The following is a 57,671-nucleotide window of genomic DNA, read 5'->3' on the forward strand; positions in this document are numbered from 1 at the left end:
AAGTTGCTTCGGAGCGATTCAGAAGGTTTTCTTCTGATGGTGCCGGATGTACTCGCTGTTTGAGAACTCAATAGTGTGCCAAGTTTGTTGATACCAATGAATTATTCGATTGGTTATTGCGGCGCATGCCACCCCCGTGGTGTGTGTCGTGTTTAGCCTGGATTGTTGATCTTGTGGCAGCTGTTATGTCCTGTGAGGCCTTGTTTTTCCGGCAGGGTGGGATGTGGTGGTTGTTGCAGGGTTTTCTCTTTTTTCAGTTTTCTGATGGAGAGTTTGATCCTGGCTCAGGATGAACGCTGGCGGCGTGCTTAACACATGCAAGTCGAACGATGAAGCCTGTGCTTGCACGGGTGGATTAGTGGCGAACGGGTGAGTATCACGTGAGTAACCTGCCCTTGACTCTGGGATAAGCCTGGGAAACTGGGTCTAATACCGGATAGGACCATTCCTCGCATGGGGGGTGGTGGAAAGCTTTTGCGGTCTTGGATGGGCTCGCGGCCTATCAGCTTGACGGTGGGGTAGTGGCCTACCGTGGCTTTGACGGGTAGCCGGCCTGAGAGGGTGACCGGCCACACTGGGACTGAGACACGGCCCAGACTCCTACGGGAGGCAGCAGTGGGGAATATTGCACAATGGGCGCAAGCCTGATGCAGCGACGCCGCGTGCGGGATGACGGCCTTCGGGTTGTAAACCGCTTTCAGCAGGGAAGAAGCGTAAGTGACGGTACCTGCAGAAGAAGCGCCGGCTAACTACGTGCCAGCAGCCGCGGTAATACGTAGGGCGCGAGCGTTATCCGGAATTATTGGGCGTAAAGAGCTCGTAGGCGGTTTGCCGCGTCTGCTGTGAAAGCCCGGGGCTTAACTCCGGGTGTGCAGTGGGTACGGGCAGGCTAGAGTGCAGTAGGGGAGACTGGAATTCCTGGTGTAGCGGTGAAATGCGCAGATATCAGGAGGAACACCGATGGCGAAGGCAGGTCTCTGGGCTGTTACTGACGCTGAGGAGCGAAAGCATGGGGAGCGAACAGGATTAGATACCCTGGTAGTCCATGCCGTAAACGTTGGGCACTAGGTGTGGGGAGCATTCCACGTTTTCCGCGCCGTAGCTAACGCATTAAGTGCCCCGCCTGGGGAGTACGGCCGCAAGGCTAAAACTCAAAGGAATTGACGGGGGCCCGCACAAGCGGCGGAGCATGCGGATTAATTCGATGCAACGCGAAGAACCTTACCAAGGCTTGACATCAACTGGATCGCCGCAGAGATGTGGTTTCCCTTCGGGGCTGGTTGACAGGTGGTGCATGGTTGTCGTCAGCTCGTGTCGTGAGATGTTGGGTTAAGTCCCGCAACGAGCGCAACCCTTGTCCTATGTTGCCAGCGGGTTATGCCGGGGACTCATGGGAGACTGCCGGGGTCAACTCGGAGGAAGGTGGGGATGACGTCAAATCATCATGCCCCTTATGTCTTGGGCTTCACGCATGCTACAATGGCCGGTACAGTGGGTTGCGATGCTGTGAGGTGGAGCTAATCCCTAAAAGCCGGTCTCAGTTCGGATCGGAGTCTGCAACTCGACTCCGTGAAGTTGGAGTCGCTAGTAATCGCAGATCAGCAATGCTGCGGTGAATACGTTCCCGGGCCTTGTACACACCGCCCGTCAAGTCACGAAAGTTGGTAACACCCGAAGCCCACGGCCCAACCGGTTTTCCGGGGGGAGTGGTCGAAGGTGGGACTGGCGATTGGGACTAAGTCGTAACAAGGTAGCCGTACCGGAAGGTGCGGCTGGATCACCTCCTTTCTAAGGAGCTGGACTCGAGTCGAGTCCGCCCAGTGAGTGATCGGATGTATTGCTCTGGGTTTGCTCATGGGTGGAATATCAACAAATGTCCTGCGTATCAGGACCATCATGCTTGGCGCATCGTCTTGGCTTAGTACGCTCTGTTTCCTGTCCTTGTGTGGGTGGGTAGGGGTTGGAAGGTTTGGGTGGTGTGTTTTTGGTGTGGTGTGTGGTGCACTGTTGGGTCCTGAGGCCGTGAGTGCTTCTGGATTGTGGCTCTTGCTCCTGCTGTGTGGTGGGGGTGGGGGTTGTTGTTTGGGAACTGCATAGTGGACGCGAGCATCTGTAGTGATTTTTTGTGTTGTTGGGTGTCGTTTGTGTGTTTAAGTGTTTTAGGGCGCATGGTGGATGCCTTGGCAGCAGGAGCCGATGAAGGACGTGGGAATCTGCGATAAGCCTGGTGGAGCTGATAACCGAGCGTTGAGGCCAGGATGTCCGAATGGGGAAACCCGGCATGCTGTAGTGGTGTGTCACCCCGGTCTGAATGTATAGGGCCGGTGGGGGGAACGCAGGGAAGTGAAACATCTCAGTACCTGTAGGAAGAGAAAACAATTGTGATTCGGTGAGTAGTGGCGAGCGAAAGCCGATGGGGCTAAACCTGTGGCGTGTGATACCCGGTGGGGGTTGCGTTGCAGGGGTTGTGAGACCATCCGTCCAGGATCCACCGGTTCTGGGGGTTGAGGTGCGGGCGTATAGGCGAAGAGGGTTGAGTCCTTCACCGGAGAGGGTGTGAGTCCCGTAGCTGTAATGCGTTCCGCCGGCCTGTGGTGTGTTCTCGAGTAGCACGCGGCTCGAGGAATCGTGTGTGAATCTGCCAGGACCACCTGGTAAGCCTGAATACTTCCTGTTGACCGATAGTGGAGCAGTACCGTGAGGGAATGGTGAAAAGTACCCCGGGAGGGGAGTGAAAGAGTACCTGAAACCATGTGCCTACAATCCGTCAGAGCTGGGCTTTGGTCTGGTGATGGCGTGCCTTTTGAAGAATGAGCCTGCGAGTTAGTGCTTGGTGGCGAGGTTAACCCGTGTGGGGTAGCCGTAGCGAAAGCGAGTCTGAACAGGGCGTTTGAGTCGCTGGGTCTAGACCCGAAGCGGAGTGATCTACCCATGGCCAGGGTGAAGCGGCTGTAAGAGGTCGTGGAGGCCCGAACCCACCTAGGTTGAAAACTGGGGGGATGAGCTGTGGGTAGGGGTGAAAGGCCAATCAAACTCTGTGATAGCTGGTTCTCCCCGAAATGCATTTAGGTGCAGCGTTGCGTGTTTCCTCCAGGGGGTAGAGCTACTGGATGGCCGATGGGCCCTACAAGGTTACTGACGTCAGCTAAACTCCGAATACCTGTGAGGTGAGAGCGTGGCAGTGAGACGGTGGGGGATAAGCTTCATCGTCGAGAGGGAAACAGCCCAGACCACCGGTTAAGGCCCCTAAGCGTGTGCTAAGTGGGAAAGGATGTGGAGTTGCTGAGACAACCAGGAGGTTGGCTTAGAAGCAGCCATCCTTGAAAGAGTGCGTAATAGCTCACTGGTCAAGTGATTCCGCGCCGACAATGTAGCGGGGCTCAAGCACACCGCCGAAACTGTGGCAATCCACTTTTGTGGGTTGGGTAGGGGAGCGTCGACATCAGCGGTGAAGCCAGGGCGGAAGCCTCTGGTGGAGTGGTGTCGAGTGAGAATGCAGGCATGAGTAGCGAAAGCAACGTGAGAAACGTTGCCGCCGAATGACTCAGGGTTCCACCGTCAAGCTAATCTGCGGTGGGTTAGTCGGGACCTAAGGCGAGGCCGACAGGCGTAGTCGATGGATAACGGGTTGATATTCCCGTACCGGCGAAGAACCGTCCACGTGAAACCACTGATACTAACCACCCGAACCCCGCTTCACGGCTCTTCGGAGTCGATGGTGGGTCTAGCGTGGGACCTGATGTGGTGGAGCGAGCGTGTTAACAGGTGTGACGCAGGAAGGTAGCCGGGCCCGGCGATGGTTGTCCGGGTCTAAGAATGTAGGCCGGACCGTAGGTAAATCCGCGGTTCATGCAGGCTGAGATTTGATGGGCCCCCACTTCTGGTGGGGGATCCGGTGATCCTATGCTGCCAAGAAAAGCATCGACGTGAGGTTCTAGCTGCCCGTACCCTAAACCGACACAGGTAGTCAGGTAGAGAATACCAAGGCGATCGAGAGAATCACGGTTAAGGAACTCGGCAAAATGCCCCCGTAACTTCGGGAGAAGGGGGACCACCCCGGTGACGCGCCCTTGCGGTGACGGGCTGGTGGTGGTCGCAGAGACCAGGGGGGTCCGACTGTTTACTAAAAACACAGGTCCGTGCGAAGTCGTAAGACGAGGTATACGGACTGACTCCTGCCCGGTGCTGGAAGGTTAAGAGGACCCGTTAGGCCCTTTGGGGTCGAAGCGGAGAATTTAAGCCCCAGTAAACGGCGGTGGTAACTATAACCATCCTAAGGTAGCGAAATTCCTTGTCGGGTAAGTTCCGACCTGCACGAATGGAGTAACGAGACCCCCGCTGTCTCAACCGTGAACTCGGCGAAATTGCACTACGAGTAAAGATGCTCGTTACGCGCAGCAGGACGGAAAGACCCCGAGACCTTTACTATAGCTTGGTATTGGTGATTCGCATCACTTGTGTAGGATAGGTGGGAGACTGTGAAGCCGCCACGCCAGTGGTGGTGGAGTCGTCGTTGAAATACCACTCTGGTGTTGTGGATTGTCTAACTTCGGGCCCTGATCGGGTCCAGGGACAGTGCCTGGTGGGTAGTTTAACTGGGGCGGTTGCCTCCCAAAGAGTAACGGAGGCGCCCAAAGGTTCCCTCAGCCTGGTTGGCAATCAGGTGTTGAGTGTAAGTGCACAAGGGAGCTTGACTGTGAGACAGGCATGTCGAGCAGGAACGAAAGTTGGGACTAGTGATCCGGCGGCACCGTGTGGAAGGGCCGTCGCTCAACGGATAAAAGGTACCTCGGGGATAACAGGCTGATCCTGCCCAAGAGTTCATATCGACGGCATGGTTTGGCACCTCGATGTCGGCTCGTCGCATCCTGGGGCTGGAGTTGGTCCCAAGGGTTGGGCTGTTCGCCCATTAAAGCGGTACGCGAGCTGGGTTTAGAACGTCGTGAGACAGTTCGGTCCCTATCCGCTGCGCGCGTTGGAGATTTGAGAAGGTCTGTCCTTAGTACGAGAGGACCGGGACGGACGAACCTCTGGTGTGCCAGTTGTCCTGCCAAGGGCACCGCTGGTTAGCTACGTTCGGGATGGATAACCGCTGAAAGCATCTAAGCGGGAAGCCGGCTTCAAGATAAGATCTCCATCACCCTTTGAGGTGTGAAGGCTCCCTATAGACCATGGGGTTGATAGGCCAGAAATGGAAGCGCAGTAATGCGTGGAGTTGACTGGTACTAATAAGCCGACCACTTAAACCCCCTCATTTTGTCACCCGACACGGGTCCACCAGTTGGTGGGCGCAGGGTTGCTGCGGGTGTTACGCGTCCACTAGGCGGTTCCCAAACCACAAACCCCACACGCCACAGTGCCTCCTGCCCTCGCTCCAGAGGGGAGGGTGTGCGGGCAGAGTCACTGGTGATAACAGCACCAGGTATAACAAGATAGAGAATGCTGCCCCTGGTTGGGGTGGCGTGTTGTGACCACTAGGTTTACAACAACCCCGTCCCGGGTGGTTTTTCGCCCTGGTGGTGGGGGTTGTTGGATAAGGGTTACGGCGGTCATAGCGTGGGGGAAACGCCCGGTCCCATCCCGAACCCGGAAGCTAAGACCCACAGCGCCGATGGTACTGCACCCGAAAGAGTGTGGGAGAGTAGGACACCGCCGGACACACATTAAAGAAAGAGCCCCTGTGCTCCGCGAAGAAGCGGACCACGGGGGCTCTTTCGCGTTCAGGGACAGATTCCCACCTTCCGCACGCCGTATCTGGTGTGCTGTATGCCCATAGAACATAGGCACTTGGCCGTCTCCGATCCTCACTCTACACTCGAATATATGTTCGATTTCTGGGGAGTGTTGTGATGACGGCTGAGACCTCTGCCTGTCAGGATCAGGATCTGGCCACCGTGTGGACAGATCCGCAGGGCGTGCCGGAGCACCTTTTCTGGTGCGGCCGTCGGTTTGTTGTGATGGCCCAACCCATCGCCTGGCAAGACCACGCTATCTGGTGGGAAACCCCGGCGAGGGTGGCACGTGGAACAGGCCGTGCCCTCGTGGAGCGCCCGATGTGGCAAGTCACTGCCCGGGCGCTGGATAACGGGCAGATCCTCATTTTTGACCTGGCTGTCACAGCCGGTCACCAGTGGCCCGTCACCGGGATCTACGACTAGGCGGCGGTGCCCGTGGTTCGTTTTACCCACCTCCACGTCTCCAGCGCCTTCTCTGCCCACTACGGCACGGGCCGGCCGGAAGTGCTGGTCGCTGCGGCGAAAGCTGCCGGAGCCGAGGCCGCTGCCATCACCGACAGAGACGGCGTCTACGGTGCAGTGCGGCATATCCGTGCTTGCATCAGTGAAAACCTCGCCCCGATCGTGGGCGTTAATTTGCCCCTACGCGCCAGCAGGACCACGGAACAGGGGCCACTGGAGATCACTGCCCTGGCCCACGGGTCCCACCAAGGAGCCGCTGCCGGGGCTGGTTGGGCCGCACTGGTGCGTCTGATCTCCGCAGCCCACTCACCCCGCCGGCGCGGCAGGCGAGCCCTGCATGGGAGTGCCCACCGTTCGGCCTCAACGGACCCGAAAGCTGCCTCGGTTTTCCTCTCCGGGGAGGAGGGCCCTGTGGCGACAGTGTTGTTGGGGCCACGCTCCGACGTCGGAGACGCGCTAGTGTCAGGAGACCGCACCCGTGCCGAAGCGCTTTTAAACCAATGGAAGAAACACCTGCCCGGGGGAGTCGTGGTGGAGGTGGTGTGCTGGAACACCAAACCCGGAACCACTGCGAGCCTGGGACATGCTGCCCAGCTGCTCCAGCTAGCCCGAGCCACCGGCACCCCCGCAGTGCTGACCAATGCTGTGCGTTACGTCGAACCCGATGACGCCGTCACCGGGGATGTGCTCGACGCCGCTGCGCACCTGCTGCCACTCGGGGAGTTCCAGCCTCAGCCCAATGCCCAGGCCTGGCTGAAACCTCCCGAAGCCATGCACGAACTGGCGTACCGGATTGCCGAGTACGCCGGACTCGGCCGCTACGCCGCCATCGAGCTCCTCAGCACGACCGAACACCTCGCGGAGCAGTGCCGGATCGACCCCGACACCGACCTGGGGTGGCGGCAGCCGAAAATCCCCGAACTCGAGATCCTCGGTGTGGACCAGGACCCCGCCCGAGTGCTGGCCCAGCGGTGTGAAGCCGCCCTGAGCGACCGGTACCCGCTCAGTACAGCTCATCAACTGGGCACCATTCGCGACCGGATGGAGGAGGAACTCACCACGATCAGCGGTTTCGGCTTCGCCAGCTACTTCCTCGCCGTGGCGGAAACCGTAGACCTCATCCGGGACAGAGGCGTCCGGGTCCAGGCAAGAGGTTCAGGAGCCGGCAGTCTGGTCAACTACCTGCTGCGGGTCTCCAATGTGGACCCCCTTGAACACGACCTGCTGTTCGAACGATTCCTAGGCAATAAGCGTTCCACCCTGCCGGATATCGACATCGACATCGAATCCGCCCGACGCCACGAGATCTACCAGGCGATCTTCGACCGTTATGGCCACCATCGAGTCACCCTGCTGTCGATGCAGAACACCTACCGGGCCCGTGGCGCCGCCCGTGATGCGGGTCTCGCCCTAGGCCTGAGCGAGGAGCAGATCAACCAGGTCGCCGAGCACATCTGGCGGTTCAATGCCCGGGACTTCCGGTCGGTCCTCCACTCCAAACCTGAGCTGCGTCAGATCGCCGAGCTGGTGGCGACCGAGCCCCAGCTGGACCAGCTCGTTGACCTCACTGAACGTCTCGACCGGTTACCCCGGCACATCTCCATGCACCCCTGCGGAGTCATCCTCGGTGACAGCAGTCTCCTCTCAGTCACCCCCACCCAACCCTCTGGGATCGGGCTGCCGATGAGCCAATTCGATAAAGACGACATCGACGATATGGGCCTACTGAAACTCGACATCCTCGGGGTGAGGATGCAATCGTCGATGGCCTACGCGGTTGAGGAAATCACCCGGGTGAACGGTCCGGCAGCCGCAGCGGAAGGTGGGCTACCCGCTGAGGTTCCTTATATCTCCGCCGACGGGAGGGTCGACCTCGACGCCTTACCCCACGACGACGAACCCACTTTTGAGATGATTCGCACCACCCACACCTTAGGGTGCTTCCAGATCGAATCCCCCGGCCAGCGGGAGCTGATCGGCAAGCTCCAGCCCGACAGGTACGCCGATCTCATCGCCGATATTTCCCTGTTCCGGCCCGGGCCGATGAAGGGAAATATGGTCACCCCCTTCGTCAACCGCAAACACGGCTATGAGCGCATCGAGTACCTCCACCGGCAGTTCGCGCCTTTCCTACAGGATTCCTACGGAGTGGTGATCTACCACGAGCATGTGCTGCGGATCCTGCACGAAACGATGGGGGTCTCCCTGGCCGAAGCTGACGAAATCCGCCGGCGTATGGAGCACGACGTCGACACTATTGAGGGGGAATTCCGTAGCCACACCGCCGCACGTACAGACGAGTACGGGCAGCGGATCTTCACTGATGTGCAGATCGACCGTATCTGGGAGACCCTGCGCGGATTCGGCTCCTTCGGGTTCTGCAAAGCCCACGGAGCGGCTTTTGCCCTCCCCACCTATCAATCCGCCTGGCTGAAGACCCACTACCCGGTGGAGTTCTTCGCCGGCCTCCTCGAACACGACCCCGGGATGTACCAGCGCCGATTCATCATGGCCGAAGCCCGGCGGATCGGCATCCCGGTGCTGCCGGTGGACATCAACGCCTCCGGGGAACACTACCGGGTGGAACGAATCAGCGCAGAGGAAAAAGGCATCAGGATGCCGTTGCGGCATATCAAAGGCATCACAGAGGCTGAACTCACTCGGATCCTGGCCGGTCAGCCCTATGAGTCCATCACCGCGTTCTACCACCAGGCAGCACCCTCCCGGGCGCTAATGCGGCGCCTGGCCGGCATCGGCGCCTTCGACGCCCTCGCCGAGCACGGCCGGCGCTCCGGCACACGCGGAAGCATCATGACCTACGCCCAACAGCTCACCGCACCGAGCCGCTGCAGGAACACCCCGGCAGAAGACCCGCAGCAGCCGGTGCTGTTCAGCGAAGCCGAACTGATGGACACCACGGTGTCAGATCCCACCGTTGAAGAACGCATCACCACTGAACTGGACACCCTGTCCACGGAGGTGACCGGTCACGTCCTCACCCCGTACCAGCCGATGCTGGAGCATCTGGGTGTGACACCTGCTGAGGAGTTACTCACCCTGCGGACCAACACCGAAGTCCTCGTCGCTGGTATCCGCGTGGCCACCCAGACCCCACCGATGCGCTCGGGGGAGCGGACAGTGTTCATCAGCCTCGATGACGGCACCGGATGTGCGGACACGACCTTCTTCACGGACGCGCAGGAAAGGACCGGTCCGCTGCTGTTCGGTACCCGGCTGATGCTCATCAAGGGCCACACCCGCCGCACCGGCCACCGCGGGATCTCTATCCAGGCGGAGCAAGCCTGGGATCTCAAACAGCTCTGGCAGGAATGGCACCGCTCGCTGACAGTGCCCGCTGCATAACCGGCGGTGCCCGTAGGATGGACGGGTGACTCCCGAAGAACTCTCCACCGTCGTGAAAAACACGCTCACCGAGGCCATTGAAGCCGGTGATCTCAGCCTTGACACCCTCCCCGACGAGGTGCGAGTCGAGCGGCCTAAGAGCCGCGACCACGGAGACTGGGCCACCAACATCGCTCTGCAGCTGGCCAAACCCTCCGGGATGAATCCCCGTCAGCTCGCCGAGCTGATCGCCCCCAGGCTCCGTGACTACGAAGGCATCGCCGCGGTGGACATCGCTGGGCCAGGGTTCATCAACATCACCCTCAACGCCGCCGCCGCCGGACAGCTCGCCCGCACCATCGTGGAAGCCGGCGACGCCTATGGGCACAACGAGGCCCTCACCGGACACACCATCAACCTGGAGTACGTCTCCGCCAACCCCACCGGCCCGCTGCACATGGGGCACACCCGGATGGCCGCACTCGGCGACGCCATCGCCCGACTGCTCCGAGCATCCGGTGCGGACGTGACCACCGAGTACTACATCAACGATGCGGGCAACCAGATGAACGTCTTCGCAGCATCAGTGCTGGCCGCCCTCCACGCTGAGCCCACCCCCGAAGGTGGCTACCCCGGGGAATACATCAACGAGCTCGCCGAACAGGTCGCCGCCCACCGGCCCGATATCCGGGACCTGCCCCGCGAAGAGGCTCTGCCGGTGGTCAGGGACCTTGCCTACCGGGCACAGATGGACCAGATCCGCCACACCCTGGCCGCCTTCCACATCACCTTCGACGTGTACTTCTCCGAGCGCACCCTCCACGACGAGGGCAAGATCGACGCCGCGATCGCCACCCTGCGGCAACAGGGACACATTGAGGACCGCGACGGCGCCGTTTTCCTGCGTACCACCGATTTCGGCGATGACAAGGACCGAGTCCTCATTAAAGCCGACGGTGAACCCACGTACTTTGCGGCCGACGCCGCCTACTACCTGAGCAAACGCGAACGCGGCTTCACCGAAAAGATCTACCTCCTCGGAGCCGACCACCACGGCTACATTGGTCGGTTGAAGGCCATCGCCGCCTGCGCCGGAGACGACCCAGAAAAGAACATCGAGATCCTGATCGGCCAGCTCATCAGCGTCAAAGGTGCCCGGCTGTCCAAACGGGCGGGAAACATGATCGCTCTCGATGACCTCATCGAATGGCTGGGAACCGATGCACTGCGCTACACCCTGGCGCGGAACTCGGCCGACCAGCCGCTCGACGTCGACCCCGAGCTGCTGCGGTCACGCACCAATGACAATCCCGTCTTCTACGTCCAGTACGCCCACGCCCGGGCCTGCAACGCCGCCCGCACTGCCGAAGCTCGAGGGGTGGACCGTTCCGGTTTCGATGCGGGCCTGCTCACCCACGAACGCGAAGAAGAACTGCTGGCCCACCTGGCCAAGTTCCCCACCGTCGTCGCACGCTCGGCCGAACTGCGCGAACCGCACCGGGTGGCCCGGTACCTCGAAGACCTCGCCTCCGCTTATCACGCCTGGTATGCGGTGTGCCGGATTGCCCCCAGTGCCACTGAGGACGGTTCCACCGCTGAGGTGACCGACCTCAACCGCACGCGCCTCTGGCTCAACGACGCTACAGTCCAGGTGCTGCGCAATGGCCTCGACTTACTGGGCGTTTCCGCCCCGGAGAGGATGTGAGATGACCTCCCCGTCCCCGCTGGCACCATCCTGGCTCACCCCACGAGTGAACACCGATGACCTTGAGGAAGCACTCTTCCCTCAGGACACTGGGCGCGACGACGACGGAGTCCTCACCCTCTCCGGAGTCCCCGTCACGGATCTGGCTGCCACCTATGGCACTCCGCTCTATGTGCTCTCCGAACCAGATTTCCGTGCCCGTGCCCGGGCGTTCCGCCAAGCTTTCACCGAAGCCTTCGCTCCGCATACCGACGTCGATGTCTTCTACGCCGGTAAAGCCTTCCTCTCCACCCATGCCGCCCGCTGGGCAGCCGAGGAGGGTCTGAACATCGACACCGCCTCCGGCGGAGAACTCGCGATCGCCCGTGCCGCCGGAGTGGACCCAGAGCGGATCGGTCTGCACGGCAACAACAAATCCGACCAGGAAATCCGCACCGCCCTGCACAGCGGTATCGGGCGGATTATCGCCGACTCCCTCGACGAGCTGCACCGCATCTCAGCCCTGGCCAGCGAACGTGGCACCGAAGCTCCGGTCATGTTGCGGCTGACCCCTGGAGTCCACGCCTCCACCCACGAGCACATCGCCACCGCCCACGAAGACCAGAAGTTCGGTCTTTCCCTCACTCCGCCGCAGCCAAGCGATGACCTCACGGCCACCGGCAGCGGGTCTGCGGCCCTGGCCGGCTCCCACGCCTACGCCGGGTCACCGGCCTGGACCGCTGTGGAGACTGCACTGACGCTGAAGGGGATCCGGCTGCTCGGGCTGCACTGCCACATCGGTTCTCAGATCTTTGAACCCGATGGTTTCGAACTCGCCGCAGCCAAGCTCATCGCCTTCCTGGCGGCGGTGCGGGATGCCACCGGCCTTCAGTTGGGTGAGCTGGACCTCGGTGGTGGTCACGGTATTGCCTATACCGAAGCTGATACCCCCCGGCAGCCCGCTGAGATCGCCGAGGCCCTGGCCGCCACAGTAATCGCCTCCTGCGCCGAGCATGGTCTTGACGTACCACGGATCAGCATCGAGCCAGGCCGTTCGATCGTCGGTCCGGCCGGCGTGACGCTCTACACCACTGGTGTTCAAAAGGACGTTCCGGTCACCGATGAGGCCTCCCGGCGCTACATCGCCGTCGACGGCGGGATGAGCGATAACGCCCGCACCGTGCTCTACGACGCTGATTACTCCGCTGTGCTGGCCTCCCGCCGGGTCACCGGAGACCACGTACTGTCTCGTATCGTGGGAAAACACTGCGAGTCCGGGGACATCGTCGTGCGAAACGTATACTTGCCGTCGGCTGTCACCCGAGGAGACCTCCTCGCCGTGCCGGCCACCGGGGCGTACTGCCACTCGCTGTCGAGCAACTACAACTACCTCACCCGACCGGCCGTCGTCGCCGTCAACAACGGGACGAGCGAGATCCTCATCCGGCGTGAAACTGTCGACGAGATGCTCGGCCGCGATACCGGCTACACCTCCAGCTGATACTGCCGAAGCACCGGGCAGACCCGCCCGGACGAGCCAGAAGGGGGACCATGGTCCAGCCGCAGGAGCAGATCCGTATCGGACTGCTGGGCGCCGGCAGCGTGGGTGCACAAGTGGCTCGCACGCTGGTCGAAGAGCGCGAACTGATCTCCGCCCGTGTCGGCACCCCGGTGCGATTGGTCGGCGTCGCCGTCCGTGATCCAGAAGCCCCCCGGGACTGGCGTATCCCCGGTGAACTGCTTACCACCGATCCCGAGGAGCTCATCGACAACAGCGACCTGGTCATCGAGCTCATCGGTGGGTTGGATCCCGCCGGGGACTTGGTGGAGCGGGCACTGCGCCGGGGGGCCGCTGTGGTGACCGGCAACAAGGCACTGCTGGCCACCCGGGGCGCTGAACTGCACGCCCTCGCCCGGCACAGTGGTGCGGTGCTCCGTTTTGAAGCTAGTGTCGGTGGCGCCATCCCCATTCTGCGTCCCATTGAGGAATCTCTCTCCGGGGACCGCATCACCAAGGTGATGGGCATCGTCAACGGCACGACCAATTACATCCTCGACCAGATGGACACCACCGGTGCGGCCTTCGACGATGCGCTCACCGAGGCGCAACGGTTGGGGTATGCCGAGGCGGACCCCACAGCCGACGTCGAAGGTCACGACGCCGCCGCTAAAGCCGCCATTTTGGGCACGTTGGCCTTCCACGCACCTTTCACGATCGACGATGTCTACTGCCAAGGCATCAGCGATGTCACCGCAGAAGACATTGAGGCTGCAGCCGGATCCGGCTATGTCATCAAACTGTTGGCCATCGCTGAGAAGCAGAACGGGGGAGCCGTGCTGCGGGTCCACCCCACGCTGCTGGCTCGGACTCACCCACTGGCCAGTGTGCGCGGTGCCTTCAACGCCGTCTTCGTGGTCGCCGAAAATGCCGGGGAACTGATGTTCTACGGTCAGGGGGCCGGGGGACTGCCAACCTCCAGCGCCATCATGGGTGATGTTGTCGCTGTGGCGCGGTACCTGCGGGCACCGGCCCCGGAACCACCGACCATCTCCGATGAGATCGACTTGCCTGCCCTGGCTGTGGAGAACGCGAAGACCCAGTACTACATCGATATGCAAGTCACCGATCAGGAGGGCGTCATCGCCCAGATCGCCCGGGTACTGGCCGATCACCACGTGTCCATCGAGTCGATGCGTCAACCCGGCTCGGTCAGCCTGGAGGGCGAAGTCGACGACGACGCCGGCGGCAACGGTGCCCAGGTGCAGATCGTCACACACCTGGCTTCTGAGCGAGATCTGCAGGCCACGGTGAACGCACTCGAAGGGCTCGACGTCGTCAAGTCCGTAGACTCGGTGCTGCGCGTCGAAGTTGAGAACTAACCCCCTTTCACGAGAAACAGGAGCACGATGGCCCACCAATGGCGCGGAGTGATCCGTGAGTACGCTGACCGCCTGCCGGTGACCGAGGACACTCGGGTCATCACCCTCGGGGAGGGCGGTACCCCGCTGGTGCACGCCCCGGCGCTCTCGGCACTGGTCGACGGTGAGGTCCACCTCAAGGTTGAGGGTATGAACCCCACCGGCTCCTTCAAGGACCGGGGGATGACCATGGCCATCACCGCGGCCGTGGCTGATGGTGCCAAAGCCGTGGTGTGTGCCTCTACCGGAAACACCTCGGCCTCAGCGGCGGCCTACGCTACCCAGGCGGGGCTGACCTGCGCGGTCCTCGTGCCCGCCGGACGAATTGCCATGGGTAAGCTCTCCCAGGCCATCGCCCATGGGGCAGAGCTCATTCAGATTGACGGAAACTTCGACGACTGCCTCACTGTGGCGCGCAAACTCTCCGAAAACTACCCGGTCTTCCTGGTCAATTCCGTGAATCCGAACCGGATTGAGGGGCAGAAGACTGCGGCCTTCGAGGTTGTCGATGCACTCGGTGACGCTCCGGACTACCACTTGATGCCGGTGGGTAACGCCGGCAATATCACTGCCTACTGGAAGGGATACCGGGAGTACCACCAGGACGGACCCGCCCAGAGCGTGCCGACGCTCTGGGGTTTCCAAGCCGCAGGGGCCGCGCCGATCGTAGCCGGTCACCCCATCACCGAGCCCGATACAGTGGCCACCGCCATCCGGATCGGTAACCCTGCCTCCTGGGAGTTCGCCGAGGCAGCCCGCGATGAATCCGGCGGTGTGATCGAAGCGGTCACCGATGAGCAGATCCTCAGCGCTCATCGGTGGCTCTCCGCCAAGGAAGGGGTGTTCGTCGAGCCGGCCAGTGCGGCCGGGGTCGCCGGACTTATCGCCAAACACCAGGCCGGTGCAGTGCCTGCCGGTAAACAGTGGGTCATCACCGTCACCGGTCACGGCCTCAAAGACCCCGACTGGGCACTGAAGAACGCCGACGGCTCCGATATTTCCCCCACCCAGCTGCCTGCCGACGTCGAAACCGTCGCCGGTGAGCTCGGACTCACCTGAAAGCCAGGGACACTGTGGTCGGCGAACTCGGCAGACTCGGACAGGGCCTAGCCCCCGATGCGGCGGCAGGGGCTCCTGCGGCACATCTGAACGAACCACTGGTGGCTCCGCGGTATTTCACGCTCACCGTCCCGGCCACCAGTGCCAACCTGGGGCCCGGCTATGACACCGCCGGACTAGCCCTTGACTTACGGGACACCATCGAGGTGCAGGCCTCCCCGCGCCGGGATCCCGACCGAGCCGAGGTCGCCGTGACCGTCACCGGAGAGGGGTCTTCCGATCTACCGGCCGATGCGAGTCATCTGGTCATTAGCGTCGTCGAACGGATCCTCGCGGCCAAAGGATTCGCTCTACCGGATATGCACGTCACCGCGCACAACGTCATTCCCCACTCCCGTGGCCTGGGCTCTTCAGCGGCGGCGATTGCCACCGCCGTGGTGACCGCCGACCAGCTGTTACCTGATGGCCTCAGCGCCGATGAGCAGTTGCAGATCGGCTCGCGCATCGAAGGCCATCCCGATAATTACGTCCCTGCCCTGCGTGGGGGAGTTTCCATCGCCTGGCATGCCGGGGAGGACAGCAACGGTGCCTCGGTGTTCCGTGCCGCCGCGTTGAGGCACCACCCCGAGCTCAGATGCGTGGTGGCCGTGCCGGATTTCGTTCAGTCCACGCAGACCGCCAGGGACCTGCTGCCGGTGCAGATTCCTCACGGCACCGCGGCGAAGAACAGCTCCCGGGCAGCACTCCTGACCCATGCGCTGACTGAAGCCCCGGAACTGCTGCTCGATGCCACCGAGGACTTCCTCCATCAGGAATACCGGAGGCAGGCGTTCCCCGCCTCTATGGCACTGCTGGACTCCTTGCGTCAGGCCGGATACGCCGCGGTGATTTCCGGTGCCGGGCCCGCAGTGCTGGTACTGACCACCCGCGCTGAAGCCACGGCGGTCGCCGAACACATCCGCAGCTGGGATGCCGAGCAGACCACGCCGAAGACGTTCACCGCTCGAAACCTGCCAATAGCCCGCTCAGGTGCTACAGTGGAGACACATCAGCGGTGATGCTTCAAGCGTCAACGGATTCGATCCAAAGATCGCCGCGAATCTTTCGTGCGCAATGCACATTCTTCCCTGCCGGGGTTTTCCCCAGGTCCTGCTCCCAGCAGCAGGCACACAGTGCGGGACATCCATGTGAGGACACGAAAGGCTGAACGAGAAAGAGACGGTCACATCTGAAGTGCCGTCACTCAGATCGCAGGACACGCAGCGTAAGGGCCATCTCCGGGCGCGCTCAGCGATAGCGCCCCACAGCCCTGTGTTGCCACTACCTGCCCGACGAGGGAGAAGGAAACCTTCGTGACAGACACCACTGCAGAGACTGCCCCGGCCGACAACGCTGCCAACGGCGGACTCGCCGGGCTGAAACTCGCCCAGCTGAAGGCCCTGGCCTCCCAGCTAGGCATCCCCGGATCCTCTCGGATGCGTAAATCAGATCTGGTGGATGCGATCTCCGCCCACCAGCGCGGCGGAGCCGTCGCCGACCGGGAGCAGAAGAAAGACGACACCTCCGCGGAGGAGAACGGGTCCGCTCAGCAGGCTGCGGCCGAGGAGAAGACCCCTCAGCGCAAGAACGGCCGTTCCCGTCGCGGTGCCTCCGCCCCGGCGGGCAGTCCCGAGGATGCTGCTGCCCAAGAGGGCAACGCCCAGGAGACTGCCGATCAGCAGCAGTCCAATGACCAGCAGAGCCAGCCGCGCCGCAGCGAGGAGACTCGGTCTGAAGGCAACCGGTCGGAGAACCGCGCTGAGGAAGAGGACCGTTCCGAAGAGAACCAGTCTGAAGGCGGACGGCGTCGGCGCAGCCGTGGACGCGGTGCCAGCGACGACCAGGACAACCGCTCCCACCAGGAGGGCGGCGGGCGTGACCGCAACCGCGGAAACGACCAGCAGCAGGACCGCTCCGGCCAGGACACCGATCAGCAGACCGATGACGCCGATGACGATTCGGCACAGAACCGTGACCGCAATGAGCGGCGCAGCCGGCGTCGGAACCGTAATGAGCGCGGCCGGCGTAACCGCAACCGCGGACCCGAGCACGACGGCGACGAGCAGGTCAGCGACACCGACCAGCTGATCCCCATCGCCGGCATCCTCGATGTGCTGGACAACTACGCCTTCGTGCGGACCTCCGGTTATCTACCCGGCCAGAACGACGTCTACGTGTCCCTGCAGCAGGTGAAGAAGAACAACCTGCGCAAGGGCGATGTGGTGACCGGCTACATCAAGCCTCCCCACGAGAACCAGAAGAACAACAAGCGGCAAAAGTTCGCCGCCCTGGTCAAAGTGGAGAAGGTCAACGGCCGTCCCGTGGAGGCCAATACCGACCGAGTGGACTTCAGCAAGCTCACCCCCCTCTACCCGCAGGAGCGGCTGCGCCTAGAGTCCAATGACCCCAAGGCGATCGGTCCCCGGGTCATCGACCTGATCTCCCCGATTGGTAAGGGACAGCGCGGGCTCATCGTCTCCCCGCCCAAGGCCGGTAAGACGATGATCCTGCAGTCGGTGGCCAATGCCATCAAGCAGAACAACCCCGAAGTCCACCTGATGATGGTGCTAGTCGATGAACGACCCGAAGAGGTCACCGACATGCAGCGGACCGTCGAAGGTGAGGTCATCGCCTCCACATTCGATCGGCCAGCTGATGACCACACCACCGTCGCCGAATTGGCCATCGAACGGGCGAAGCGCCTGGTGGAACTCGGCAAAGACGTCGTCGTGCTGCTGGACTCTATGACCCGCCTGGGCCGGGCCTACAACCAGGCCGCCCCGGCTTCCGGTCGCATTCTTTCCGGTGGTGTCGACGCCTCGGCGCTCTACCCGCCCAAGCGGTTCTTCGGCGCGGCTCGCAACATCGAAAACGGTGGCTCACTGACCATCCTCGCCACCGCACTGGTGGAGACCGGGTCCAAGATGGATGAGGTCATCTTCGAGGAGTTCAAGGGCACCGGCAATATGGAGCTGCGGCTGTCCCGTCAGCTTGCCGACCGGCGGATCTTCCCCGCTGTGGACCTCAACGCCTCCTCCACCCGACGTGAGGAGAACCTCCTCTCCGCCGACGAAGTCAAGATCATGTGGAAGCTGCGCCGAGTCCTCTCCGGACTCGACCAGCAGCAGGGTCTTGAGCTGCTGATGTCCAAGCTGAAGGAAACCCAGTCCAACGCTGAATTCCTCATGCTCATCTCCAAGACCACGCTGGGAGAGAACGGCAAATAGCACCCTGAGATGACCCCGCCAGACTCCACTGTGGAGCACTGGCGGGGTCTTTTCAGATCTGTTGTCCCCGTCGTCGTCGTTCGAGAAGAAGAAAGTCACTGATGAGCACTGAGATCAATCCACGCATGTTCGACTCCGTCGACGCGCTGCTGGCCGAGCACGCCGAGATCCAGGAGCGAATGGCCGATCCCCAGACCCACAACGATCAGCGGTTGGCCCGCCGATTGGGACGCCGCTACGCCCAGCTCAACGGAATCGTGGAGGCACATAAGCGGTGGAAGAGCGTGCAGGATGATCTCGCTGCGGCCGAAGAGCTTGGCGCCGACGACGCCGAATTCGCTGCTGAAGTGCCGGGACTGCGCCAACAGCTCGACGAAGCTGCAGATAAGTTACTGCGCATGCTCATCCCACGCGATGAGAACGACGCCCGCAACGCCATCATCGAGATTAAAGGTGGCGCCGGGGGAGACGAAGCCGCCATCTTTGCCGGGGATCTGCTGCGGATGTACACCCGCTACGCCGACTCCAAAGGATGGAAGACCGAGCTGCTGGCCGCCACCCCCTCCGAAGCCGGCGGATACAAGGACGTTCAGGTCGCCATCAAGGGCAACTCCAACGACCCCGCCGAGGGGGTCTACGCCCACCTGAAGTTCGAAGGAGGGGTCCACCGAGTCCAGCGGGTTCCAGAAACCGAATCCCAGGGGCGTATCCACACCTCGGCAGCCGGAGTGCTGGTGATGCCGGAGGTCGACGAGCCCGAAGAGGTCGAGATCAACCCCAACGACCTGCGCATCGACTACTACCGTTCTTCTGGGCCGGGCGGCCAGAGCGTGAACACTACCGACTCCGCGGTGCGGATTACCCACGAACCCACCGGGATCGTGGTCTCTATGCAGAACGAGAAATCCCAGTTGCAGAACCGGGAAGCCGCCATGCGCGTGCTGCGCTCGCGGTTGCTGGCCCACCAGCAGGAACAAATCGACGCTGAGAACGCTGAAGCCCGCAAATCCCAGGTCCGCACGATGGACCGCTCCGAACGCATCCGCACCTACAACTTCCCGGAGAACCGGATTGCCGATCACCGCACCGGCTACAAGGCCTACAACCTCGACGCGGTGATGAATGGAGATCTCGAAGCCGTCATCCAGTCCTGCATTCAGCTCGATGAGCAGGAACGCCTCGCCGCCCTGGCCGACCAGTGACGCCGTGGATCTAGCAACGCTCATCCGGCAGGCTGCCAACCGCCTGCAGGCCGCCGGAGTCCCCACCCCGCGGGTTGACGCAGAGCTGCTGGCAGGTCACGTGCTCAACGCAGGGCGTGGGGAAATCCAGGCCCGGGCGATCACCGGAGGAGAGCTCTCACCCCAAGCCGCCGCCCGGTACGAGGAACTCGTCGCCGAGCGGGCCCGGCGCATTCCGCTCCAGCATCTCACCGGCAGCACTGGGTTCCGTCAACTCAACCTGCAGGTGGGGCCGGGAGTCTTCATCCCTCGCCCAGAGACCGAGACCGTGGTGGAAGCAGCCCTAGCCGAAATCGATGCGCTCATCGCTGCGGGAGTGGAGCATCCCCGGGTCATCGATCTGGGGACGGGATCTGGTGCCATTGCCGCCAGTATCGCCACCGAACGACCCCAGACCCAGGTGCACGCCGTGGAAGTCTCCGCGGAGGCTGCTGCGTGGGCCGAGCTGAACTTCAGGCAACTGCCTGCCGGTTCGGCGGCGGTCACCCTGCACCGTGCCGACCTGCGTCAGCTGCCGGCCCAGCTGTTTGAGGAGAGGTTCGACGTCGTCGTCTCCAATCCTCCCTATATTCCGGAGAGTATGGAACCGGTGGATCCCGAAGTCGCCGAGCACGACCCCGAACTCGCCCTCTACGGCGGGGGAGAGGACGGTCTCGAACTGCCCCGTGCCGTCATTGCCACCGCGCTGAAGCTCCTGAGACCTGCCGGCTGGTTCATCCTGGAACACGCTGAGGTCCAGGCGGAGGCGCTGCAGCGGATCTGCCAGGCGGAGTCTGAGCTGCGGGAGGTCACCACACACCGAGATCTCACCGGACGGCAACGGGCCACCTCGGCGCGGCTGGGAAGCACCATAAGGGACAGGAAGCTGGCCGAAGGCGCGCCGCATTCGGCGCAGACGCCCGGAGTGGGGGATACTACAGCGCGTGAGTGAGACCTTCGACGTCACCGATCCTGCGGTACGCCAAGCCGGGTTGGCGGCCGCCCAAGAGGCTCTGCATCGTGGTGAGCCGGTGGTCCTGCCCACGGACACGGTCTACGGGATCGGCGTCGACGCCTTTTCTCCCCAAGCGGTGGCCGTGCTGCTCGCGGCCAAAGGACGCAGCCGTGCCATGCCGCCGCCGGTGCTGGTAGCCCGGGAAGAGGTCATGGATGCACTAGCCACGGAGATCCCGGACTCCGCCCGAGCACTCGCTGAGGCCTTCTGGCCAGGGCCGCTGACACTCATCTTGTCCGCTCAACCCTCTTTGGCCTGGGACTTGGGGGAAACTCGGGGCACTGTGGCGCTGCGAATGCCCGCCGATGAGCTGGCCCTCGAATTGCTCGGTCTCGTGGGGCCGATGGCTGTCTCCAGTGCTAATCGCACCGGTCAACCCGCCGCCACAACGGTGGAGCAGGCCCGCGACATGCTCGCCGAATCGGTGGCGGTCTATCTCGACGACGGCGAACGCAGCTCCACCCGGCCATCGACGATCCTCGACTGCACCCAGGGAGCACCCGTGGTGGTGCGTGATGGGGCGCTGCCGTTGCACGAGCTGCAGGCCGTGGTTCCAGATGTGACCAGCGACGACGCCTCCACCGGCTCATGATCTACTTCCTCATCGTGCTGACCGTCTCTGCTGCGGTCAGCTACGCCCTGACACCACCGGTGCGCCATCTCAGCCTGGCTCTAGGGATCTATACCCCGATCCGCACCCGCGATATCCACACCGAGGTCAAACCCCGGTGGGGCGGGTTAGCGATCTTCGTGGGACTGCTGTCCGGCCTGGCGGTCGCCGCGGCGACCCCCTATCTGCAAGGGATCTTCGATGAACTGACTCCCGTGGTGGGGGTCCTGCTGGCGATGACTCTCATCGTCATCACCGGCCTGGCTGATGACGCATGGGACATTCACTGGGCGATCAAGCTGCTGGCCCAGATCGGGGCCGGGGTCATCCTGGTCCTCCACGGCATCCAACTTGAAGTCGCGCCGGTGGGGTCGATCGGCGTCGGGGGCCCTGCAGTGCAGGCCACCCTCACCGTCTTCCTGGTGGTCCTGACCATCAATGCCTTCAACTTCATCGACGGGCTCGACGGGCTGGCCGCCGGTGTGGCAGCCCTTGGCGCGGCGGCCTTCTTCCTCTACACCTACCTACTGACGCTCTCCATTGAGGAATTCGACCCCTCTAACCTCGTCACACTGCTCATGGCGGCACTGCTGGGGGCATGTTTGGGGTTCCTGCCGCATAATTTCCACCCCTCCCGCATCATCATGGGGGACACCGGGGCGATGCTGCTGGGTCTGGTGATGGTCACCGGAGCGCTGAGTGTGACCGCCTCTTTGGAGCTGAATCCCGAGCATTTCCGATTCCGGAACATCCCAGCCTATATGCCGGTGTTGCTGCCGCTTGCGGTGATGGTCCTTCCGCTGTTGGATCTGTTCCTGGCGGTGGTGCGCCGCACGATGCGGGGTAAGAGTCCCTTCAGCCCGGATCGAGGCCACCTCCACCATAAACTGTTGGACTCGGGGTACTCACACCCCCAGGCGGTTTTACTGCTCTACCTGTGGGCCGGCATTGTGGCCTTCGGTTCGGTTTCCTATAACTTCCTGCCCTGGCAATGGGTCACCATGGGAATCGCTGTGGCCCTGACCGCCGCGACTGTGTTGACGCTGGGTCCCTGGTTGCGCCGCAGGGCTCGGCGAGCTCAGCGCGAAGCCATCCGACGCGCGTTGCAGGCCCGGAAGAGGGACAGCGAGACGTGAGCAGCCTGAAGCGGAACAAGCACGACCCACGGCATGGGGCCTGGGGGCGAATGCTGAAAGCCGCCACCGTGTGGAGCACTCTGGTCGTGGCGTTGTTCAGCGCGGGGGCCTTCCTCTTCTCCGGGGTAGAAGCCACCGTCTCTGTGCTTGTCGGCGGTGGGTTGGTCATTGTGCTCTATGTTCCATCCATCTGGGTGGTTGACTTCGCTGAACGGCGTTCCCCGGATTTGTCGATCACCTTGTATCTGCTCTTCTTTGTCCTGAAATTCGTCGGTATCGGCTTTCTCTTGGCCGTTGTCCCGTTACCGGTCTGGCTGAGTCTGCCGTGGGGCGGATCAGCCGGGGTCGCGGTGGTCGTGGTGTGGCAGGTGGCGTCTGTCTATGTTTTTAGCCAGATGCGGCTGCAGATCGCCCCTGCGCAGGAGTCGTAGAGGCCCGTGGTGGCCTTCGTCAAGTACGACTCTATTTGCCTGTAGTTCTACAGAATGTAGTACTGTTTAGTGCGCAGCTCCGACGTGCGCTAGTTCACCTTCAGTTTGATAGGCTGGATGACAGGCGCATGGTGGGATTCCTGCGCGCACTTGCTAACTTCTCGCACAGAACGAACCTCTCTCCTGAGGCTTCGTCGACGACCGATGAGAGGACCAGCGTTGTCTACGCTTGCCCTGAGCGCCGCCGATGGAGGCGAGTTTCAGCCCCCTACTATTAATGACACCCACTTGCCCGAGATTCTCCCCTGGGGTGCTGAGTGGGGAGAGGGGATCCTCGGCAAGAACGGTCTTGTTCTTCTGGCGTCTGTGGTGGTGATCTGGGCGTTCTTCCATTTCGCTATCCGTCGGCAGTCACTGGTGCCCACCCGGACTCAGTTCATTGCCGAAGGAATCTACGGCTTTGTGCGCAACTCCCTGGGGCGCGACATCCTGGGTGAGAAGTACTTCAAACCCTGGGTGCCCTTCCTCTTTGCTGTGTTTACGTTCATTCTGGTGAACAACCTCATGGGTGCTATCCCGGTCATCCAGATGCCGAGCTTCTCCCACGCCGGTCCCGCCTATGTGATGGCCGGCATTATTTATGTCACCTGGATCGGGGTGGGCATTCAAAAGCACGGGTTGCGTTACTTCAAGTTGGTCTGCATCCCCTCAGGCGTGCCGTGGTATGTGATGCCGGTGATGATCCCGCTGGAGATCATCTCCAACTTCATTGTCCGGCCCCTGACGCACTCCCTGCGTGTGATGGCTGTGATGCTGGCCGGCCACATGATCGTGATGATCGCGGCCTCCGGTGCGGAGTTCTTGGTGACGCAACAGGACAACATTTTCCTCAACGCCACCGGCATCATCGTGCTGATCGGCTTCGTGCCCCTGTACTTCCTCGAGTTGCTGCTGATGGTCTTGCAAGCATTCGTCTTTGCCCTGCTGACCGCCATTTATCTGCAGGGCGCCATTGAGGCTGACGCGCACTAGCGCTGCAGCTGACCTGAAGAACTTCCAACTGAATAGACCCGCACGAAAGCGCCGGATCTCCCGGCACCTTCACAAGAAAGAGAGCACATGGAAATCATCGGTAACGTGAACATGATCGGCTACGGCCTCGCTGCTATCGGCTCCGCACTGGGCGTCGGCCTGGTGTTCATGGCTTACATCAACGGTGTGGCGCGTCAGCCTGAGGCCCAGCGTGTGCTGCAGCCGATCGCCATCCTCGGCTTCGCTGTGATCGAGGCGCTGGCTATTCTCGGCCTCGTTTTCGCGATCTTCCTGTAAGTCAGACCATAGCCCCTGAAGGTGCCTGGAGTATGGGCGCCTCAAGAGAAGGAAAATGGGTGAATTCATGATCAGCACCGCACTGATCCGCGCGACAGAGGACGGCGATTACCAAGCCAATCCGCTGATTCCGCACCCGTGGGAGATGGCTGCTGCCTTCATTGGCTTCTTTGTCCTGTTGTTTGTGGTCATCAAGTTTGTTGTGCCCAAGTTCGAGTCCACATACCAGGAGCGGGTCGCTGCCATCGAAGGCGGCATCAACGAGGCCGAAGAAGCCAAGGCCGAAGCTGAAGCTCTGAAGGCTCAGTACGAGCAGAACCTCGCCGACTCGCGCGCTAAAGCCTCGCAGATCCGCGAGGAAGCCCGTGCAGAGGCGGCGCAGATCGTCGACGAGGCGCGCTCTAAGGCGGCTTCTGAAGCGGCGCGCATCACTGAGCAGGCTCAGGCCCAGATTGCCGCTGAGCGTGCCGCGGCCGAGGCTTCGCTTAAGGCCGACGTCGGGGCACTGGCCACCAAACTGGCCGGTCAGATCGTCGGTGAGGCCCTTGAGGACGATGCTCGCTCGCAGCGTGTGGTGGACCGCTTCCTCGCTGACCTCGAATCCGATCAGCAGCGGAGCACGACCGCGGAGGCCACGCAGTAATGGCCGCTGTGACCACCGAGTCCCTTGCCAGCCTGAAGAGTGACCTGGCGCAGACCCTGAGTTCGGCTGGGCTGACCGCCGCTGACGAACTCTTTGCGGCCGTGGACGTCATCGACGGTTCGGCCTCACTGCGCCGCTCACTGACCGATCCGGCTCGTCAACCGCAGCAGCGCGCGTCTGTGGTGCGCCAGCTCTTCGGTGACAAGGTGCAGGAACCGGTGCTGGCAGTGCTCGAAGCAGCAGTCTCCCGGCGCTGGAGTGCCGAGCGGGATCTTACCGACGCTCTGGAGACATGTGCTGTGGAGATGGCCGCCGCGCACGCTGAATCCGAGGGGCTGCCCGGGCTGGAGAAGCTGGAGGAAGCTCTGCTGGGCTTCCGCCGGGTCGTGGCGTCCTCACATGAGGTCCAGCGGGCACTGACCGATCCGCAGGCTCCGGCTGAGGCCAAGCAGAAGCTCGCGGCTCGGTTGAGTCCCGAGGCTCCGGAGGCCGCCCGATTGCTCATCGACCGAGCAGTCACAGCCCCCCGCGGCATGCGGCCCACCACGCTCATCGAGCGATTTGCCCAGCAGGTGGCCTCCCGTCAGCAGCGCTGGATCGCGCAGGTCACGGTGGCCAAGAAGCTCGACACCGCTTACCTTGAGAAACTGTCGAAGAGCTTGGACGCCTACTTCGGCAGAGAGCTTCGGCTCGACGTCGTCGTCGACCCCACCGTGGTCGGCGGCATCCGGGTCCAGGTGGGAGACGAGGTCGTCGACTCGACGGTGGCGACCCGGCTCAACAGCCTGGGCAGGCAATTGGCCGGCTAGCCGAGGCCGGCACTGAGACACTTCACCAACCGCACGGTTGTCCCCGAGACGACCAACGACACAGGAGAGCAGGGACAGATGGCCGACTTGACCATCAACGCCGACGACGTCCGCAATGCACTGAACGAATTTGCCGCGTCCTACGACCCCGGCAGCGCTGAGCGCACCGAGGTCGGCCGAGTGATCTCGGCCGCCGACGGCATCGCCCGCGTGGAGGGTCTGCCCTCTGCGATGTCCAACGAGCTGCTGCGCTTCGAGGACGGCACGATGGGTCTGGCGCAGAACCTCGACACCCGGGAAATCGGTGTGGTGATCCTCGGTGAGTTCTCCGGCATCGAAGAAGGCCAAGAAGTCACCCGCACCGGGGAAGTCCTCTCCGTTCCAGTGGGCGATAACTTCCTGGGCCGTGTGGTGGACCCGCTGGGTAACCCCATTGACGACCTCGGGGACATCGAGCCTGAAGGGCGCCGTGCCCTGGAACTGCAGGCCCCCGGCGTGACCCAGCGTAAATCCGTTGAGGAACCGCTACAGACTGGTATTAAGGCCATCGACGCGATGATTCCGATCGGCCGCGGTCAGCGTCAGCTCATCATTGGTGACCGTCAGACCGGTAAGACGGCCATTGCTATCGACACCATCCTCAACCAGAAGGCCAACTGGGAATCCGGGGATGTCAGCAAGCAGGTCCGCTGCATCTATGTCGCCGTGGGTCAGAAGGCCTCCACGATCGCTTCGGTGCGTCAGACGCTGGCCGAGCAGGGCGCACTGGACTACACCACCATCGTTGCCTCTCCGGCCTCCGACCCGGCGGGCTTTAAGTACTTGGCACCGTTCGCCGGCTCTGCCATCGGTCAGCACTGGATGTACGGTGGCAAGCACGTCCTCATCATCTTCGATGACCTCTCCAAGCAGGCCGAGGCTTACCGTGCGATCTCGCTGCTGCTGCGCCGTCCGCCGGGACGTGAAGCTTTCCCCGGTGACGTGTTCTACCTGCACTCCCGCCTGCTGGAGCGGTGCGCCAAGCTCTCCGATGAGCTCGGTGGCGGGTCGATGACTGGCTTCCCACTCATCGAAACCAAGGCGAACGACGTCTCGGCCTACATTCCCACCAACGTCATTTCCATCACCGACGGGCAGATCTTCCTGCAGTCCGACCTCTTCAACGCCAACCAGCGTCCGGCCGTCGACGTCGGAATCTCGGTCTCCCGTGTGGGTGGTGCCGCCCAGATTAAGGCGATGAAGAAGGTCTCCGGTACCTTGAAGCTGGACCTGGCTCAGTACCGGGATATGCAGGCCTTCGCCATGTTCGCCTCGGACCTGGACCCGGCGACCCGCCGTCAGCTGATCCGCGGTGAGCGTCAGACCGAGCTGCTTAAGCAGCCGCAGTACACGCCATACCCGGTGGAAGAGCAGGTCGTTTCCATCTGGGCCGGTGCCAACGGTCACCTCGACGACGTCGAGCTCTCCGATATCGCCCGCTTTGAGGCCGAATGGATCGACTACCTCAAGCGCAAGACCGATGTGCTGACCAATATCGCCTCCACGGGCAAGCTCGAAGACGACACCGTCGCGGCTCTGAACGCCGGCATCGAGGACTTCAAGAAGTCTTTCCAGCCCGGTGAGGAAGAGTCCCTGGTGGGCAACGAGCAGGCTGAGGCGCTCAGCGACGACGAGATCGACCAGGAAGAGATCCCCGCCGCCCAGTGATCCTGGTACAGGACACATCGGCACCGATCTCTACTGACTGAGGAAGGACACCATGGGAGCCCAGATCCGGGTCTACCGGCAGAAGATCAAGTCGACGTCGTCGATGAAGAAGATCTTCAAGGCGATGGAGTTGATCGCGACCTCGCGCATCGGCAAGGCCCGCGCCCGAGCCGCGGCCTCCACGCCATACGCCGAGGCCATCACCCGTGCGGTGGCTGCCGTTGCGCGGGAGAACGACGTCGAACACGTCCTCACTCAGCGCGCGGAAAACCCCAAACGGGCCGCTGTGCTCATTATGACCAGTGACCGAGGCCTGGCGGGGGCGTACTCCACCAACGTGCTGAAGCGCTCGGAATCGTTGTTGGCCCGCCTGGCCGCCAACGGCATCGAAGCGCGTCCCTACCTCTACGGTCGCAAGGCTCAGGCGTTCTATGACTTCCGGAGCCGGGAGTACGACAAAGTCTGGACAGGCAACACCGATAACCCGGAAGTGGAAGTGGCCCGGGAGATGGGCACGCTGCTCGTTGACCGGTTCAGTCAGGACACCGATGAGGGTGGGGTGGACGAGCTCTACCTGGTCTACACCGAATTCGAGTCCATGGTGAAGCAGGAACCGGTGGTGCGCCGTCTGTTGCCACTGGCCGTGACCGAATCCGATGAGGACTCCCCGGTAGTGCCGTACTACGAGTTCGAGCCCGACGCCGAGGAAGTCCTTGACGAGTTGCTGCCGCGTTATATCGAGTCCCGGATCTTCTCCGCGATGCTGGAGGCTTCGGCCTCCGAGCTTGCCGCCCGCCAGCGGGCGATGAAGTCCGCCGCGGACAACGCCGATGACCTCATCCGCAAGTACACACTGCTGCGGAACAACGCCCGCCAGGCGGAGATCACCCAGGAGCTCTCCGAGCTCATTGCTGGTGCCGACGCGCTGTCGAGCTCCTAGCCCCGTTGACATCATCAACTATCGAGTGAAGTGAGAGAGATGACTGCCACTACTGAAGCACAGAGCCCCGAGGCGCCTGCCGGCGGCGCCACCGGCCGCGTCTCCCGGGTGATCGGCCCGGTCGTGGACGTGGAGTTCCCCGCCGACGCCATCCCGGAGATGTACAACGCCCTCACCGCGGAGCTCACCCTCGGTGGTGAGACCCGTACCGTGACCTTTGAGACCGCCGCCCACCTGGGCGACAACATGGTCCGGGCCATCTCCCTGCAGGCCACCGACGGCCTGGTTCGGGGTGTGCCCGTGCAGGACACCGGCTCCCCGATCTCGGTTCCGGTGGGTGACACGGTCAAGGGTCACATCTTCAATGTGCTCGGTGAGACCCTGGACATCCCCAGCGAAGAGCTTGAGGTCACCGAGCGTTGGCCGATCCACCGCGAGGCACCCAACTTCGCCGCGCTCGAGGGCTCCACCGAAATGCTGGAGACCGGCATCAAGGTGATCGACCTGCTGACCCCCTACATCAAGGGTGGAAAGATCGGTCTCTTCGGCGGTGCCGGGGTGGGCAAGACGGTCCTCATCCAGGAGATGATTACCCGTGTGGCCCGCAACTTCGGCGGTACCTCGGTGTTCGCCGGTGTCGGTGAGCGTACCCGTGAGGGCAACGACCTCTGGGTGGAAATGGAAGAAGCCGGTGTGCTCAAGGACACCGCGCTGGTCTTCGGCCAGATGGACGAGCCGCCGGGAACCCGTCTGCGTGTGGCGCTGACCGGTCTGACCATGGCGGAGTACTTCCGCGATGTGCAGAACCAGGATGTGCTGTTGTTCATCGACAACATCTTCCGCTTCTCTCAGGCCGGTTCCGAGGTTTCCACGTTGCTGGGCCGCATGCCCTCGGCCGTGGGGTACCAGCCGAACCTGGCCGATGAGATGGGTGTGCTGCAGGAGCGGATTACCTCCACCCGTGGCCACTCCATCACCTCGATGCAGGCCGTCTACGTGCCTGCTGATGACTACACCGACCCGGCCCCGGCGAATGTGTTCGCCCACCTGGATGCCACCACGGAGCTGGACCGTGCGATTGCTTCGCGTGGTCTGTACCCCGCGGTGAACCCGCTGACCTCCACCAGCCGCATCCTGGACCCGCAGTACATCGGCCAGGAGCACTACGACTGCGCCACTCGGGTGAAGCAGATTCTGCAGAAGAACAAAGAACTGCAGGACATCATCGCCATCCTGGGTGTCGACGAGCTCTCGGAAGAGGACAAGATCGTCGTTTCCCGGGCCCGCCGCATCGAGCAGTTCCTGTCTCAGAACACCTACACGGCGGTCCAGTTCACCGGTGTGGAAGGCTCCACGGTCCCGATTAAGGACACCATCGAGGGCTTCAACGCCATCGTCAACGGCGACCTTGACCACATCCCAGAGCAGGCGTTCTACAACATCGGTGGCCTCGACGACGTCGAGCGCAAGTACGCCGAAATGCAGAAGCAGGGCTGATCCATGGCTGAACTCGACGTCCAGGTTGTTGCCACCGACCACGCGGTGTGGCAGGGCAAGGCACGCTCTGTCCGGGGCCGCACCGTCGAGGGCGACATGGGGATTCTGCCCGGACACACTCCGGTGCTCGCCCTGCTCGGTCAGGGAGAGCTTGTCATTGAGCCCACTGAAGGGCCCACGGTGACCGCTCAGGTCAACGGTGGATTCTTCTCTGTGGACTCAGATCAGGTGACCATCGTCGCCGACGACGCCGACTTAAGCTAGGTTCCCAGCTGCTTCCTTAGCGGCCAGCGCACCTGAAGCAGTGGCTTCGGCTCGCATCACTTCACGTTCACACACTGACGGCTCCCGGTACTTGCCGGGGGCCGTCAGTGCATCTGGCAGATAGGATCTGTTGCCGTGCGACTCGTTATTGCCACCTGCTCTGTGACCTATACCGGCCGGCTCACCGCACACCTGGCGGAAGCGACCCGACTACTGATGGTGAAAGCCGACGGCGCGGTCCTCATTCACTCCGACGGCGGCTCCTACAAACCATTGAACTGGATGTCCCCACCGGCGACCATGCGGGTGCTTGAACCAGACGCCGAGCAATCCGCCGCAGGCATCACAGAAGTATGGCGGGTCACCGCAGAGAAGGCCGACGACACCCTCACGGTGCTCATCTCCGAGATCCACCACGATTCCACTCACGAGCTGGGCTATGACCCTGGACTGGTCAAAGATGGTGTGGAAGCCGATTTGCAGCGTCTCTTGGCTGAGCAGATTGACCGCCTGGGAGCCGGCCACACCCTGATTCGGCGTGAGCATCCCACCCCGATCGGTCCGGTGGACATTCTGGCCTCAGGCCCGGAAGGAACGGTCGCGGTGGAGCTGAAGCGTCGCGGTGATATTGACGGCGTCGAGCAACTTACTCGATACCTCGAGCTACTCAACAGAGACCCGTTGATCGCTCCGGTGACGGGGGTGCTCGCCGCCCAGCAGATCAAACCCCAGGCTCGGACCCTCGCCGAAGATCGGGGGATCCGTTGCGTGGTCCTCGATTATGAGGACATGAAAGGCGAAGACGCCGCCACACCGCGCCTCTTCTAAGCCGGCCTCAGCAAGGTGCGACCATAGAAGCATGGCCAAGCGCAGGCAGAACAAGTGGCAGCGGGAGTATCGACCGCTGTCGACGTCGTTTCTCGCCCCAGCCGGAATCTCTGCTGGACGCGTGCGACGCCGGGACGGGGAGTATCACGTCCGCTACATTCCCGGGCCCGCCGCTACGAAGGACTACACCTGCCCCGGTTGTGGGCTGTCGATTACCCCCGGAACCGCCCATGTGGTGGCCTGGCGGGCCGATTCTGTGCTCGGCGACGAGTTCGCCGCCGCTGAGCGCCGCCACTGGCACAGTCAGTGCTGGCGCATAGAGTAGAACTATGCCCGATCACGACTACCACGAGGTCCACGACCTGCAGATCAGAGCACGCACGGTCCTTCCCGCCCGCCGTGAGGACATTGAGTTCACCACCGCGGACGGTGTGAGGCTCGTGGGGGAGCTGGCTTTGCCCGAACACGGGGACCCCGAGGCGACCCTGGTGACGTTCCATCCGCTGCCCACAGAAGGCGGTTACATGGACTCCCACCTGTACAAGAAGGCCTCCTATCGTCTTCCGGCTCTGGCCGACATCGCCGTGCTGCGGTTCAACACCCGAGGTACCTCAAGCCCCCGGGGAACCTCGGAAGGGGAGTTCGACGGCGGGGAGAAGGAGGGGTACGACGTCGCCGCGGCGGTCGAGTTTGCCGTAGCACGGAATCTGCCCAACCGGTGGATGGTGGGTTGGTCCTTTGGCACTGAGCTCATCCTCAAACATGGCACTAAGGAGCCGGCTGCCTCGGCTACTGAGGGAGCAGTGTTGCTCTCCCCGCCCGTGAAACGCGCACAGCGCGCGGATCTCCAGGCCTGGGCGGAAGACGGCCGTCCTCTACGCGTGCTGGTTCCCGAACATGACGATTTCCTCAAGCCCCCGGAGGCCGAAGAAGTGTTTGCCACCTGCCCACAGGCTCGCTTGCGCGCTGTCGACGGCGCCAAGCATCTCTGGGTGGGGGAGAAGTACACTCATCTTGTCCTCGAGGACATTGCCTCGACCGTGCTGGGGGTGCCAGCGGAACTGCCGACCCGGTGGACCGGACCAGCAGCCCAAGAACCCAGCCAATTGTAACCGTATCGTTATGTTCGGTACTCTAGAGCGCTGAACCTCAGCCGCTGGCGCTGATCGTCAGCATTCCCCACCGAAGGACCACCACTACCGTGCGATTTCTTTCCGCCATTGTCACCTTCATCGCGGGCCTGGTCATCCTGGGCCTGGGCGTCAACGACCTCACCCGGTTCACCGCGGAAGAGACCCACACTGTCTACCCCGAAGGCGTCGAAGAAGCTCCCTTCACCGTGGTCACTGACGAGATCATCGACCCGGAGCAGGGCCGCGAGGACTTCACCATCGAGGCCGAGGGTGAATACACCATCGCAGTGGCCCGAACCTATGACATCGATGCCTGGCTCGATGGTGTCGCTCACAACCGGATTGGGGGAGTGGTGCCAGCTGAAGACGGTGAGGAGAGCTCCCGGATCGAGGCTGAGCACATCGACGGTGAAGACTCCGTGCCGAATCCCGAGGATTCCGACCTGTGGGTGGCGGTGGAAACGGTCGAAGACGAGCTGCTCTACCGGTGGTCGGCACCCACAGAAGGTGAAGACTGGGCACTGCTGATCTTCCGCGATGGCGAGGAAGCCGCCCCTGCGACCATCACCGCATTGGAGACAGAGTTTTTCTCCCGCAACCAGGCCGTAGGAATGGTCATTGCCGGTGGCGTGGTGCTCCTGGTCTCTGTGGGCTTGTTCTACTGGGCACTCGGTGCTCCCCGGCGTCGACGGAAGAAACAGGCTGCAGCTGCCACCACCGCTGCAGCGGCGACCACGAAGACTCAGGTGGCTCCCGCAGCCGATCACGGCACCGATGACGGGGCCACCACCAGTGAGACTGAGGCCACTGAACCTCACCGCGCCTCCCCTCCCGGGGATACTGCAGGGCATGCCGCAGCGGACACAGAAATCACAGACTGGACCCTGCCGCCCATTACCCCGACGCCCGAGGACACCGAGGATAGTGGCCTACCGGGGGCCAGTGAAGCGACTGCGGCCGCCGAAGACCGTGCCGTCGAAGACAGTGATGACAGCGAGGATGAGACGGTGACCACCTCTGAGGCGGAGGCCTATTCTCACCAGCCGCCTAAGACCCTTGCTCAGCGACTGCGTCGTCGACTTGGCGGTGGGGGCACCACTGCAGCCCTGCTCGCGGTGACCCTGGCCGCTGCCGCGGGGCTGAATGCCTCCACTCCGGTTTTCGCCACCGAAGAGGAAGACGGCGAGGACGAGACCGACCAGACGGAGACCGAGGCCGAAGACGAGCAGCCTGAGGACGAGGACTCCCCCGAAGAGACCGAGGAAGCCGAGGACGAGTCCGAGCAGGACGAAGCCGACGACGACGAGGACCCCGGCGACGACGAGGAGGACGAACCCCAGGAGGGGGACTCTGCCGAGGAACAGCTCGAGGACCGTCCGGACCCGGAGGAAGAAGAACTCGATGACCGTGACCACGGCACCGGTGTCGGGGGAGACATTGCCTCCGAAGGCTACTCAGTGCTGCTACAGACGCAGTTGGACCGGATCCTCGAGGACATTGCCGCCACGGTCGAGGCCGGGGATGAGGCCCTTGACACCGACGAACTCACGGGTCGGGTCGCCGGCCATGCGCTGGAAGTTCGCGAACTCGCCTACCGGAACCACGACCTTGCCGAGAGTGCTCTTCCGGTTCCCATCGGCACCGAAGTGCTTTCGGCAGCGGTGACCTCCGAACCCGAGTTCCCCCGGCACGCGGTGGTCATCACCGAGCACCCGGACCAGGAGGTGCCGCAGGTGCTCGTGCTCGAGCAGGCCGAGCCGCGGGAAAACTACCGCCTGGTGCACTTCTCTCTGATGGCCCCAGGCACGGAGTTCGCCGCCCTGAGTGCTGAACAAGGCGGCGTCGTACCCGTCGACGATGGAGACGAAGACGATGAGCTCTCCCCGCTAGGCGCCATCAACGGGCTGGCTCGGCACTTCGCCGACGCCGATGACGAGTTCGGAGACTTCGTGAGCGAAAGCATCTATCTCGATGACCTCCACGACTACTACCAGGACATGGAAGAAGCCGCAGCCGATACCGACGTCAGCTTCGAACACCAGAATGTCAGTGAGGACGTCGTCGCCCTCGAACTGCCCGACGGATCCACTGTGGTCGCGGGCTCCTTCGAAGTCGTCATGGAGATGGCGCCGGTCTCGGCCGGGGACACGATCTTCTTGGACCACGACCTTGTCATCGAGATGACGGGCACTGATTGGACCACATACCCGGTTCAGATGACCACGCTGGAATCTGTAGTGCTGTGGATCCCCTCTGAGGAGCAACTCGCCGCCGCTGAAGACGCCGAGGACGACAATGGTGATGACGAAGACGGCGAGGATGGCGAGGACAACGCCGAAGAGAACAACGACGACGCCGACGTCAGTCCCGATGGTGTCGTTTTGTTGGGTATCCACGACCTCATCCACTCGGCCTATATCGACGTGCCAGAAGGTCACGACGGCTACGACGGTGCCCTCGACCCGAATGAGCAGGATGAGGACGACGAAGATGACGAAGACAACGGCGATAATGGTGATGAGGACACCGACGATTCCGAGGAGGACGACGAGTGAGCGAACAGCAGCCTCCCGCGGCGGTCAACGCCAGGGGAGCCGTTGACCTGTCCCAACTGGCCGACCAGCGCAGCAGCTCCGGGCAGCGGAGCCCCGCACCTGGCCAGCCTGCCCCGCAGCAGGGTCAGCACGCAGGTGGCCACCAGTCTCCGGGTGGGGCGGATTCCTGGGCGGTCGCTGTACAGCCGGCTGACCTGCAGCAGGTGCTGCAGCTCTCCGCCCAGGTGCCGCTGCTGGTGCTCATGCACGACACCTCCGACGTTTCCGAACAGTTCCGCACCACCCTGACCGATGCGGTGGACCGCCAGCGTGGTCGGATTGTGCTGGCCTGTATCGATGCCTCCGCCTACCCCGAAATCGCCCAGCAGGCAGGTTCGCTACCGGTGGTGACCGCCTTCCTGGCGGGTCGGCCGATCGGTGAATTCGACGCCCAGGCACCCGCCGACCAACTGCCCCAGGTGGTCGAGCAAATTCTCCAACTGGCCACTCAAAACGGCATCACCGGGACTGTCCCGCCCCAAAGCACCCGTTCTGCGCAGGAGGGCGCCACCGAGGAACCACAACTGCCCCCGCTGCACCAGAAGGCACACGACGCGTTGGAACAGGGAGATCACGCTGCGGCCGCCCAGGCTTTTGAACAGGCGCTCAAGGAGAACCCCGGGGATGAGGACGCGCGGCTGGGTCTAGCGCAGGTGCAGCTGTTGCAGCGCACCGCCGAACTCGATGTAGCCGGGGTCCGCCAAGCGGCTGCCGAGCACCCCGACGACGTCGAGGCACAGAAACGCGTTGCCGACGTCGACGTTCTGGGTGGGCACGTCGAAGACGCCTTCTCCCGGCTCATCCGATTCATCCAGACCCACGCCGGAGATGACCGGGAAGTCGCCCGTGAGCACCTGGTAGAGCTGTTCAGCATCGTCGGCGACTCCGACCCGCGCGTGCAGAAGGCCCGCAAGGCCCTCGCCCGCGCCCTGTTCTAACGGCGGTAAGGATGTCCCCTGCTCGGAAACGCCCTCAGCCTGCCGGCGTTGATTTCCGGACCGTGGAGCCGGCACCGCTGATGCTGCTCAAAGGTCCGGAGGACTATCTAGCGATTCGGGCCGTAGACCGGATCAAAGCCCAACTGCGCAGTCGACACGCTGACCTGGAGTACACCCGTCTCAATGTGGCGGAGGCGACCCCCGGGGAACTGAGCACGCTGGCGTCCCCCTCTCTGTTTGGTGAACCCCGACTCATCCTCGCCGAAGACCTTGCACAGACCAATGAAGCGTTCCTCACCGACGCACTGCGGTTCCTCGAGGAACCACATGATGAGGACGTCACTCTGGTGTTCCGGCACAGTGGAGGCAACCGGGGCAAGAAGCTCCTTGACGCCTTGGGTAAAAGCGCCGTCGTCGTCGACTGTTCCAGCGTCAAAAGCGACAGTGAGAAGCTCGACTTTGTCCGGGTGGAGTTCCGTACCGCGGAGCGGACAATCCACCCCGATGCTGCTCGGGCGTTAGTGGCTGCGGCCGGATCCTCGCTTTCGGACTTAGGTAGTGCCTGCCGTCAATTGATGCGCGATGTCGCCGGGGATATCACCGTCGAACACGTTGACACCTACTTCGGTGGCCGGGTGGAAGCCTCCGCGTTCAAGGTGGCAGATGCCGCTTTCGAAGGACGTCGGGAAGCGGCCCTGCGACTGTATCGACATGCCTTAGCGACCGGCGTTGAACCGGTGATGATTACCTCGGGACTGGCATATAAGGCGCGACAGATTGCTGCACTGACCGATCACCGTGGACCCCGCGGGGAACTGGCCGCCGCGCTGAAAGTCAGTCCCTTCCAGCTGAAATTTGCCGCGGAGACCGCACGCCGGTGGACTCCGGCTGCCGCCGCGGACGCGATGGAAGCGATCGCACGGGCTGATGCCGAGGTCAAAGGGGCCTCGCGCACCCCGGAGTACTCCCTGGAGAAGGCCATCGCTCGCATCGCTGACTACGCTGGTCGGTGAGCTGGCCGGCCGCTGATACCTGGTATCATCAATTCCAGTGTCTACTGGTCTGCCCTGATACGGGTGCAGGCTTACACACTCCCTGAGGCCGCGAGCACTCAAAACGGCCTGAGCTGATGGGGCCCTCTACCCGAACAGCTCAGGTGGATCGCCATGGCACACCCCACGCCACAACGTCTCTGACGCTCGCCGCGGCCGCCCCGGAGTGGAACAACGTACACCCACAGAAGGAAAGACTCACCGTGGCAAACATCAAATCGCAGAAGAAGCGCATCCTCACCAATGAGAAGCGCCGCCGCCGCAACCAGGCGGTGAAGTCCGAACTCAAGACTGCCGTGAAGAAGGTGCGTACCGCCGTCGCCGCCGGTGACAAGGACGCCGCCGCCACAGCTCAGCGCGAGGCTGCTCGGAAGCTGGACAAAGCTGTCTCCAAAGGCGTTATCCACAAGAACCAGGCTGCGAACCGGAAATCCGGGCTCGCTCAGCTGGTCAACTCGCTCTGAGGCCGGCCGCGGACTCCAGGTGCCCCAAAGGCTTGTGCCACGGGGAGCGCTGAGCCCGCACTGATCGGCTGCAGAAGGCCTCGCACCCTTCGGGTGCGGGGCCTTCGCCGTATGATGGACCCCTGTACCGCCCGCGACCCGAAGGACTGAAGCCAAGCTCGTGTCACCCAAGGCCAGCACGCCCCTGGTGCCTGCTCAGACTGACCCCTCGGCGATCCGCAACTTCTGCATCATCGCTCACATCGACCACGGCAAATCGACCCTGGCTGATCGGATGCTGCAACTCACCGGGGTGGTGACCCCGCGGCAGATGAAAGACCAGTACCTCGACCGGATGGACATCGAGCGCGAACGCGGCATCACCATTAAGTCGCAGGCAGTCCGGATGCCCTGGGAGTTCGACGGCCAGACCTACGCGTTCCACATGATCGACACCCCCGGTCACGTCGACTTCAGTTACGAGGTTTCCCGGTCTCTGGCCGCCTGTGAAGGTGCCGTGTTGTTGGTGGACGCGGCCCAGGGCATCGAGGCCCAGACTCTAGCCAACCTGTATCTGGCGATGGAGCACGACCTGGCCATCGTGCCGGTGCTGAACAAGATCGACCTTCCGGCGGCACAGCCGGAGAAGTACGCCGAGGAACTGGCTGGACTGATCGGATGCGAACCGCATGAGGTACTGCGTGTCTCCGGGAAGACAGGTGAAGGCGTCGAAGAGCTCCTCGATACCCTCGTCGCCGAGATCCCCGCCCCGGAGGGGGACGCTGAGGCTCCTGCCCGGGCCATGATCTTCGACTCGATCTACGACACCTACCGGGGCGTGGTGACCTTCGTCCGTGTGGTCGACGGTAGTCTGCGCCACCGGGAGAAGATTCAGATGATGTCTACCGGGGCCACCCATGAGTTGCTGGAAATCGGCGTCTCCAGCCCGGAACCTGAAGCCACCGATGGCTTAAGCGTGGGCGAGGTCGGCTACCTCATCACCGGGGTGAAGGACGTGCGCCAATCCAAAGTCGGTGACACGGTCACCAGCCAGAACCGACCGGCTGAGGAGATCATCGGCGGCTACGAAGAACCCCGTCCCATGGTCTTCTCCGGGCTTTTCCCCATCGACGGTTCGGACTTCCCCGTGCTGCGCGAAGCGCTGGAGAAACTACAGCTCAACGATGCGGCCTTGAACTTTGAGCCTGAGACCTCCACCGCATTGGGCTTTGGGTTCCGTGTGGGCTTCCTGGGTCTGCTGCACCTGGAGATCACTCGTGAGCGCCTCGAGCAGGAGTACAACCTCGATCTGATCTCCACCGCTCCCAACGTGGTCTACCACGTCACCACCGAGGACGGGGAAACACATGAAGTCACCAATCCCTCGGAATTTCCCGACGGTAAGGTCAAGGAAATCCGTGAGCCGGTGGTCGACGCCACGATCATCGTGCCCGCTGAATACATCGGTGCGGTCATGGAGCTGTGCCAGTCCCGGCGCGGCCAGATGAACGGCATGGACTACCTCTCCGAGGATCGGGTGGAGATCCGCTACACCATGCCGCTGGCGGAGATCGTCTTCGACTTCTTCGATCAGCTGAAGTCACGCACCAAGGGGTATGCCTCGCTGAACTGGCAGGGCACCGGCGATCAGGCTGCTGATCTGGTGAAGGTGGACATTCTGCTGCAGGGGGACAAGGTCGATGCCTTCTCCGCGATCACCCACCGCGATCACGCGTATTCCTACGGGGTGAAGATGGCCTCCAAGCTCAAAGACCTCATTCCCCGCCAGCAGTTCGAAGTGCCCATTCAGGCGGCGATCGGCTCGCGGATCATTGCCCGGGAGAACATCCGGGCGATTCGTAAGGATGTGCTCTCCAAATGCTATGGCGGTGACATCAGCCGTAAGCGCAAACTGTTGGAGAAGCAGAAGGAGGGGAAGAAGCGGATGAAGATGGTCGGCACGGTCGAGGTGCCCCAGGAAGCCTTCATCGCCGCGCTGAGCTCTGATGAGGGCAACGCCAAGGAGAAGACCAAGAAGTGAGCACTCATTCCTGCATCACGCTATTAACTCTGCATAGGGCTATAGCGTTATGCAGAGTTCACAGGGTTATGCAGGAAGACCAGTATGCCGTCAACGCTGCCGCTGGGTGACCCGGTTCCGGCCGACGGATCCTTCCCGCCGGAGGTGGTGGCTGCCCTGCCGGCCCGAGCGGCCAAGCCCCTGGGCCTCTACGTGCACATTCCGTTCTGCTCGGTGCGCTGCGGATACTGCGACTTCAACACGTACACCGCGGAGGATCTGGGTCCCGGTGCCTCCCGCGAGTCCTATCCGGAGACGCTGATCCGTGAACTGGAGTTCGCTCAAAGAGCGTACGACGACGCCGGGGCACCGCAGCGTGCCCTCTCTACCGTCTTCTTCGGGGGCGGCACACCCACGCTGCTGCCTGCAGAGGACCTGGCTGGCATCCTTCGCCGAGCCCGGGAGCTGTTCGGTTTCCGGCCCGGTGCGGAGATCACCACCGAGGCGAATCCGGACACCGTCACGCTGGAGTCCGCCCAGATCCTGGCCGATGCCGGGTTCACCCGGATCAGCTTAGGCATGCAGTCGGCTGTACCGCATGTGCTGGCCACCTTGGACCGGACCCATGATCCGGAGAATGTGCCCAAAGCGGTCGACGCCGCCCGGGCGGCAGGTCTGGAGGTGAGTCTGGACCTCATCTATGGAACCCCGGGGGAGAGTCTGTCTGACTGGCGGGCATCTCTGGAGACGGCCATTTCACTGCGCCCCGACCACATCAGCGCCTATTCGCTGATCGTGGAGGAGGGCACCGCGATGGCCGCCCAGATCCGGCGCGGGGTGCTGCCGGACATCGACCCGGATGACCAGGCGGACAAGTATCTGCTGACTGATGAGCTGCTGACTGCGGCTGGCTACGGCTGGTACGAGGTCTCGAACTTCTCCCGCAGCCCGGAGACGCGCTCCCAGCACAACCTGAACTACTGGCTGGACTCCGACTGGTGGGGTGCGGGCCCGGGGGCTCACTCCCACCTGGCGGGGATGCGCTGGTGGAATGTCAAGCACCCGGCGGCCTACGCCCAACGGCTGCACCAGGGCATCTCACCCGGGCATGGCCGCGAGATCCTCGACGATGAGGCCAAGGTCCTGGAGCACCTGATGTTGCGTCTGCGCATCCGCGAGGGCCTGGACATCGCCGAGTACAACGGGCTGCCCGAGGTGGCCACGTCGGATGCGCAGCCGGTGAGCCAGCAAGCTCTCCATGCCCTGGTGCGCGAGGGGCTGATCGAGCCAAAGGCCGCGCAGCCGTCGTCGTCGTATCCCGAAGGCCGAGCAGTGCTCACCTTGGAAGGTCGACTGCTGGCCGACGCGATCACCCGGCGCTTACTCGGATGATGCGGCCCTGTTGCATGAGACAGTGCGCTTGCTTGACAGATTGCTACTGAATCAGGCGGAGGTTGAGTCGATAACGGTAGGGGCGGCCCTTATTACATTCGGCACCGCCGAGCAGACCGCAAATCGTCATAAACGCCCAGAAGAACACCGCCACCAGGCCCAGGATCCAACCGATCTCGGGCAGGAAGGCGAGTCCGTAGAGCACCACCAGCAACACCGTCAGAGGCAGAGTGAAGTTCAGCGCCTCTTTGGCCTCCTGGGCGGTGAACGGCCCGCGGTCACGGAACACCAAATAGATGACCAGGCTCGGTAAGCAGCCGGCCACACCCCCAAAATGCGCCAAGGTCGCCCATCGCCGGTCTTCCTCCGGCGTCAGCGGGGGAGCGGCGGCATCCGAGCCCTTCAACTGCTGTGAAGAGGTCGGGCGAGGACCGCGCGGTGCGCCGAGCCTCGTGCTGCCTTGCTGTGGGGTCACTTCTGCCTGCACTTTCATCGGATTGTGGAATGACAACGGGGTCAGAAACGCCGGATGAGCGTTGGGCATATTCTACGACCGCAGGCTGAATGTCAGCCGTGCACCGATGGGTGTGTTGACCCTGGTCAGCCGTGGATCCGCTGGTGTGTCTGGGGTGTCGGGTGTGCTGACTGACTCGCTTTCATTCTTCGGCGGCAGAGACGAAGTCGATGATCTCCTCGACTCGGCCCAGTAGCGCCGGCTCCAGGTCTGTATAGCTGCGCACCTGAGAGAGGATCCGCTTCCATGCAGCGGCCACGTCGGACCGGTTCTCCGCCGGCCAACCCAGCGCCCGGCATGTGCCGACCTTGATGTCTGTACCACGGGGGATCTGCGGCCAGGCATCTAACCCCAGTCGCTGGGGCTTGACCGCCTGCCAAACATCCACATAGGGGTGTCCAAGGATGAGGAGGTTGTCAGCAGCACCAGGTACAGCGGAAGCCTCGGCCGCGAGGCGAGACTCCTTGGAACCGGGCACCAGGTGATCCAACAACACTGCCAGCCGACGGTGCGGCGCCGGGCCGAATTCCCGCACGGCAGCGGCCAGGTCATCTGCCCCATGGAGGGGTTCGACGACGATTCCTTCGATCCGGAGATCATCGCCCCAGACTTTCTCCACCAGTTCGGCGTCGTGCAGGCCTTCGACCCAGATCCGGGAGGCGCGGGCGGTCCGGGCGGACACATTCTCCACCGCCAGGGAGCCGGACGCCGTGCGACGTCGGGCAGCAGCGACCGGTTTCTGCCGTGGGGGAGGTACTAACTCCACGGACCGTCCATCCACGAGGAAACCGAACCCCAGGGGGAAGTCGCGGGTGCGTCCGGACCGATCCTCTAGGGTGACCAGGTTCATGCCAGCGGCTGGGCTCACACCGAGGACGGCGCCCACCCAACCAGTTTCCCGTTCTTCGACGACCAACCCGTGATCTGCAGGAACCTGGGGGAGCTGTCGCTGCTGGGCCGCACGGGTCTGCCCGAGATCGGCTGGGCCCCAGGAAGACCACGGATCGAAGCTAGAGTTCACGCCGGCTGACGTTAGCACTGGCTGAGGGTGGCCCGCGGTATTGCGCGCCAAGGCCCGCTAGAATTAGCAGTCGTAGATTAAGAGTGCTAAAACACGCTCATCAGGCCCGTCTGCGTGAAGGAGGTGTGAACATGTCGGATACCCGGCGTCTGCACGTATTGCGGGCCATCGTCGAAGACTATGTCCATACCCGGGAACCAGTGGGTTCCAAAGCTCTGGTGGAACGGCACAACCTCGAGGTCTCCCCGGCGACCATCCGCAATGACATGGCCCACCTCGAGGAGGAGGGGCTCATTACCGCCCCGCACACCTCTGCCGGGCGGATTCCCACAGACTCCGGTTACCGGCTCTTCGTGGACAAGATCACCGAGGTCCGGCCGTTGTCTCAGGCTGAGCGTCGGGCCATGGACATTCTGGCCGAGACCGCCGATGACTACGAGGCCATGCTGGAACAGACGGTGCGGCTACTGGCCATGCTGACCAACCAGGTTGCGGTCATCCAGCATCCTCAGCACAGCACCGCGAAGATCCGCCACGTTGATGTGGTGCAGATGAGTGAACGTCGGGCCCTGGTCATCTTGATCCTCTCCACCGGCAAAGTGGAGCAGCGCATGGTCACCTTGCCCGAACCGACCGATGAACAGACCCTGCACCGCATTGGTCAGCGGCTCAACGAGCACCTCTTCGGTCGTACCGCCTCGGCACTGCCCCTACCCTCGGAGCGGCTGCTGGGCAGTGTGGAGCCGGCGTTGCAACCGGTGATGGCCGTCATTGCTAACGGGGTCGAATCCGTGCTGGAATCCTCCCGCGTGGATCGCATCATCATGGCCGGGACTGCTAACCTCGCCAAGTCGGGCGGCGACCTGGGGCCCTCGATCGCACCGATCCTCGAAGCGCTTGAGGAACAAGTCGTGCTGCTGCGCCTGTTGCATGAGATGGAGCAGGACCGCCGCGGCCTCTCCGTACGCATCGGTCAGGAGACTGACCACGAGTCGCTGTCCGAAACGGCCGTGGTCGCTGCGGAGTACGGCACCGACGATGGCGCCAAGCTCGGCGTGGTCGGCCCCACCAGGATGGACTACAGCTCGACGATGTCGGCGGTCCGCGCCATGGCCCGCTACCTGTCCCGCATACTCTCCGAAGGGTGAATCAGCTTCCGTGACCGACTACTACGCCGCACTTGGCGTCAGCCGTGACGCGTCGACCGAGGAGATCAAGAAGGCTTACCGGAAAAAAGCCCGGCGTCTGCACCCCGACGTCAACGATGCTCCCGACGCCGAAGAGCAGTTCAAACTGCTTGGCACCGCCTATGAGGTGCTCTCCGATCCGCAGAAGCGTCAGAACTACGACGCCACCGGAGACCCCGACGGGCGCCCCGCGGGCTTCGGTGGTGCAGGTGGCGGCGGGTTTGGCGGGTTCGGGGACATCTTCGAGACCTTCTTCGGCGGCGGGTCTGGCGGTCCGGCTTCCCGTACTCGCCGTGGTCAGGACTCGTTGATCCGAGTCCGCATTGATCTGCGCGACGCCGTCTTCGGCACCACCAAAGAAGTTGAGGTCGAAACAGCGGTCACCTGTTCAGAGTGTGACGGCAGCTGTATGCGCCCGGGCACCACACCCACCACCTGCCCGGATTGCCACGGCCAGGGCCAGATCCAACGGCCCATGCGCTCCATCCTGGGCACCGTTATTCAGACCCAGACCTGCCCCCGGTGTTCCGGCTTCGGCAATATCATCGAGGACCCCTGCCAAGAGTGTGACGGCCAAGGACGAGTCCGGGAACGTAAGACACTGAAGGTCAAAATCCCCGCAGGAGTGGACCGGGGCAACCGTATCCACTTAGCAGGTCAGGGTGAAGCCGGCTTGGCCGGTGGCCCGCCCGGCGACCTGTTCATCGAGGTCGACATCCGACCTCACGATGTCTTTACCCGCCGCGGTCACGACCTGCACGCCACGATCACCGTGCCGATGACCGCCGCAGCCCTGGGCACCACCACCACGCTGGAGTCCTTCGACGGGACCGAGGAGATCGAGATCCGTCCGGGCACTCAGTCCGGGGAAGTCATTACCCTGCGGGGGAAGGGCGTGACCCATCTGCGAGGCCAGGGGCGCGGTGACCTCAAGGTCCACCTCAAGGTCGAAACCCCGACGAAGCTCACCGAGAAACAACAGGAACTACTGCGGATGTTCGCTGAAGAACGCGGGGAGAAAGCCTCCACCCCCGCGGCCGAGCACAAGGGGATGTTCCGCAAGCTGCGTGAGGTCTGGGAGAGCATGTGACCGCACCGCTGTTCCACTTAGAGCCGGGAGCGCTCGACGACGCCGCACCTGGCTCAGTCATCACCCTCACCGGAGCGGAGGCTCACCACGCCCATACGGTCATGCGGCTTGGTCCGGGGGAGTCGATCCAGCTCTCCGACACCCGCATCCGGCGGATCAGCGGGGTGATTCGCTCTGCCGAAGCAGGGGTGGTCACCGTGGAGGTTAGTCATCTCAGCATTGAACCCGCCGAGCAACCACAGCTGGTGCTGGTTCAGGCGCTGGCCAAGGACAAGCGCGACCTGCAGGGCATCGAATCCGCCACCGAGCTCGGGGTCGACCGGATCATCCCCTGGGAAGCGGAGCGTTCAGTGGCCCAGTGGAAGCCCGGGCGGGAGGCGAAGAAGCACGCCGAGTGGGTTAACACGGTCACCGCGGCGGCCAAACAGACCCGACGGACCTCCATCCCGCAGGTGGAGCCGTTGCACCGTACCGGTGAATACGTGCAGCGAGTTGAAGAGACCGGAGCCGGCGTCGTCGTCCTTCATGAGAGGGAAAACCGGCCCCTGCGCCAGGTCCTGGAAGACTTGGGACTGATCGACCGTCAACCACCGTTGGCCCACGCTCAGGTTGCACAGAGTCAGGTTATACGGAGTCAGGTGGGGCAGAACGTGCCGGGGCAGAACCGGATTGGACAGAACCAGGCCGCACAGAATCAGGCGGGGCAAAGTCAGGCAGGGCAGAATCACGCTGGACGGCCGCAGAGTGCAGACCATGGCCTTGCTCGGCCGCTGCATCAGCTGCACGTGGTGGTCGGGCCCGAAGGTGGTATCACCGACCGGGAGATCGAGCGCTTCCGTGCCGTCGGTGCCCACACCGCTCGACTGGGCCCTACCGTTCTGCGATCCTCCACCGCCGGCCCAGCAGCCGTGGCTGCTGTCCAGGTGCTGCTCGGCCGCTGGGACCGCCCCACCCGGTGAGACCCCACCCGGTAACCCCCTCATCCTTCCCACCCAAAATGCTGTTTCCCACCGGAATTCCTGTGGGAACGAGTATTTTGCGTGGGAAACACGCAGTATCCTTAAAGTTGAGAGACGTCCCGACCAAGTGAGGCACCTGATTACCGAGACTCCCACCACCGTGCTGACCGAACGGCAGGTCCACTTCGCCGACGCGGAGACCATGTTCCGCACTCTCGGCGTGCAGGATCTTGCACTGCGCATCCTCGCTGGACTCTATCCCGATGCCAGCATCGGGCTGCGGGAGAAGCAGATCACTGTGGCTGGTCCAGCAGCCGACGTCGCCCAGATCGTCGAAATTCTCACCCAGCTGAAAACCTTGGCTGCCTCAGGGACCACCGCCACTGAGGAGATCACCGAGCAAATCACCACTATGGTGCGGGCTCAGGATGCCCCGACCAGCGCCCGGATGATCGCAACAAACATCCTGTCCCACCGTGGCCGGACCATTCGTCCAAAGACGGCGAATCAGCAGGCCTACGTGGAGACCATTGACGAGGCCACCGTGGTCTTCGGGATCGGCCCGGCGGGCACCGGTAAGACCTATTTGGCCATGGCCAAGGCGGTGCAGGCGCTGCAGGCTAAGGAGATCAACCGGATCATTCTGACCCGTCCGGCGGTGGAAGCCGGTGAGAAGCTCGGTTTTCTACCCGGTGGACTGAGCGAAAAGATCGACCCCTACCTGCGGCCGCTTTACGATGCGCTCTACGACATGCTCGAACCCGAATCCATTCCGCGGCTGATGGAAGCCGGGACGATCGAAGTAGCACCACTGGCTTATATGCGCGGGCGGACGCTCAACGACAGCTTCATCATCTTGGATGAGGCGCAGAACACCACCGCCGAGCAGATGAAGATGTTCCTCACGCGTCTAGGGTTCAACTCCAAGATCGTGGTGACGGGGGACATCACCCAGGTGGACTTGCCTCGCGGTACCGATTCTGGCCTGGCCACAGTGCTGCAAATCCTCGAAGGTGTTGAAGACATCGCGATCTCCCGGTTTGGCTCCGAGGATGTGGTCCGTCATGAACTCGTCGGCCGAATCGTTGACGCCTATGAGCGCCACCAGCAGGCTCAGCCGCAGGGCCGACGGCGGCGACCCCGGTCGAATTCAACCGGTCGAGAGCAAGGGGACCAGGGGCGAGGTGCTCGGGGACACAGTTCTCAGGGGCGAAGTTCCCAGAGCCGAGGAACCCAGAGCCGAGGAACCCAGAGCCGAGGGATCCAGAATCCAGGGACCCAGAGCAGCCAGAGCGGGGACGATAGCGCGGGGGGCCAGCGAGGGGACGCCTCAGATAGGCAGGAGGAGCGGTGAAGCTGAGCCTGCAGGACACTAGCGGTCACGATGGTCTCACCGGCGAGACACTCTGCGACCTGACCGACGTGGTCGCCTTCCTCTACACCCGGCTGCACTTAGGCCCCGATGTGGAACTGGCTGTCACCTGCGTAGATGTCGACCATATGGAGCAGCTTCACCTGCAGTGGATGGGGCTGCCTGGTCCCACCGATGTGCTGAGCTTCCCCATGGATGAATTGCGTCCCGGCACGGTGCAGGCACCCGTAGAGAGCGGCACCCTGGGGGACATTGTGCTGTGCCCTACGGTGGCACAGACCCAAGCACACCAGGGCGGACACAGTCTGACCGACGAACTCTGCTTGCTGACCACTCATGGGGTACTCCACCTTCTCGGCTACGATCACCACCAGGCGGATCAGCGGCGCGAGATGTTCGGTCTGCAGGCAGCACTTCTGGAAGAGTTCCTCGGCCGCCCGGCACCGACCCCCACGGTCAGTGACACCCCGCAGACGCAGAGTCCTCTGCCGCACACCCAGACCCCGGGTTCTGGCATTCCTGCTTCTGAGGCTGCCGTGCCTGAGAGCACAGGGACAACCCACCACCGACGATGATCCGCCCGATGCGATGACTACTGTCTCCCTCATCCTCGCCGCCGTGACCGCGGCGGTGCTCGCCTTTTTGCTGAGCACCGCGGAGGCCGCTTTCATCCGACTCACGCGCAAAGAAGCCGAAGAGATCGCCGTCAAACACGGATCAGCTGCCGTCGAGCGTATCCTCGCCGACCCGGTGCCCCACACTTTGGCCCTGCAGATGTGGCGGTGGGTACTGACCACCGTGGCGGTGGTCCTCATCACCGTGACCGCTGTCATCACCCTGGATGATTTGCTCTTGGGTGGACTGGCCGCCGGATTGGCGTTGGCACTGACCGGCATTATCAGTGCCGTGGTCTCCCCGCGGAAAATTGGCCGGGCCCAGCACACCCCGCTCGCCTCGGCCACCGCGAAGCTCGTCAGAGCCTTGCGGATTAGCTTAGGTCCCATCCCGCAGTGGCTCTCCGGTGTGGGGGCGCGGCTGTTCCCGGGGACCGCTGGTGGCGATCAGGGTTTCTTCGACGACGACGAATTGCTCGATTACATTGCGCGGGCGAATGAATCCGATGTCATCGAAGATACTGAGGCCGAGCTCATCCAGTCGGTCTTCGATCTCTCCACCACTCGGGTACGTTCGGTGATGGTGCCGCGTACCGATATGGTCACCGTCGAAGCCGAGGCCACCCTGGACGAGGCGATGACCTTGTTCCTACGCTCGGGCTACTCTCGCGTTCCGGTGACCCGCGGCTCCGCTGACGACATCACCGGTATGGCCTATCTGAAAGATGTCGCCTACCTTGAGCACATGCTACGCATCGGCCGGGCCCCTGCTGAATTCGCCGGACGAACATCGGCGAGTATCACCGTGGAAGAGATCCAACGCGATGTGCGCTACGTGCCCGAATCGAAGTCGGTGGGGGAGTTTCTTTCCGAATTGCAGCGGGAATCGACCCACGTCGCCGTCGTCGTCGACGAATATGGCGGCACCGCGGGTCTGGTCACGCTCGAAGACCTCATTGAGGAACTGGTCGGTGAGATCGTCGATGAATACGACGCCGAACCTCATGAGATGGAACACCTCGAGGACGGTCGGTTGCGGCTCTCGGCCCGTATGAGTATTGATGATTTCGCTGAAACCTTCGCTCTTGATCTCGAAGACATCGAAGACGTCGACACCGTGGGGGGATTGCTGGCCAAGGAACTGGGGCGGGTGCCGATCGCCGGTTCGGAGGTCCAGATCGACGGTGTGGTGCTGCGTGCCGATCGGCTCACTGGCCGCAGGAACCGAGTGTCCCATGTGTTGGCCTGGGAGGCTGAAGACCGGCGCGGGGCTCGCGGAGGAGTGGGCACTGAAGACGAAGACGACGCCACTCGGGAGGACCATGAACACCATCAGCACAGCACACCAGCCAGCACCTCAGGAGCCCCACGGTGACCCCATCCGGCAGTGAACATCCGGTGACCGCGCAGATTCCCCAGCTGCCGCAGTACCCCGAGTACGACGACGCCTTCCGCGCCGGTTTCGCCAGTTTCGTTGGGCGTCCCAACGCCGGAAAATCCACCCTGACGAATGCGCTGGTGGGGGAGAAAGTCGCGATCACCAGCTCCAAGCCACAGACGACTCGACACACGATCCGCGGCGTGGTGAACCGGCCGGCTCAGCAGGATCGCCCCGGGGCTCAACTGGTTCTCATCGATACCCCCGGGCTGCACCGGCCCCGTACTCTGTTGGGGTCGCGGCTGAATGATCTGGTCATCGATACGCTCAGCGAAGTCGACGTCGTCGGTTTCTGCTTGCCCGCTAATGAGAAGATCGGTCCGGGAGATCGGTTCATCGCCGGCCAGCTGACGAAAGTGCCGCATAAACCGGTGGTGGCGCTGGTGACCAAAGTTGACACGGTGGAGAAGAACCGCCTCCCTGAGCAGCTCATCGCCGTAGATCAGCTCGGCCGTGAGCACCTCGCTGGTGAGGGTCGACAGGCCGATGGGTTCGCAGCGATCATCCCGGTCTCGGCGGTCTCCGGTATCCAAGTGGATACTGTGGCCGATGAGCTCATCGCTCGGCTGCCGCTCTCCCCGCCGCTATACCCCGAAGGCGAGCTCACCGACGAGCCGGAAGCGGTGATGATCGCCGAACTCATCCGGGAAGCCGCACTGGAGGACGTCCGGGACGAACTGCCCCACTCCATTGCGGTGACCGTTGAAGAGATGCTGCCCCGCCCGGACCGGCCCCAGGACCGTCCCCTGCTCGATATCCACGCCACCATCCATGTGGAACGGGACTCGCAGAAGGCCATCATCATCGGTAAACGGGCCTCCCGGCTGAAGGCCATCGGCCAGCAGGCCCGCGAAGGAATCGTGAAGCTGCTCGGCACTCCGGTTTACCTGGATCTGCACGTGAAGGTCACGAAGGAGTGGCAGCGGGATGCGAAAAAGCTCAATCGTCTCGGGTTCTAAAACCACGACGACGCCGTCACGGGCTGCCGCAATTGACCGGATGCTCGTCTCGGCGTGCTAGCGTTTGAGGTGTGCAGACCGTGACCTACCGTGCGCTACGACTAGAGCTTCTCCGCCGCAGCGGGGAAGAGCCTGTGCGCCTGTAGAGATCCGGTCACAGCGCAGGCACTTCCGGAGCCGAGTCCCCGCTGCGGAGTCTGATATTCGTTCTTCGGCTCCGCACCCGTGACCGGGCTTGAGCACCACGTCGTGACGTAAAGGAAGTTCCATGCGCAAACTGCAGCAGCCCTCCCCGATGCCGTACCACCGGTACACGCCCTTCCAGGATCAGATCACCGTCTCCCTGCCGGACCGTACCTGGCCGGATCAGACTATTACCCAGGCACCCCGGTGGTGTGCTGTCGACCTGCGTGACGGGAATCAGGCGCTGATCGACCCGATGAGCCCCGAACGCAAGCACCGGATGTTCGACCTGCTGGTCGCCATGGGGTACAAGGAGATCGAAGTCGGCTTCCCTGCGGCCTCCCAGACCGACTACGACTTTGTCCGCCAGCTCATCGAACAGGACAAGATCCCCGACGACGTCTACATCCAGGTCCTCACTCAGGCCCGTGAGCACCTCATCGAGCGGACCTTTGAAGCGATCGACGGTGCGCCGCGGGCCATTGTGCACCTGTATAACTCGACCTCAGTGCTGCAGCGTGAGGTGGTGTTTAAAAAGGACAAAGACGGCATCGTCGACATCGCGACCACCGGTGCCCGGTTGTGCAAAAAGTTCGAAGAGAACCTCCGCCACGACACCGAGGTTATCTACCAGTACTCCCCGGAGTCTTTCACCGGCACGGAGCTGGATTTCGCTGCCCACATCTCCAATGCAGTGATCGAGGTCTTCGGTGCCACAGCTCAGCGGCCGGTCATCATTAACCTGCCGGCGACCGTGGAGATGGCCACCCCGAACGTTTACGCCGATTCCATCGAGTGGATGGACCGGAACTTGAGCCCCCGGGAGGCGATCATCCTCTCCTTGCACCCGCATAACGACCGTGGCACTGGGGTGGCGGCTGCCGAACTGGGGTATATGGCCGGGGCCGATCGGATCGAAGGGTGCCTGTTCGGCAACGGGGAGCGCACCGGCAACGTAGACCTCATCACCCTCGGGATGAATCTCTTCAGTCAGGGCATCGACCCAGAGATCGATTTCCGGGATATGGACCACATCCGCCGAACTGTCGAATACTGCAACCAGATGCCGGTTCCGGAACGCTCGCCCTACGCAGGAGATCTGGTGTTCACCGCCTTCTCCGGGTCTCACCAGGACGCCATTAAGAAGGGTTTCGAACACATGGATTCCCGAGCGGTGCGTGAGGGCACACCGCGCGACGAACTCACCTGGGCCGTACCGTACCTGCCGATCGATCCTAAGGACATCGGCCGGACCTACGAGGCCGTCATCCGGGTCAACTCCCAGTCCGGCAAGGGCGGGGTCGCCTACGTGCTTAAGACGGAGCACGGTATCGATCTACCCCGCCGCGCGCAAGTGGAATTCTCCGGTGTGGTGCAGCGCCGGGCTGACACCTCCGGTGGGGAAGTTAGCGCTGAGGAGATCTGGAAGATGTTCCAGGATGAGTATCTCCCTGTTGAGGACAGTGAACGGCAGTGGGGCCACTACCGTCTCGGCACGGTGACCACTTCATCCACCGCCGAAGGTGAATTTTCGATGGAGGTGGAACTGTTCACCGACGGCACCGTACGGACCAAGCACGCCGAAGGCAACGGCCCCATTTCCGCACTGCTTCACGTACTGCGGGAAGACGGCGTCGATGTCCGTCTGCTCGATTACAGCGAACATGCCATGAGCGCCTCTGGTGATGCCCAGGCCGCCAGCTTTGTCGAGCTGGCCATTGGTGAACGCGTGCTCTGGGGGGTGGGCCTGGACCACAACACCACGCTGGCCTCGCTGCAGGCGGTCATTTCGGCGGTCAACCGCGCGTTGCGACAGGGCTAATCCCACCCGGATACGAGTAACCTGGGGCCCATGGCAGGGTCGACGTTTGCCTCACGCAGCTACCGCGATATCGCGGTGATCTTGCGCACCCAGAAACTCGGGGAAGCTGACCGGATCATCACGTGCCTGACGGCTTTTCATGGACTCGTGCGGGCTGTGGCCAAAGGGGTGCGCCGAACCTCTTCGAAGTTCGGCGCCACCCTGGAGCCTTTCATGGTGGCCGATGTGCAGTTCGTCCATGGCCGCAGCCTCGACATCGTTACCCAGGCCACTGGGCGGTCAGCCTATGGTCCGATGATCGTCTCCGATTACGAGAAGTACACGGCTGCCTCGGCGATGGCTGAGGCTGCTGAACGACTCACTGAGGGGGCTAGCATCGACCGGGCTCAGTTCGACCTCATTCACGGCGGGTACTCTGCTCTGGCCCACGGTCGGTACGGCACAGATCTCATTCTGGCTTCTTATCTGCTGCGGGCCATGGCCACTGCAGGGTGGCAAGTGACGTGGACTCGGTGCGTGGGGTGCGCCGAGCCCGGGGCGCACAGTAGCTTCCATCCGGCCGCTGGGGGGCCGGTATGCCCGGCCTGCCGACCACCGGGAAGCCGCACGCTCTCAGCGGGAGCGGTTCCGCTGCTGCACGCCTTGCAACACGGTCAATGGCACCAGACCACCGAGTGCACCGCTGATCTGCGGCATGAGGCGGTGGAGGTGGTCACCGGATTCGCTCAGCATCACCTGGAACGCCCCTTTAAAGCCCTGGCTGCCGCGCACTGAGGCTTTGGCACTGACACAATGGGCAGGATGAACACTCCCCGCTACGAGGACCCCTGGCCGCACCCTGAGGGTGCGACGCCGCCTCGGCTGCCCCGGTCTTTGGTTCCCCAGCACGTGGCCGTAGTCATGGATGGCAACGGCCGGTGGGCCAATCAGCGTGGCCTTCCCCGCACTGAGGGGCACCGCGCCGGCGAGCACGCCCTGATGGATGTGGTCGCCGGGGCGATCGAAGCCGGCGTCGGCTACATCAGCGTCTACGGGTTCTCCACCGAGAACTGGAAACGTTCCCCGGAGGAAGTTCGGTTCATTATGAGCTACTCCCGTGAGGTGCTGCGTCGCCAGCGTGACATTCTGCACTCCTGGGGGGTGCGGATCCGGTGGAACGGGCGTCGACCCAAACTCTGGCGTTCAGTCATCCGGGAACTGGAAGCCGCCGAGGAACTCACTCGGGAGAACACCCGATGCACCCTGACCATGTGCGTCAACTACGGTGGACGCGCTGAAATCACCGATGCGGTGCGTCGTATTGCGCAGAAAGCCGCCGAGGGCAGCCTGAACCCCGACCGCATTCGGGAGAAAACTGTCGCCGCCCATCTGGATGAACCCGACCTCCCCGACGTCGACCTCTTCCTCCGTTCATCCGGGGAGCAGCGGATCTCTAACTTCCTGCTCTGGCAGTCGGCCTACGCGGAAATGGTCTTCCTCGACACGCTGTGGCCCGACGTCGACAGAACGACTTTGTGGAAAGCCATCGATATCTATGCCCGCAGAGATCGGCGCTACGGTGGCGCCGTGGATGCTGTAGCCGATCACTCCCCGTAGGCCCGCATCCAGCGAGCCACCTCAGCGAAGGCCTCACTGCGCACCGGCTCGCGAGTGGCGAAGACATCGTGCATCGCACCCGGTACCCGCACCACGGTGACACGGTGGCCTAAGCGCACGGCCCGGCGAGCGAGTAGGTCGACGTCGAGCACCCCGTCGTTCTCCTGGTACTCAGGAGTCCACTGGGGGCGGTACACCGTGCCGGTGGAGAGCAGCACTAACACCGGCAGATCGAGTCCCAGGCCTCCGTGGACCCGCCGGTGCCCTGCGAAGACCGCTCGCAGCCAGCCCAGGGTCATCGGGAACATCTTGCGCGGGCGCCACTGAGGATGCAGCTGCCACTCGCCGTGGGCCTCATCAGAGAGTGACTCCCAGTAGTTCTCCAAACGGGGGACTTTGACCGTGGCCAGCGGGTTGATCCGGCTGAGTGGAGAAATCAGGCCCTCGGCTGCAGCTCGAGCCGGGACGTCTCCGGGCAGCTCCAGCCACGGGGAGTTCAGCACCAGGGCGGTCACCGCCTGTTGATGATCGGCCGCCCAGAGGGCGGCCACCAGCCCGCCGGTGGAGTGGCCGCACAGTATCGGTGGTGGCGCATCCGGATGCTGGGTGGCGATGACGTCCAACGCCGCTGAGATTTCGGCGTCGTAGTCGGCGAGGTTCTCAATGTGGCCGGGGGTGTGGTGTGCGCGCAGACTGCGGCCATATTTGCGCAGGTCGAGTGCGTAGAACGGGTGCCCTGCCGCTGCCCACCGTCGCGCAGTGGGCAGGTTGTAGAAATAGTCTGTCCAGCCGTGGATCTGCAGAACCGGGGCCGCCTCGGACCGTGCCTGTTCGGTGCTGTGTGGCTGCCCGGTGCTGTGTGGCCGGTCAGTGGCAGGCGGCTGCTGGCGAAGGCGTACCAGGGTGGCGCAGAACGGTCCTTCCTCATCTGTGCCCAGGGGCAGAGTCATCCGCTCGCACCCTGGCAGATAGTCCGGAACCCAGGTTCCAGGCGGGGAGTCGCTCAGCAGATCCTCAGTGAGGACCACGCCCGCTGAGCGACTCTGCTCGCTGACGGTGCCAGTGTCCTCGGTGGGGGAGTTGGCTGCGGCTGAGGAGGAAGGTTCAGGCATGGCCATAGCTGTTCAGCGTAGACCCCGGCGCTGAAAAGGTCCTGAACTCAGTTCACCCCGTAGGCTTATTGCCATGTCGCTGCCGGTCTACCGTTTCATCTTCCGCACTGTTCTGCGCCGCCTGGACCCGGAGAAAGCCCACCGCCTCGCGGTGCGAGGGCTGCAGGCAGCCCAGCTACCACCAGCGGGTCGAATGATCGAGCGGTGGACCCGCCCCGATCCGCGGCTGCGCCGAGATGTGATGGGAATCGAATGGCCCTCACCTTTCGGTCTGGCCGCCGGTTTCGACAAAGGTGCTGAAGCGGTGCTTCCCTTGAGTGCCCTGGGATTCGGGCATATCGAAGTAGGCACTGTCACCGCCAAAGCTCAGCCGGGAAACCCCCGCCCGCGGTTATTCCGGCTGACTGAGGACGAAGCGCTCATCAACCGTATGGGGTTCAATAACGGGGGAGCCCAGGCGGTCCGGCAGCGTCTGGCCGCTGTCCGGGACATGATGGAACAGCGCCGGCGAAAGGGTCGGCACGTCCCGGTCCTCGGAGTCAATATCGGAAAGACGAAGATCGTTCCCGTGGAAGGAGCCCTGGAGGACTACCTCGCCTCCGCTCAAACCCTGGCGCCGGTGGCGGATTACCTGGTCGTCAACGTGTCCTCGCCCAACACGCCCGGGCTGCGGCAGCTGCAACAGATCGAGTCACTGCGGCCACTGCTGATGGCGGTACAGGAGGCTGCCGGCAGTGCCGCTGAACGCCATGTGCCCCTGTTGGTGAAGATCGCTCCTGATCTCAGCGATGACGACGTCGACGCCGTGGCTGATCTGGTCATCGAACTTGGTCTCGATGGAGTCATCGCGGTCAACACCACGATCTCTCGGACCGGTTTGCGTACGCCGCAGGCCGAGCTGGAACGTATCGGTGCTGGGGGACTCAGCGGTCCAGTGCTGGCCGAACGCTCAACGGAGGTGCTCCGGCGCCTCAGGGCGCGGTTGCCTGCCCAGACGGCGATCATCTCAGTGGGCGGCGTGCGGACCGCCGAGGACGTCATCGAGCGACTAGATCTCGGTGCCGACCTGGTGCAGGGCTACACCGGGTTCGTTTACCAGGGTCCGTTCTGGGTACGGCGGATCAACCGCGGCCTGGCCCGCTCACTGCCAGTACACTGGTCCGGTGCTCCGACGAAAGAAAAAGACCCAGGACGAGGTGCTCGCCGAACAGGCTCAGGCCGAAGCTGAACGCCAGGCCGAGAAAGAGCGCCAGCGCAAACTGCCCGAGAAGAAGGGTGTGCCCACCCCGAAGCGCAAAGAGCAGGAGCGTGCCCGACGTCGTCCCCTCGTGGCCGGAGACCGTAAGGCGGCTAAGAAACTCCAGCGCCAGCAGATTGCTGACCAGCGGGCCAAGATGCGCCAAGCGATGGAGACCGGAGACGAGCGCTACCTACCGTTGCGTGACCGCGGGCGGCAGAAGCGCTTCATCCGGGACTACATCGACGCCCGCACCGGTATCGGCGAGTGGCTGCTGGTCATTGTGCTGATCTTCCTCTTCGCCTCCTTCATCATGACCGAAGAGGCCCGGGCCACCAGCGCCTTCACCCTGTGGTTCCTCATGCTGGCCGTGATCGTCGAATGCTGGTGGGTCGCCCGACAGGCGCGCCGAAAGATCGATGCGAAGTTCGGTGCGGAGAACCGGGAGAAGGGGATTCGTTTCTACGCCCTGATGCGAGCATTGCAGATGCGACCGCTGCGTCTGCCCAAGCCGCTGGTCAGACGCGGAGAGTTTCCCAGCTGACCGGCAGACGAGGCCGTCGCCGCAGCCGGGGAATGCTGGGTGTATTCCCCGCGTTGTTACCCTCAACGAGGATGCCGTACATCGCCGCACGCGAAAGGTAAAAGGTAGAAGATATGAGCACTCCCACTCAGGAGACCACCACCGAGATCCGCGGATCCGAGGTCGAAGGGTTCCCCACGCACCGGGTTGAGCTCTCCGAAGCGGCTAGCCAGAAAGTCGCCTCCCTGCTGGCCCAGGAAGGGCGTGAGGATCTGCGCCTGCGCGTGGCAGTCCAGCCCGGCGGATGCAGCGGGTTGATCTACCAGCTCTACTTCGACGAGCGGGTGCTCGACGGGGATGCGCTGCGTGAATTCGACGGCGTAGAAGTTGTCGTCGACAAGATGAGCGTCCCCTACCTCGACGGCGCCAGCATCGACTTCGAAGACTCCATCTCCAAGCAGGGCTTCACCATCGACAACCCCAACGCAGGGGGCTCGTGCGCTTGCGGAGATTCTTTCCACTGACGAGCCCCCGTATAAGAGAGGCCGCAGGGTCCCTCCGGCAGCGCGTAGGCGCTGTTGGAGGAGGCGGCCGAACGGGCTCGTGGGCTTGCGGAGATTCTTTCCACTGAGGCGCTCGGCGTCATAAAACTGACATGAAACGGCGTCGTCGTTCTGATGACAGCCCTACTGCGGACCCCGCTCTCTCAGGTGTTCTACGGCCTGTAGAAGCGGGGTTCGTGCGTGTCAGGGGGCTTTGACATCGCGTGGAGAACCCGATGACGCCCTGACTTCGGCGTGGTGAGGTCGCCCGCTCCTCTACGACTCGTAGTAGTCTGGATCCCAGCGTCAAACGTCGCAGGCGGCTGTTCAGGACAGCGGCCGTGCAACCCAAGTGATGTGAGCGGGAGACCGCGCACAAATGAAGACGAAAGGGCCGTTGAGTGAGTTCGCATCAACGAACCGGCCGCCAAGGCCGTACGGTCAAGGGGCTGGCTCTCGCCGGTGTGGCACTTCTGGTGCTCACCGCCTGCGCTGAGGATCACCCGGCTCGCCGGGGCTGGCTGCCTGGTGAGCGGGATACCACGTCCAACACTCCGGTGCTGACCGACCTGTGGGTCGGCTCCTGGATCGCCGCACTGGCAGTTGGACTGGTCACCTGGGGGCTGATGCTGTGGTGCATGGTCGCCTACCGGCGCCGCCGTGGCGAGACCGGCTACCCTCGCCAGCTGGCCTACAACGTGCCGCTGGAGATCATGTACACCGTACTGCCGTTGGTGATGGTCTCAGTGTTCTTCTACTACACCGACCAAGCCCAGCGGGAAGTCGATGAGCCCTATGCTGACCCGGACCTCACCGTGGAGGTCTACGGCAAGCAGTGGGCCTGGGACTTCAACTACACCTATGGGGATGAAGAGCGCCACTACTACGGAGTGCAGGCGCACCTCACCGGGGAGGAGGGCGTCCGGGACACCCTGCCGACCCTCTACCTTCCGGTGGACAACGCCGTGGAGTTCGAGCTGAAGTCCCGCGACGTGATCCACTCCTTCTGGGTTCCGGCCTTCCTGCAGAAGCGA

At 63.0% G+C, this 57,671-nt stretch carries 46 protein-coding genes, 3 rRNA genes and 1 pseudogene (1 of these 50 running past the window's edge); 47 read left to right on the forward strand and 3 right to left on the reverse strand.

Annotated elements, in window-relative coordinates:
• The first annotated feature begins 261 nt into the window (after window positions 1-261).
• From H578_RS0105980 to hemW, 33 genes are all read left to right on the forward strand, one after another.
• Window positions 262-1,788, forward strand: a 16S ribosomal RNA gene (locus tag H578_RS0105980).
• 360 nt (window positions 1,789-2,148) lie between these two features.
• Window positions 2,149-5,249: ribosomal RNA gene (locus H578_RS0105985) — 23S ribosomal RNA — on the forward strand.
• Between the two features lie 292 nt (window positions 5,250-5,541).
• A 5S ribosomal RNA gene (gene rrf / locus H578_RS0105990) occupies window positions 5,542-5,658 on the forward strand.
• Together the 16S, 23S and 5S rRNA genes form the textbook arrangement of a ribosomal RNA operon.
• A 191-nt stretch (window positions 5,659-5,849) precedes the next feature.
• Window positions 5,850-6,158, forward strand: a complete 309-nt coding sequence (locus H578_RS15540) for a DUF6504 family protein (RefSeq protein ID WP_022872785.1) — start codon at window positions 5,850-5,852, stop codon at window positions 6,156-6,158.
• A gap of 12 nt (window positions 6,159-6,170) precedes the next feature.
• Complete coding sequence (locus H578_RS13710; protein ID WP_022872786.1) at window positions 6,171-9,560, forward strand: DNA polymerase III subunit alpha; 3,390 nt, start codon at window positions 6,171-6,173, stop codon at window positions 9,558-9,560.
• A gap of 25 nt (window positions 9,561-9,585) precedes the next feature.
• Window positions 9,586-11,244, forward strand: a complete 1,659-nt coding sequence (argS, locus tag H578_RS0106005) for an arginine--tRNA ligase (protein ID WP_022872787.1) — start codon at window positions 9,586-9,588, stop codon at window positions 11,242-11,244.
• Between the two features lies 1 nt (window position 11,245).
• Entirely contained in the window at window positions 11,246-12,724 is a 1,479-nt protein-coding gene (locus tag H578_RS0106010) for a diaminopimelate decarboxylase family protein (RefSeq protein ID WP_022872788.1), read from the forward strand.
• 50 nt (window positions 12,725-12,774) lie between these two features.
• On the forward strand, window positions 12,775-14,103 hold the full coding sequence (locus H578_RS0106015; RefSeq protein WP_022872789.1) for a homoserine dehydrogenase: 1,329 nt from the start codon (window positions 12,775-12,777) through the stop codon (window positions 14,101-14,103).
• Window positions 14,104-14,130: 27 nt separating this feature from the next.
• Complete coding sequence (gene thrC, locus H578_RS0106020) at window positions 14,131-15,201, forward strand: threonine synthase (RefSeq protein WP_022872790.1); 1,071 nt, start codon at window positions 14,131-14,133, stop codon at window positions 15,199-15,201.
• Between the two features lie 14 nt (window positions 15,202-15,215).
• Window positions 15,216-16,259, forward strand: coding sequence for a homoserine kinase (thrB, locus tag H578_RS0106025; protein WP_022872791.1), 1,044 nt, complete (start codon window positions 15,216-15,218; stop codon window positions 16,257-16,259).
• Between the two features lie 294 nt (window positions 16,260-16,553).
• Complete coding sequence (gene rho, locus H578_RS0106030) at window positions 16,554-18,467, forward strand: transcription termination factor Rho (protein ID WP_022872792.1); 1,914 nt, start codon at window positions 16,554-16,556, stop codon at window positions 18,465-18,467.
• A 125-nt stretch (window positions 18,468-18,592) separates the two neighbouring features.
• On the forward strand, window positions 18,593-19,669 hold the full coding sequence (gene prfA, locus H578_RS0106035; RefSeq protein ID WP_028463999.1) for a peptide chain release factor 1: 1,077 nt from the start codon (window positions 18,593-18,595) through the stop codon (window positions 19,667-19,669).
• On the forward strand, window positions 19,632-20,639 hold the full coding sequence (gene prmC / locus H578_RS13715) for a peptide chain release factor N(5)-glutamine methyltransferase (protein ID WP_051130812.1): 1,008 nt from the start codon (window positions 19,632-19,634) through the stop codon (window positions 20,637-20,639). The genes prfA and prmC overlap by 38 nt, the downstream gene beginning before the upstream one ends.
• Complete coding sequence (locus H578_RS0106045; RefSeq protein WP_022872795.1) at window positions 20,632-21,294, forward strand: L-threonylcarbamoyladenylate synthase; 663 nt, start codon at window positions 20,632-20,634, stop codon at window positions 21,292-21,294. The genes prmC and H578_RS0106045 overlap by 8 nt, the downstream gene beginning before the upstream one ends.
• Complete coding sequence (locus H578_RS0106050) at window positions 21,291-22,448, forward strand: MraY family glycosyltransferase (RefSeq protein WP_022872796.1); 1,158 nt, start codon at window positions 21,291-21,293, stop codon at window positions 22,446-22,448. The genes H578_RS0106045 and H578_RS0106050 overlap by 4 nt, the downstream gene beginning before the upstream one ends.
• Window positions 22,445-22,879, forward strand: a complete 435-nt coding sequence (locus H578_RS0106055) for a hypothetical protein (protein WP_156837234.1) — start codon at window positions 22,445-22,447, stop codon at window positions 22,877-22,879. The genes H578_RS0106050 and H578_RS0106055 overlap by 4 nt, the downstream gene beginning before the upstream one ends.
• Window positions 22,880-23,098: 219 nt before the next feature.
• Window positions 23,099-23,911 carry a F0F1 ATP synthase subunit A gene (gene atpB / locus H578_RS0106060; RefSeq protein ID WP_028464000.1) on the forward strand — a complete coding sequence of 271 codons (813 nt, stop codon included), beginning with the start codon at window positions 23,099-23,101 and terminating at the stop codon, window positions 23,909-23,911.
• Between the two features lie 87 nt (window positions 23,912-23,998).
• Window positions 23,999-24,208, forward strand: a complete 210-nt coding sequence (locus tag H578_RS0106065) for an ATP synthase F0 subunit C (protein ID WP_022872799.1) — start codon at window positions 23,999-24,001, stop codon at window positions 24,206-24,208.
• 67 nt (window positions 24,209-24,275) lie between these two features.
• Window positions 24,276-24,851, forward strand: coding sequence for a F0F1 ATP synthase subunit B (locus tag H578_RS0106070; protein ID WP_028464001.1), 576 nt, complete (start codon window positions 24,276-24,278; stop codon window positions 24,849-24,851).
• On the forward strand, window positions 24,851-25,660 hold the full coding sequence (locus H578_RS0106075) for a F0F1 ATP synthase subunit delta (protein ID WP_022872801.1): 810 nt from the start codon (window positions 24,851-24,853) through the stop codon (window positions 25,658-25,660). The genes H578_RS0106070 and H578_RS0106075 overlap by 1 nt, the downstream gene beginning before the upstream one ends.
• Window positions 25,661-25,738: 78 nt before the next feature.
• Window positions 25,739-27,367 carry a F0F1 ATP synthase subunit alpha gene (gene atpA, locus H578_RS0106080; protein WP_022872802.1) on the forward strand — a complete coding sequence of 543 codons (1,629 nt, stop codon included), beginning with the start codon at window positions 25,739-25,741 and terminating at the stop codon, window positions 27,365-27,367.
• A 52-nt stretch (window positions 27,368-27,419) separates the two neighbouring features.
• Window positions 27,420-28,307: a F0F1 ATP synthase subunit gamma gene (locus H578_RS0106085; protein ID WP_022872803.1), complete on the forward strand. Its 888-nt coding sequence runs from the start codon at window positions 27,420-27,422 to the stop codon at window positions 28,305-28,307.
• Between the two features lie 39 nt (window positions 28,308-28,346).
• A complete protein-coding gene (gene atpD / locus H578_RS0106090; RefSeq protein ID WP_022872804.1) occupies window positions 28,347-29,804 on the forward strand; it encodes a F0F1 ATP synthase subunit beta in 1,458 nt (485 codons plus the stop codon).
• Window positions 29,805-29,807: 3 nt separating this feature from the next.
• A complete protein-coding gene (locus H578_RS0106095; RefSeq protein WP_022872805.1) occupies window positions 29,808-30,068 on the forward strand; it encodes a F0F1 ATP synthase subunit epsilon in 261 nt (86 codons plus the stop codon).
• Between the two features lie 135 nt (window positions 30,069-30,203).
• Window positions 30,204-30,896, forward strand: a complete 693-nt coding sequence (gene nucS, locus H578_RS0106100; protein ID WP_022872806.1) for an endonuclease NucS — start codon at window positions 30,204-30,206, stop codon at window positions 30,894-30,896.
• Window positions 30,897-30,927: 31 nt separating this feature from the next.
• On the forward strand, window positions 30,928-31,221 hold the full coding sequence (locus tag H578_RS13720; protein ID WP_022872807.1) for a hypothetical protein: 294 nt from the start codon (window positions 30,928-30,930) through the stop codon (window positions 31,219-31,221).
• A 4-nt stretch (window positions 31,222-31,225) separates the two neighbouring features.
• Window positions 31,226-32,008, forward strand: coding sequence for an alpha/beta hydrolase (locus tag H578_RS0106110; protein ID WP_022872808.1), 783 nt, complete (start codon window positions 31,226-31,228; stop codon window positions 32,006-32,008).
• An 89-nt stretch (window positions 32,009-32,097) separates the two neighbouring features.
• Window positions 32,098-34,584, forward strand: a complete 2,487-nt coding sequence (locus H578_RS15545; protein ID WP_022872809.1) for a hypothetical protein — start codon at window positions 32,098-32,100, stop codon at window positions 34,582-34,584.
• Window positions 34,581-35,561 (forward strand): co-chaperone YbbN, encoded by a 981-nt coding sequence (locus H578_RS0106120; RefSeq protein WP_022872810.1) that lies wholly within the window; start codon window positions 34,581-34,583, stop codon window positions 35,559-35,561. The genes H578_RS15545 and H578_RS0106120 overlap by 4 nt, the downstream gene beginning before the upstream one ends.
• Before the next feature lie 11 nt (window positions 35,562-35,572).
• Window positions 35,573-36,574 carry a DNA polymerase III subunit delta gene (gene holA / locus H578_RS0106125; RefSeq protein ID WP_028464002.1) on the forward strand — a complete coding sequence of 334 codons (1,002 nt, stop codon included), beginning with the start codon at window positions 35,573-35,575 and terminating at the stop codon, window positions 36,572-36,574.
• A gap of 242 nt (window positions 36,575-36,816) precedes the next feature.
• The gene (rpsT, locus tag H578_RS0106130) at window positions 36,817-37,077 is read left to right on the forward strand and encodes a 30S ribosomal protein S20 (RefSeq protein WP_022872812.1); all 261 of its coding nucleotides are present in this window, start codon (window positions 36,817-36,819) and stop codon (window positions 37,075-37,077) included.
• A gap of 160 nt (window positions 37,078-37,237) precedes the next feature.
• Window positions 37,238-39,097 (forward strand): translation elongation factor 4, encoded by a 1,860-nt coding sequence (gene lepA / locus H578_RS0106135; RefSeq protein WP_022872813.1) that lies wholly within the window; start codon window positions 37,238-37,240, stop codon window positions 39,095-39,097.
• An 84-nt stretch (window positions 39,098-39,181) separates the two neighbouring features.
• Complete coding sequence (gene hemW, locus H578_RS0106140; RefSeq protein ID WP_022872814.1) at window positions 39,182-40,468, forward strand: radical SAM family heme chaperone HemW; 1,287 nt, start codon at window positions 39,182-39,184, stop codon at window positions 40,466-40,468.
• 43 nt (window positions 40,469-40,511) lie between these two features.
• Here hemW and H578_RS0106145 read toward each other — a convergent pair whose 3' ends face one another.
• Together H578_RS0106145 and H578_RS0106150 are read right to left on the reverse strand one after the other, a co-directional pair.
• Entirely contained in the window at window positions 40,512-40,961 is a 450-nt protein-coding gene (locus H578_RS0106145) for a DUF4870 domain-containing protein (RefSeq protein ID WP_084710006.1), read from the reverse strand.
• A 163-nt stretch (window positions 40,962-41,124) separates the two neighbouring features.
• Complete coding sequence (locus H578_RS0106150) at window positions 41,125-42,003, reverse strand: DUF3097 domain-containing protein (protein WP_022872816.1); 879 nt, start codon at window positions 42,001-42,003, stop codon at window positions 41,125-41,127.
• A 131-nt stretch (window positions 42,004-42,134) separates the two neighbouring features.
• Here H578_RS0106150 and hrcA point away from each other — a divergent pair, with 131 nt between their 5' ends.
• From hrcA to H578_RS0106200, 10 genes and pseudogenes are all read left to right on the forward strand, one after another.
• Complete coding sequence (gene hrcA, locus H578_RS0106155; RefSeq protein WP_022872817.1) at window positions 42,135-43,151, forward strand: heat-inducible transcriptional repressor HrcA; 1,017 nt, start codon at window positions 42,135-42,137, stop codon at window positions 43,149-43,151.
• 10 nt (window positions 43,152-43,161) lie between these two features.
• Window positions 43,162-44,280, forward strand: a complete 1,119-nt coding sequence (dnaJ, locus tag H578_RS0106160; RefSeq protein ID WP_022872818.1) for a molecular chaperone DnaJ — start codon at window positions 43,162-43,164, stop codon at window positions 44,278-44,280.
• Window positions 44,277-45,239: a 16S rRNA (uracil(1498)-N(3))-methyltransferase gene (locus tag H578_RS0106165; protein ID WP_022872819.1), complete on the forward strand. Its 963-nt coding sequence runs from the start codon at window positions 44,277-44,279 to the stop codon at window positions 45,237-45,239. The genes dnaJ and H578_RS0106165 overlap by 4 nt, the downstream gene beginning before the upstream one ends.
• Before the next feature lie 202 nt (window positions 45,240-45,441).
• Window positions 45,442-46,593, forward strand: coding sequence for a PhoH family protein (locus H578_RS13730; RefSeq protein WP_245554934.1), 1,152 nt, complete (start codon window positions 45,442-45,444; stop codon window positions 46,591-46,593).
• Window positions 46,594-46,652: 59 nt separating this feature from the next.
• A pseudogene (gene ybeY, locus H578_RS13735) lies at window positions 46,653-47,075 on the forward strand (rRNA maturation RNase YbeY); the annotation flags it as partial.
• Window positions 47,076-47,199: 124 nt separating this feature from the next.
• On the forward strand, window positions 47,200-48,600 hold the full coding sequence (locus H578_RS13740) for a hemolysin family protein (RefSeq protein WP_022872822.1): 1,401 nt from the start codon (window positions 47,200-47,202) through the stop codon (window positions 48,598-48,600).
• 35 nt (window positions 48,601-48,635) lie between these two features.
• A complete protein-coding gene (gene era, locus H578_RS0106185) occupies window positions 48,636-49,622 on the forward strand; it encodes a GTPase Era (RefSeq protein WP_028464004.1) in 987 nt (328 codons plus the stop codon).
• A gap of 268 nt (window positions 49,623-49,890) precedes the next feature.
• Window positions 49,891-51,627 (forward strand): 2-isopropylmalate synthase, encoded by a 1,737-nt coding sequence (gene leuA, locus H578_RS0106190; RefSeq protein ID WP_022872824.1) that lies wholly within the window; start codon window positions 49,891-49,893, stop codon window positions 51,625-51,627.
• 30 nt (window positions 51,628-51,657) lie between these two features.
• On the forward strand, window positions 51,658-52,401 hold the full coding sequence (gene recO / locus H578_RS0106195; RefSeq protein ID WP_022872825.1) for a DNA repair protein RecO: 744 nt from the start codon (window positions 51,658-51,660) through the stop codon (window positions 52,399-52,401).
• A gap of 27 nt (window positions 52,402-52,428) precedes the next feature.
• Window positions 52,429-53,223 carry an isoprenyl transferase gene (locus tag H578_RS0106200; protein WP_022872826.1) on the forward strand — a complete coding sequence of 265 codons (795 nt, stop codon included), beginning with the start codon at window positions 52,429-52,431 and terminating at the stop codon, window positions 53,221-53,223.
• Here H578_RS0106200 and H578_RS0106205 read toward each other — a convergent pair.
• A complete protein-coding gene (locus H578_RS0106205) occupies window positions 53,211-54,335 on the reverse strand; it encodes an alpha/beta hydrolase (RefSeq protein WP_084710012.1) in 1,125 nt (374 codons plus the stop codon). The two genes, H578_RS0106200 and H578_RS0106205, sit on opposite strands and share 13 nt — an antisense overlap.
• 79 nt (window positions 54,336-54,414) lie before the next feature.
• Between H578_RS0106205 and H578_RS13745 the strand changes: the two genes are divergently transcribed.
• The 4 genes from H578_RS13745 to ctaC form a co-directional block, all read left to right on the forward strand.
• The gene (locus tag H578_RS13745) at window positions 54,415-55,563 is read left to right on the forward strand and encodes a quinone-dependent dihydroorotate dehydrogenase (protein ID WP_425411258.1); all 1,149 of its coding nucleotides are present in this window, start codon (window positions 54,415-54,417) and stop codon (window positions 55,561-55,563) included.
• On the forward strand, window positions 55,499-56,116 hold the full coding sequence (locus H578_RS0106215; protein WP_169558504.1) for a DUF3043 domain-containing protein: 618 nt from the start codon (window positions 55,499-55,501) through the stop codon (window positions 56,114-56,116). Before H578_RS13745 ends, H578_RS0106215 begins: the two co-directional genes overlap by 65 nt.
• A 113-nt stretch (window positions 56,117-56,229) precedes the next feature.
• Window positions 56,230-56,619, forward strand: coding sequence for a HesB/IscA family protein (locus H578_RS0106220; protein ID WP_022872830.1), 390 nt, complete (start codon window positions 56,230-56,232; stop codon window positions 56,617-56,619).
• Between the two features lie 419 nt (window positions 56,620-57,038).
• Window positions 57,039-57,671, forward strand: partial view of an aa3-type cytochrome oxidase subunit II gene (gene ctaC / locus H578_RS0106225; protein WP_022872831.1) — the 5' portion only. Its footprint extends 243 nt past the window's final position; the window shows 633 of its 876 coding nt (coding positions 1-633); its start codon is at window positions 57,039-57,041; its stop codon lies beyond the right edge, outside the window.

Source organism: Nesterenkonia alba DSM 19423 (assembly GCF_000421745.1).
GTDB lineage: Bacteria > Actinomycetota > Actinomycetes > Actinomycetales > Micrococcaceae > Nesterenkonia > Nesterenkonia alba.

Coding starts and splice junctions, on each gene's coding strand:
- H578_RS0106110 (WP_022872808.1), top strand. CDS start 31,226: ATGCCCGATCACGACTACCACGAGGTCCACGACCTGCAGATCAGAGCA.
- recO (WP_022872825.1), top strand. CDS start 51,658: ATGGCAGGGTCGACGTTTGCCTCACGCAGCTACCGCGATATCGCGGTG.
- H578_RS13720 (WP_022872807.1), top strand. CDS start 30,928: ATGGCCAAGCGCAGGCAGAACAAGTGGCAGCGGGAGTATCGACCGCTG.
- H578_RS0106220 (WP_022872830.1), top strand. CDS start 56,230: ATGAGCACTCCCACTCAGGAGACCACCACCGAGATCCGCGGATCCGAG.
- atpD (WP_022872804.1), top strand. CDS start 28,347: ATGACTGCCACTACTGAAGCACAGAGCCCCGAGGCGCCTGCCGGCGGC.
- H578_RS15540 (WP_022872785.1), top strand. CDS start 5,850: ATGACGGCTGAGACCTCTGCCTGTCAGGATCAGGATCTGGCCACCGTG.
- H578_RS0106095 (WP_022872805.1), top strand. CDS start 29,808: ATGGCTGAACTCGACGTCCAGGTTGTTGCCACCGACCACGCGGTGTGG.
- holA (WP_028464002.1), top strand. CDS start 35,573: ATGTCCCCTGCTCGGAAACGCCCTCAGCCTGCCGGCGTTGATTTCCGG.
- hemW (WP_022872814.1), top strand. CDS start 39,182: ATGCCGTCAACGCTGCCGCTGGGTGACCCGGTTCCGGCCGACGGATCC.
- prmC (WP_051130812.1), top strand. CDS start 19,632: ATGAGCAGGAACGCCTCGCCGCCCTGGCCGACCAGTGACGCCGTGGAT.
- H578_RS0106050 (WP_022872796.1), top strand. CDS start 21,291: ATGATCTACTTCCTCATCGTGCTGACCGTCTCTGCTGCGGTCAGCTAC.
- H578_RS0106070 (WP_028464001.1), top strand. CDS start 24,276: ATGATCAGCACCGCACTGATCCGCGCGACAGAGGACGGCGATTACCAA.
- H578_RS13730 (WP_245554934.1), top strand. CDS start 45,442: ATGTTCCGCACTCTCGGCGTGCAGGATCTTGCACTGCGCATCCTCGCT.
- H578_RS0106010 (WP_022872788.1), top strand. CDS start 11,246: ATGACCTCCCCGTCCCCGCTGGCACCATCCTGGCTCACCCCACGAGTG.
- H578_RS13740 (WP_022872822.1), top strand. CDS start 47,200: ATGACTACTGTCTCCCTCATCCTCGCCGCCGTGACCGCGGCGGTGCTC.
- thrC (WP_022872790.1), top strand. CDS start 14,131: ATGGCCCACCAATGGCGCGGAGTGATCCGTGAGTACGCTGACCGCCTG.
- hrcA (WP_022872817.1), top strand. CDS start 42,135: ATGTCGGATACCCGGCGTCTGCACGTATTGCGGGCCATCGTCGAAGAC.
- H578_RS0106145 (WP_084710006.1), bottom strand. CDS start 40,961: ATGAAAGTGCAGGCAGAAGTGACCCCACAGCAAGGCAGCACGAGGCTC.
- atpA (WP_022872802.1), top strand. CDS start 25,739: ATGGCCGACTTGACCATCAACGCCGACGACGTCCGCAATGCACTGAAC.
- H578_RS0106085 (WP_022872803.1), top strand. CDS start 27,420: ATGGGAGCCCAGATCCGGGTCTACCGGCAGAAGATCAAGTCGACGTCG.
- H578_RS0106075 (WP_022872801.1), top strand. CDS start 24,851: ATGGCCGCTGTGACCACCGAGTCCCTTGCCAGCCTGAAGAGTGACCTG.
- prfA (WP_028463999.1), top strand. CDS start 18,593: ATGTTCGACTCCGTCGACGCGCTGCTGGCCGAGCACGCCGAGATCCAG.
- H578_RS0106200 (WP_022872826.1), top strand. CDS start 52,429: ATGAACACTCCCCGCTACGAGGACCCCTGGCCGCACCCTGAGGGTGCG.
- H578_RS0106065 (WP_022872799.1), top strand. CDS start 23,999: ATGGAAATCATCGGTAACGTGAACATGATCGGCTACGGCCTCGCTGCT.
- H578_RS0106205 (WP_084710012.1), bottom strand. CDS start 54,335: ATGCCTGAACCTTCCTCCTCAGCCGCAGCCAACTCCCCCACCGAGGAC.
- leuA (WP_022872824.1), top strand. CDS start 49,891: ATGCGCAAACTGCAGCAGCCCTCCCCGATGCCGTACCACCGGTACACG.
- H578_RS0106015 (WP_022872789.1), top strand. CDS start 12,775: ATGGTCCAGCCGCAGGAGCAGATCCGTATCGGACTGCTGGGCGCCGGC.